We start from the raw sequence: 57,303 nt of genomic DNA, 5'->3' as shown, positions 1-57,303 counted from the left end.
TACCGGTCAGCCAGGTCCGCTGGCCGTGCTCTCGTCAGAGGAACCCACGATCCGCGAAGCCCTGCTGAACCTGGTCGACCACCAGCAGACCATCCACCGGCTCACCGAGGAACTCGAGCACGCGCGACTCGCTGCGCGTAGCACGGCGTGATACCCGGCGCCTCGAGCGCCAGTGGCGATCGCCGACCGTGATGCGACCGCCGCGTTCATCCATCGATGGGGCCCGAAGGCTGACGGGTCAAGGCGGGACTTCAGATGGCGAGAGTCTTTTGATAGCAACGAGCGAGCGTGTCATTCACGTACTTGCCGTACGGCTCGATCAACCGGTATCCGCGCCGTTCATACAAAGCGATAGCTTCAGGCTGCCGTACTCCTGTCGCCAGCCGGATCTTGAGGTAACCAATGTCCGCTCCGAGTTTCTCCAGCCCGGCCAGGACGGCTCCTCCAATGCCTCGACCACGGAACGCAGGTTCGACATACATCCGCTTGAGTTCGCCGATGGACGAGTCACCCGACGGCTGCAGTGCGCCACATCCGACGGCTCTGCCTTCCATCCCGGCGACCAGGAACCGAGCATCGCCGTGGACTGGCGAGCGCCCCTCGGCTCCGTAGCGATTGACCAGTTCGCCAAAGGCGGCATCCAGAAGCACCGCGAGTTGTCGATCGGTGGGATGCCGCTCTTCGATCAACATGCGGCAGATGCTACAAGGTTCATCGATCACACAGACAGACGCTCAGCAACAGGGCAAGAACGGCCGGGCTCGGCTTCACGAGGCCTGGGTCGGATGGGTCGCGCGCCTCGATGTGCTGGACGAGATCGGCTCAGCGCTCGGCTGCGGGAGGCTCTCCGAAGTCTGGGCAGGACGCGGTTAGGCCACCTGGAGGGTATGCAGCCCTCGGCGAGTCCAGCGGCGGCGGTGCTGCGCGACGATTCGTGAAAGTGGGTCGCGAAGATCGCCGGCGGACCAGCCTCGATTCACGACTCGCGAGTTGGCGGCAACCACGGGGTGGTCGGTTTGGGCGACGGAGGAGCCCAGACGCGCGATAAGCGCGGCACTTCGCGCGACAGTGCCAGGAGCGCGCGCAGCATGCGCACCGTCGCAGGGTGGGTGGGAGCCGGCGCGGAGCACGGCGACGGAGGAGCCGCGCGTAGCACCGCGCGGCGAAGAAACTTTGTGGAGACGAGGGGACTTGAACCCCTAACCCCTGCCTTGCAAAGGCGGTTGTGGCGCTCCCGCCTGGCCGAGCGCTAGATCGCTGAGCGTGGGCTCGGTCGGTAGCACCCCATGAGTGACCGGTCGAGCCCACTGGCATGCTCTTGTTAGGGCAAGTGGAGGGCACGCATTAGGTCTCCCTCGTTTGACGGCGCCGCGAGTTCCCAACGCCAGCCCACTGGGACCACCGCCCCGCATCACAACAAACGCATCTCTCCAGACGCCGCGAAAACCCTGCTGCTGTTCGTGCAGGAGACGCAATGCGCCTTGGCAGGTTCCACGTACCCTCCTGCGAGCGCCAGCCTGTCACCGACCTTGGCGAACGTCCGTCCGGCCGGATCGACCAAGGCAACCGTGCTGTCCCGGACGGCAACTTTCCAACCCTGCGGCCACGCAACGTCGACCTGCCATACCTGGATCGTCCCCTTCAGCACCACCAGGCACTTCGTGATCTCGTCGACCACGAGCGTCCCCTCCAACCGCGCCTGATAGCCCCCCGCCCTGCGCTGCTGAACCGTCACACCGGGCACGCCAGGCTGCACCATGTGTCCTCCCCTTGTCCGGTGCGGACTCCTCACGGCCCTTCCTCGACCGGGGTCCGCATCTCATCTCCACGGCCACCCGTGTACCCGAAACCGTACGCAAGACGCCTCACGCCACGACAAAAATGCCGCATGGTGCGGTGCAGGTGCCTAGCAGTATTCCTCGACGACGAGCATCGACCGGTGGTCGTTGGCCTTGAACTCGGCGGCCACGAAGTCGGTGTAATCGCCAGTTGCAGGTCCATCCCCCGAGGACTTCACGTACGGCCGGATCCTCGCCAAGAAGTTCTCCCGCTCTGCGGTCGGTATGTCATTGAGCTCGCCCAGGTAGACGTGCAGCGCAGGCACAGCCGGGTCCCGGATCAAGCGCTCTATGCGGCTCCACCGCAACTCGCCGCCTCGCATCCGCCAAAGTGTTCCGCTCTCGTCCATCAACTGGCGGTCCCGGATCGGCGACCGGATCTCCATCGGCTCGCCGTCGAGGTGTGTGGACTCGCGGATCTCCTCGACCACGTCAGCAAAGGCCTGTTGCTGGTCTGTCCTCCGCTTGTGCCCCATGCATCCATCATGGGGCGATCAGTGCGCTGACACCACACCTGCCCCGTCCCCCCGATAGCTGCCAACCCAGGCCAGCGCGGCGCATGTCAAGAGTCGGCTTGCCGGTCCCGTAGGGACGCGGAGCGCTCTTGACGTGTGTCGTGGTGGCCGTACGATCGAGCGGCCGGGGGGACGGGGCTAACCGGCGGTCAGACGCCAGGACGCGGCTCGTGGCAGTTGGGATCGCGTGGACGGGGGAGCGCCCTGCTCGTTTGGACCCGGCGAGGACGGCGCGCCAGCGCCGCCCGCAGTCCGGGTCTGCGCGCCGAAGGCGCGCGCTTGATCAACGAAGTACGGGAGGCCGACGTACGCCGCTGGTACGCGGGGATGCTCGACGCCGGCACCGGGAGGCCGAGCGCTGCGAAGGCGTATCGCGTCCTGCGCGCGATGCTGAACACGGCTCTCGACGACGGCATGATCAAGCGGAACCCGTGCCGCATCCCCGGAGCTGGGGATGACAAGAGCGCTGAACGTCCGGTGCTGACGATCGATGAGGTATTGCGGGTGGTCGACGCGATGCCGCCCCGGCTGCGGATGATGGTGCTGCTTGCGACGTTCACGAGCCTGCGGTTTGGTGAGCTGGCTGCGCTGGCTCGGGGCAACGTCGACGTGTCCACAGGGTTTGTCACAGTCGTGGAGAACCAAGCCCAACTGAGCAACGGTGAGCTGTTCCTGAAGGACCCGAAGTCGGCCGCTGGCCGCCGCGCCGTTCCGATTCCCGATGACCTGTTGGACGAGCTGAAGCAGCACCTAGCCCGAGTACGCCGAGCCGGGGGAGGACGGTCGGGCGTTCGTCGGGCCGAAGGGCGGCAAGCTCCGCCGCCAGAACTTCCGCAAGGTGTGGATCAAGGCACTCGCTACCTCCGGCGTACGCCTGGTGCACTTCCACGATCTGCGCCACAGCGGGAACCAGTTCGCCGCCGACGACGGTGCGAGCCTGCGGGAGCGGATGGGGCGCGCCAGCCCGCGTGCGGCGATGATCTACCTGCACGTCTCGAAAGCTCGTTCGCGGCACATCGCCGACAAGCTCAACGCCCGGCTGCGGGAGGCTCGTCCCCAGGTCGACGGCGACTCGTTAGGGCACGCGGAGGGCACGCGGAGGGCACGCGGGTTGAGAACGAAGCAACGGAGAACGGCGGCGAGAGCCGGAAATCAGGCTCTGACCTGCATGAACGTGATGGTGGAGACGAGGGGACTTGAACCCCTAACCCCTGCCTTGCAAAGGCAGTGCTCTGCCAGTTGAGCTACGCCCCCGTGGGGGTGGTCAGTGGCCGGGGGGTACCCGGTCGACTGCCTCGGCCCAGAGGTCCTTCTCGGCGCGGGACTGCTGGGTCTTCTTGTAGGCGAAGTATCCACCGATGCCGGCCAGCAGCACCAGCAGGATCTTTCTCAGCACTGGAGACTCCTCGGAATCGGGGTTCGTGGTGGTGGGCCTAACTGGACTTGAACCAGTGACCTCTGCCTTATCAGGGCAGCGCTCTAACCGTCTGAGCTATAGGCCCGCGGTGCGGGGTCGAACCCGGGAGAGATTACCGCACCAAGTGCCTGTCTCCCAAACCGGTTCCGGCCGGGCCCACCTGAGGCCCGGCCGACCGGTGTCAGTCCTCCGACGCCAGCGTGACTTCGAGGCCGCCGAGCAGCGTGGCGGCGATGTTGTAGAGGAAGGATCCGAGCGTCGCGAGCGCGGTGATGATCAGCACGTCCGCACACGCGAGCAGCGTGGTGAAGCCCATCACCTTGCCGGTGTTGACGTAGTTCTCGATCCGGAACGGCTCGGCCGTCGGCGTGCCGAGCACCTCCTGGACGGTGTTGTTGATGTTGTCGAACACCCCGGCCGCACCGATCGCGGACCAGATGATGAACACCGCGACCCAGGTCACGATGCCGAACGCGATCGACAGCAGGAACGCCGTCTTCATCACCGACCATGGGTCGATCCGGGACATCCGCAGGCGCGCCTTGCGGGTCTGCGGCCGGCTCGACGGCTTCGGTTCTCTCCCGGCCTTCGCCGCGTGCCTGTTCTCGGTCTTGTCCGTCTTGTCGTTCTTCACCGCGGCCGCCTTGTCCAGGACTGCCTGACGTGCCGCGCTCACCCGATCACCGAACGACTCGGTCTTCGGCTCGGTCGTGCCGGTCAGTCCGTACGACGAGGCTGACACCGGAGCACCGGGTGGCGGCGGGACCGGGGTGGGTGACCATGGCTCAGGGCGACCGGGCGTGCTCGGGCCCGGCGTCGTACCGGGACGGGCCGGCTGCTGCTGCGGGCGCACCGGTGTGGCACCGGCCGCGCCCGGCCGCGGCTGCTGGCGGAAGTCCGCCGGCCGCTGGCCGTTCGGCGTACCGCTCCTTGGCTGGCCGTTGCCGCTGGGCGCGGCACCGGAACGACCGTTGGAGGCCGGAGTGGCCGGTCCGGTGGGCGGCTTCCCGGCCTGCGATGCCCGCTGGCTGGAACTGTCCGCCGCACCATCGGGCCAGGTCGGCCTCGCGCGGTTGGTCATCAGTTACCCCTCCTGGCCGGCATCGTCGTCTTCGACGGTAGCCGCGCCGTCCACGTCCGTCGAACGTTCGTCATCATTCTGGACGCTCTCAGGGGTGGATTCGGTTGTCGATCCGTCCACATCCTGGGCATCTCCGAGGGATGTACCCCCTTCGACGCCTTCGGATTCCTCGCCGATGAGATCGCCGTTGACGGTCAGATCGGTGTTCCGGGCGATCGCGACGACCGCGTCGGACTCGCCGACCCCGGCGAACCGGACGCCCATCGTGTCCCGGCCCTTGACCGGCACGCTGTCGACCCGGCTGCGGACCACCTGACCGCTCGCCTTGATCGCCAGCACCTGGTCCTCGTCGACCACGATGAGTGCGCCGACCAGCGAGCCGCGCTCGTCGTTCAGCTTCACTGCCTTGATGCCGAGACCACCGCGGCCCTGCTGGCGGTACTCCGAGACCCGGCTGCGCTTGGCGTACCCGGCGTCGGTCACGGTGAAGACGAACTGGGAGTCCTCGTCCGCGCCGGCCCGGATCACCGACATCGACAGCAACTCGTCGCCGGAGCGGAACTTCATCCCGGTCACGCCGGAGGTGGCCCGGCCCATCGGGCGGAGCTGCTCGTCGTTCGCGGTGAAGCGGATCGACTGGCCTTTGCGGGACACCAGTAGCAGGTCGTCCTCGGCGGTGGCCAGGTCGGCACCGATCAACTCGTCGTCGTCCTCGCGGAAGTTGACCGCGATGATGCCGCTCTGCCGGGCCGAGTCGTAGTCGGTCAGCGCCGTCTTCTTGACCAGGCCCCGCTTGGTGGCGAGCACCAGGTAGTCAGCCTGCTCGTAGTCGCGCAGTGTCAGGACCTGCGCGATCTCCTCGTCCGGCTGGAACGACAGCAGGCCGGCGACGTGCGAGCCCTTCGCGTCCCGGGCGGACTCGGGCAGCTGCCACACCTTGGCCCGGTAGACCCGGCCCTTGGTGGTGAAGAACAGCATCCAGTGGTGGTTCGTGGTGGCGAAGAAGTGGCTGATCTCGTCCTCGGCCCGCAACTGCGCACCGCGAACACCCTTGCCGCCGCGGTTCTGCGTCCGGTACAGGTCGGTCTTGGTCCGCTTCGCGTACCCGCCGCGGGTGATGGTGACGACGACGTCCTCGTCCGGCACCAGGTCCTGGACGGACAGGTCGCCGTCGGCCGCGATGATCTCGGTCCGCCGCTCGTCGCCGTACCTGTCGACGATCTCGGCGAGCTCGTCTTTGACGATGGACCGCTGCCGCTCGGGGCTGGCCAGGATGTCCTCGAGGTCGGCGATGATCGCCTCGAGCTCCTGCAACCGCTCGATGATCTTCTGCCGTTCCAGTGCGGCCAGCCGGCGCAGCTGCATGTCCAAGATCGCCTGCGCCTGGATCTCGTCGATGTCGAGCAGCTGCATCAGGCCGGTCCGCGCCTCGTCGACGTCCGGGCTGCGCCGGATCAGCGCGATCACCTCGTCGAGGGCGTCGAGCGCCTTCACGTAGCCGCGGTAGATGTGCGCGTTCTTCTCCGCCTCGCGCAGACGGAAGCGGGTCCGACGCTGGATGACCTCGATCTGGTGGTCGATCCAGTGGCTGATGAAGAGATTCACGCTCAGAGTGCGCGGTACGCCGTCGACCAGAGCCAGCATGTTGCACCCGAAGGTGTCCTGCAGCTGGGTGTGTTTGTAGAGGTTGTTCAGTACGACGCGCGGCTGAGCGTCCCGCTTCAGCACGACGACCAGCCGCTGCCCGGTCCGCGACGAGCTGTCGTCGCGGATGTCGGCGATCCCACTCATCTTGCCGGTGTTCACCAGCTCGGCGATCTTCAAGGCCAGGTTGTCGGGGTTGACCATGTACGGCAGCTCGGTGACGACCAGGCTGGTCCGGCCCTTGGCGTCCTCCTCGATGTCGACGACCGCACGCATCGTGACCGAGCCACGGCCGGTGCGGTAGGCGTCGTCGATGCCCTTGTAGCCGACGATCAGTGCGCCGTTCGGGAAGTCGGGGCCCTTGATGTACTGCAGGCAGGCGTCGAGCAGCTCCTCCTGGGTCGCGTCCGGGTGCTCAAGCGCCCAGTTGACCGCGGCCGCGACCTCGCGCAGGTTGTGCGGCGGGATGTTCGTCGCCATGCCGACGGCGATGCCGGACGAGCCGTTCACCAGCAGGTTCGGGAAGCGGGCCGGCAGGATCACCGGCTCCTGCGACTTGCCGTCGTAGTTGGCCCGGAAGTCGACCGTGTCCTGGTCGATGTCGCGGACCATCTCCATCGCCAGCGGCGCCATCCGGCACTCGGTGTACCGCATCGCGGCCGCCGGGTCGTTGCCCGGCGAACCGAAGTTGCCCTGGCCTTGGATCAGCGGCGCCCGCATCACCCACGGCTGCGCCAGCCGGACCAGGGTGTCGTAGATCGCCGAGTCGCCGTGCGGGTGGTACTGACCCATCACGTCACCGACGATGCGGGAACACTTGTTGAAACCACGGTCCGGTCGGTAGCCGCCGTCGTACATCGCGTAGAGGATGCGGCGGTGCACCGGCTTGAGGCCGTCGCGGACCTCGGGCAGTGCGCGGCCGACGATCACGGCCATCGCATAGTCGAGGTACGACTGCTGCATCTCGGTCTGCAGGTCGAGGGGCTCGACCCGGTCGTGGCCCGGGGAGGTGGGGGTCTCCGTCATGAAAAGCTCGTCCCGTTCAAGTCATCAGTACGTCGGTGAGTGGCGCAGGGTGGACTGTGGCCCGGGGCAACGGACCACGAACCCGTCAGATGTCGAGGAAGCGGACGTCCTTGGCGTTGCGCTGGATGAAACTGCGCCGCGCCTCGATGTCGTCGCCCATCAGCGTCTGGAACGTCTCGTCGGCACGGATCGCGTCGTCCAGGGTGATCTGCAGCAGCACCCGGTTGGCCGGGTCCATCGTCGTGTCCCACAGCTCGTTCGCGTTCATCTCGCCCAGACCCTTGTAGCGCTGGATCGGGTTCTCCTTGGGCAGCTTCCGGCCCGCCTCGGCGCCGGCCTCGAGCAGGCCGTCGCGCTCGCGGTCGGTGTAGGCGAGCTCGTCCGCGTGGTTGCTCCAGCGGATCTTGTACAGCGGCGGCTGCGCGGCGTACACGTGCCCGCGCTCGATCAGCGGCCGCATGAACCGGAACAGCAGCGTCAGCAGCAGGGTCCGGATGTGCTGGCCGTCGACGTCGGCGTCGGCCATGATCACGATCTTGTGGTATCGGAGCTTGTCCTCGTCGAAGTCCTCGTGGATGCCGGTGCCGAGCGCGGAGATGATCGCCTGGACCTCGTTGTTCTGCAGGACCTTGTCGATCCGGGCCTTCTCGACGTTCAGGATCTTGCCCCGGATCGGCAGGATGGCCTGGAACTTCGGGTCCCGCCCACCCTTCGCGGAGCCACCGGCCGAGTCACCCTCGACGATGTAGACCTCGCACTCCTCGGGGTTGGTCGACTGGCAGTCGGCCAGCTTGCCCGGGAGACCACCGCCACCCAGCAGGCCCTTGCGGTTGCGGGCCAGGTCGCGCGCCTTGCGGGCCGCGATCCGGGCACTCGCCGCGGCGGTCGCCTTGCGGATGATCTCGCGGCCCTCGGCCGGGTTCTGCTCGAACCAGGCGCCGAGCTTGTCGTTCACGACCCGCTGGACGAAGCCCTTCACCTCGGTGTTGCCGAGCTTGGTCTTCGTCTGGCCCTCGAACTGCGGCTCGGCGAGCTTGACCGAGATGATCGCGGTCAGGCCCTCCCGGATGTCGTCACCGGTGAGCCGGTCCTCCTTTTTCTTGATCATCCCCTGGTCCTCGCCGAACGAGTTGACCAGTGAGGTGAGCGCGGCCCGGAAGCCTTCTTCGTGAGTGCCGCCCTCGTGGGTGTTGATCGCGTTCGCGAAGGTGTGCACGGACTCCTGGAACGAGCCGCTCCACTGCAGCGCGACCTCGAGGCTCATCGTGTTCTCGGCGGTGGCCGCCTCGAACGAGATGACGTCCCGGTGCACGGTCTCGCGGATGCCGGTCAGGTACTTCACGTAGTCGACCAGACCGTCGTCGTACCGGAACGACTGCTGGAGCGGCTTGCCGTCCTCGTCGATGTGGTCGGGCCGCTCGTCCCGGATCACCAGCTCGAGTCCCTTGTTCAGGAACGCGTACTCACGGAACCGGGTGGCCAGTGTCTCGTAGGAGTACGTCGTGGACTCGAAGACGTCCGGGCTGGGCCAGAACGTGATCGTCGTACCGTTCGCGTCCGAGGTACCGATCTCGGCGAGGTCGGCGTCCGGGACACCCATCGTGAAGGACTGGGTGTACAGCTTGCCGTTCTTCTTCACGTCGACGCGGAGGTGGCTGGACAGCGCGTTCACGACCGAGACGCCGACGCCGTGCAGACCGCCGGACACCTTGTACCCGCCGCCGCCGAACTTGCCGCCGGCGTGCAGCACGGTCAGCACGACGGTGACGGCCGGCTTGCCCTCGGACTCGACGATGTCGACCGGGATGCCGCGGCCGTTGTCGTCGACGCGGACGCCGCCGTCGGGCAGCAGGGTCACGACGATGCGGTCGCCGAACCCGGCCATCGCCTCGTCCACCGCGTTGTCGACCACCTCGGTGACGAGATGGTGCAGACCACGCTCACCGGTGGACCCGATGTACATCCCCGGTCGCTTCCGGACGGCGTCCAGACCCTCCAGGACCTGGATCGCGCTCGCGTCGTACTCCCGATCCACGACGTTCGACGGGATCGCGTCGAGCATCGCGGGGAGTTCACCGCTGTCGGGTACGACGGTGCCGATGGGGTCGGCGGGCTGGTTGGCGTCGATCTCGGTCGGCTCGTCGGTCACCGGCTGTTGTCCTCCTCGGACCCCGCGCTCGCGAGGCATCGTGCACAGTGGAAGCCGCCCTCCACAGTATTGATAGAGGCGCGGCTTGCTCTACACCGTCCATCTTACCTGTCGACCGAAGCAGAACCGGCCACCAGCCGCCTGAAACTGTGGACAGGGCGTCTTTTCTCCCTCCTCGCCATGTCCCCACTCACGCATGGGGGGCCTGAAAGCGCTCACGGCCGCTCAGTGGCCTCCGGGGTCTTCACCGCTGACGGTCTGGAGACCGAGACGACGCCGACCGGTCCAGACCGCTCACGACCAGGTGGACGAGAGGGCCCGCCGCGCACCCACGGGCCTTTAGGATCGCTGCCGTGGAAAGTCTCGACGACGTCATCGACGCCATGATCGCCGACCGGGTGATTCACCGGCACCGGCGCAAATGGCTGATCGCGATCGCGATCGTCGTCATCCTCGCGGTGGTCGTCCTCTTCACCGGCGGCTGGAAGGAGAAGCACGGACGTAAGGTCCCGACTCTGACCGCGCCGGCGACGCTGACCTCGGGCCGGTACGAATACAACTTCACCAAAGCGGAGATCGTCCGGACGCCGAAGACGAAGTACGACGAGGCGAAGGCGGAGCTGAAGGTCTACTTCGACGTGAAGAACGTCGACACCGAGGAGTTCACGAGCCATAACGTGGACGGCGACCTGCTCCGGCTGATCTCCGGCCCCGGCAAGGACCTGGTGCACTCCAACGGCGCCGACTGCCGCGGCATCCTCGGGTGGGAGCTGGTCTACGGGCTGCCGCCGGAGAGCTGTTTCACCAAGTTCGACATCCCCGCCGACTTCAGCGCGGACATGATCGAAGTCGGGGTCCTCGGCGAGCGCTATGAGTCGGACCCCTCCGTGCTCGGTGCGAATGACACGCCGTACTGGCACAACGAGACCGCGGACGCCGTTGTCCAGCTCAAGCCGACGGTCGTCATCGACGACGGGGAGGACAAGTGAAGCTCTATCGCCCGGCCACCGTGCTGGTGGGCGTCCTCTTCGTCCTGCTCGGCGGGCTCACCCGGCTGGCCGTGCCGGACCAGGTCTACAACGACGAGGACAACCTGATCATCGAGCACGGCACGGTCGGCTCGAAGCTCGAGTACGGCGACTCGACCATCGAGGTAACCCGGATGAAGTTCGCCAAGTCGTACCTGCCGAGCAGCGCCGGCGATGACGACAAGCCGATCGAGACCAACGGCATGTACGTCGCGCTCGAGTGGGACACGGTTCGCGGTACGCAGAATCCGACCACTCTGAACGTGACGATGGAGGCCGATGGTGGCACGGTCTACAAGCCGGTGGGCGAAACGACCGGAAACGGCATCGACTTCGCGGCCGCCGGGTTCGGGCAGACGGGCGCCGTCGTGTTCGAGGTCAACCCGGTCGATCTGAAGGGACTCACGCTGAAGCTCCGGCCGAGCCAGTTCTACAACGTGCTGGCGCACGCGATCGACGTCGACCTCGGCGTCCCGAGCGAAACCGTCGCCCAGCAGCTCGTCGACGGCGCCGCGGAGCAGTACGTGATCCCGAACTCGGTTGAGCGGGTGGCCCAATGAGAATCGCCACCCGTGCGGGCCGGGTGACCGCGCAGATCTCTCTGCTGCTGGCTCTGGTGTCCACCAGCGGCTACATGGTGACGCGGACCTATCTGGACGACCCGGAGCAGGTCTACAAGGACGGTGCGATCACCGATGTCGTCAAGGCCGGCGGACCGGTGACCATCGATCACGTCGAGTGGAAGCTGGACTCGCTGCAGGCGTACACGCGACTGGTCGACGACGAAGGCGAGGAGATCGACTCGATGGGACCGGCCGGTTCGGTGATCCTCGTCGCGACCGTGACGCTGACGCCGCTCGACGGTCTCTACATGAAGGACAAGGGCTTCCACTGCGAGGCGGACCTGCGCGACGATCGCGGCAACGTCTGGCAGGGGCAGCAACCCTACGGCTATCCGCTGCCGACGTACTGCGGTGATACCGACCACCCGTGGACGCGTAACAAGCCCGGCAAGATCGCCCAGGTGTACGTCGTTCCCGCGTCCGCCGTGCCGCACCTGACCGGTATCCAGGTCGAGTTCAACGACGAGAACCGTCGCTTCCTCATCACTCCCTGACCGGGCCTCGCGGCCGGCTCTACACCGTGGCGACCTCGGCCTCGGGCTTGGCCTCTGCCTCGGCATCGACCTTGGCCTTGGCCGCCGCGGCGGCCTCGGTCTTGCGCTCGATACCGACCGAGATGCAGAGGTCGAAGGCCGCCGCCAGCAACGCGATCCGCAGCGTCTGGAACACGACGTCCCCGATCAGCCGGGCGATCTCGGCGTTCATCAAGCCCCAGCGCTCACCGTGGTCCCCGATCAGCCGGCTCAGTCCGTAGAACAGCCAGTCGTCACCGAGCAGCCAGAACGTGTACACCATGCAGACCACGCCGAGGAACACCGGGCCGACCCGGACCAGCAGCCGGAAAGCGTTCAGCGTCGGGTAGAACTTCTCCCGGAAGCCGCCGAGCAGGAGGTTCGGGGCCTTGTTGGTGAGCGCGACGATCCGGTTCTGCTTCGGCGCCTCGGCCTCGAGCTGATCTCCGAACCGGCGCTCCACCCGGGTGCCCCGGAAGACGCCGCCGCTCGACAGCACGCGGTGGCCGAAGACGACGGTGGTGATGGCCAGCCAGGTCAGCGGTTCGGCGACACCGAGCTTGAACAACGGCCAGAGGTTCTCCCAGAAGAAGCCCCAGAGGAACTCGATACCGGCGGGGACCGGGATGTGGATGCTGGCGAAGAAGTCCTTCAGCCCGCCCCACCAGCCCAGCGACCAGTACCAGAAGTTGCGGACCTCGAACCAGTCCTTGCCGTCCTGGATCGCGAACGGCGTCACGACGACGGTGATCAGCAGGAAGAACGATTCCGCCCAGACCTGGGCGAACTTCACCGGCCGGCTCGGCCAGCGGTCATCGACCGCTTCGAAAACCCGTCGCAGCACCAGCAGGATCACGATCGCCGGCAGATACTTGTGCCACCGGCCGTCGGACAGCTGGAAGAACTCCGACCCGGGCTGCAGTCCGCGCTGGACCAGGTTGCTGACGTTGAGCTCGGAAACCTGAGTTTCCAGGAAGCCCCAGGCCGACCACACCGCGACCAGCGGAAGCAGCGTGACGGCGAGCAACTCCAGCAGACCCCGCTGGGTCGGGTCGGACGTCTCCTCGGCCTGGTTGCCGGCCGCGTCCCGCCAGCGGTAGAGCGACGTCGCACAGGTCCGGATCATGCCGACGTACGCCGCGATCTGCATCAGCACACCGGCTGAGAAGAGCCCGACGCCGATGCTGCCGTGGGAGTGCTCGGACAGCCAGATCGCACCCTCGGTGCACGCCTTGAAGCCGATGTAGCCGGCCAGGAACCAGGTCGCCAACGGCAGGAGGTTCCGCCACCAGAGCCGGAAAGTGTCTCCGATCAGGTGGACCATCTCGCGAAAACCATCGACGATCGTGCGCATCGCGCCCGATCCTAGGGGACCATCGGGGTCGCCTGACCGGTCGGTCTCACAGTTGGGGCCGGTTGCTCAGCCGTAGGTGTCGCGGGGGCCTCGGCCGCCGCGGACGGTGCGGGGGCCCTTGCGCCAGCTGGGGGTGTGGGGACCTTGGACGTTGACGCGGGTGACCGTGCCGTCGCCGAGTTCGGCATTCAGGCGGCGGACCAGGTCGGGGGCGAGCAGCTTGAGCTGGGTGGCCCAGGCGGTGGACGACGTACGCACGGTCAGTTCGGTGTCCTGGTAGGACTCGGGCGTGCAATGTTCGGCCATCTCGGGGCCGACGATCGACGGCCAGCGCGCCATCACGCCGTGGACGGCGACGTCGACTTCCCAGCCCTGGTCGCGCATCAGCCGGCCAAGCGTGTTGGTCAGTTTCTGCGGGTCCCGGTCGTCGGGGCGGGCGCTACTGATCTGGGCGCCGTCGACACGCGGTCGCCGGCGCGTCCGCTTGACCGGCTTGATCCCGCCGTTGGCCGCCTTCAGCCGCCCGGCGAGCGATTTCGCCAGGTCCAGTCCCTGTTTGTCGTGCTCGGTTTCGCCCGGCGGTTCCGGAGCGGGCTCGCTCTCGAAGCCGCTCTCAGAGGAATTCCGGGGTTCAGACACGGCGAACGGACCCGTCACCGACGTCGAACCGGGCTCCGCTGAGCTCAGCGGGCACATCCGCGCCGACCGCCGCGGTCACCAGCACCTGCTCGGCGGGCGCGACCAGCTCGGCCAGGCGGTCCCGGCGCTGCGAGTCGAGCTCGGCGAACACGTCGTCCAGGATCAGCACCGGCTCACCCCCGTCCGCTCTCAGCAGTTCGTACGACGCCAGCCGCAGCGCGAGCGCGAACGACCACGATTCACCGTGACTCGCATACCCCTTCGCAGGCAAGTCCCCAAGCCCGAGTACGACGTCGTCGCGATGCGGGCCGACCAGCGACACACCCCGGTCGAGCTCGTCCGGCCGCTTCTCGCGCACCGCCGCCAGCAGCACCTCGCTCAACTGCTCCCGCGACGTCACGCCGGGCTCGAGCACGACCGACGACTTGTACTCCAGCCGCGCATCACCCTTGCCTCGGGCAACAGCGTCGTACGCGCCGGAAACCAGCGGGCGCAGGGATTCCAGCAACTCGAGCCGGGTCGCGAGCAGATCCGAGCCGGCCCGGGCGAGGTGCGAGTCCCACACCTCCAGCGTGCGTAACTGTCCCTCGGCGGCGCTCGACCGGTTCTGCCGGCGCGCCATCGACGCGCTCCGCAACAGCGAGTTCCGCTGCTTCAGCACCCGGTCGTAGTCCTGCCGTACGCCGGCCATCCGCGGCGACCGCAGGGTCAGCAACTCGTCCAGGAACCGGCGCCGCTCGGACGGATCGCCCTTCACCAGCGCCAGATCCTCCGGCGCGAACAGCACCGTGCGGAGCAATCCGAGCACGTCCCGCGGCCGCGGCACCGGCGAACGGTTCACCCGGGCCCGATTTGCCCTCCCAGGATTGATTTCCAGCTCGACGACCACGTCGCGGTCGTACTGGCTGTGGATCTCGGTCCGCACGATCGCGCGGGTGGCGCCGGCCCGCACCAGCGGTGCGTCGTTCGCCACCCGGTGCGAGCCGAGTGTCGCGGTGTAGTGGATCGCCTCGACCAGGTTGGTCTTGCCGTGGCCGTTCGGTCCGACGAAGGACGTCACGCCCGGAGTGAGCTGGACCTCCGCCTGCTGATAGGACCGGAAGTCGAGCAGACCCAGGGCGGTGACATACACCTCAGTGCTTGATCGGGGGTGTCGCGTACGACGGGTCCTCGGCGCCCTTCACCGCGTGGCCGCCGAACTGGTTGCGCATCGCGGCGATCGCCTTCATCGCCGGCGAGTCCTCCTGCCGGGACGCGAAGCGCGCGAACAGCGCCGCCGCGATGGCCGGCACCGGTACGGCGTTGTCGATCGCGGCCTCGACGGTCCACCGGCCCTCGCCGGAGTCGTCGGCGTACCCGCGGATCTTGTCCAGGTGGGTGTCGTCCTTGAGGGCGATCACCATCAGGTCGAGCAGCCAGGACCGGATCACGGTGCCCTCGCGCCACGAGTCGAACGCGGCCGGCACGTTGTCCACGATCTCCGCGGCCTCGAGCAGCTCGAAGCCCTCGGCGTACGCCTGCATGATGCCGTACTCGATGCCGTTGTGGACCATCTTGGTGAAGTGCCCGGCGCCGACCTTGCCGGCGTGCACGAAACCGAACTCGCCCTCGGGCTTCAGAGCTTCGAAGATCGGCATCACGGTCGCGACGGTGTCCTTGTCGCCGCCGCACATCAGGGCGTACCCGTTCTCCAGGCCCCAGACGCCGCCGGACACACCGCAGTCGACGAAGCGGATGTCCTTCTCGGCGAGCTGCGCGGCCCGGCGGGTGTCGTCGGTCCAGCGGCTGTTGCCGCCGTCGATCACGATGTCGCCGGGGGAGAGCAGGTCCGCCAGTTCGGTGACGACCGGGTCGATGGCCTGCACCGGAACCATCACCCAGACCACCCTCGGCTGGTCGGGGGCGGTGAGTTTGCCGACCATGTCGGCGAGATTGCCGGCGTCGGAGATGTCCGGATTGTGATCGAAGCCGACCACAGTATGGCCGGCGTTGCGGATCCGCTGGCGCATGTTGCCGCCCATCTTGCCGAGACCGACAAGGCCGAGCTCCATCGTGAATCCCCTTGTTCTGTTGGCGTTCAGCTGTTCAGGCGGACCGGCATCAGCACGTACCGGAACTCGGTGATCGGTTCGCCGTCGAAGTCCCGCACACCGGTCAGTTCGGCCGGCTTCGTCGCCTGCGTGAAGGCCAGGTGCGCGACCGGCGTACCGATCGCGTTCAGCCCGTCGAGCAGGTACGTCGGGTTGAAGCCTACGGTCACCGGATCACCGGCGACCCGCGCCTCGATCGACTCCGAGGCCTGCGCCTCGTCACCACTGCCGGCGTCGAGCGTCACGCTGTCCTCGGCGAAGGTCAGCCGGACCGGCGCGTTGCGCTCCGCGACCAGGGCAACCCGCTTGACGGCCTCAACCAGGGTCGCGGTGTCGATCCGCACCCGGGTCGCGATCGCGGCGTCGGTCGGGATGATGCCGCGGACCTTCGGGAACTCGCCGTCCAGCAGCCGGGTGGTGGCGCGCCGGTTGCCGCCGGACACCTCGCCCTCGAAGCCGACGATGCCGTCACCGGTGCCGGGCGCGGCCAGCGAGACGATCACGTCCGATCCGGTCATCGCCTTCGCGGTCTCGGACAGCACCCGGGCCGGCACCAGCGCGGCCGCGGACGCGTCGGGGGACTGCGGGTTCCACTCGAGCTCGCGGATGGCGAGCCGGTAGCGGTCGGTGGCGAGCAGCGAGATCGTGGATCCCTCGATCTCGACCCGGACGCCGGTCAGCACCGGCAGCGTGTCTTCGCGACCAGCCGCGGTCACCACCTGGCCGACCGCCTGGGCGAAGACGTCCGCCTTGACCGTGCCGCTCGCCGCCGGGAGCTCCGGCAGCGCCGGATATTCCTCGGTGGGAAGCGTTTGGAGCGTGAACCGCGAACTGCCGCAGGTCACTTGGGCCTTGGCGCCGTCCAGGGCGATGTCCACGGGCTGGTTCGGCAGGCTCTTGGAGATGTCGGCCATCAGCCGGCCTGAGATCAGGCACTTGCCGGAGTCAGCCACCTGAGCGGGCACGGTGACCCGGACCGAGGTCTCGTAGTCGAAGCCGGACAGGGTGATCTGCCCGTCCTCGGCCTCGACCAGAAGGCCGGCAAGGATCGGGACGCTGGGACGACTGGGCAAGCTGCGCGCGGCCCAGGCCACCGACTCGGCCAGTACGTCGCGCTCGACGCGAAACTTCACCGCTGGGTGCCTCCTGATTCGGCTGTGTGCCAGGCAGATCCTGCCACGGACAAGTGTGCTCTGCGCCAATCGGGCGTGACGTGGCGCTTCGGGCGGGTCGCGTCGGCGTCGTTCGGGTGCTGTTGAGGACAGCCTGACAGGTCGTTCAACCCGGCGCGAGACCGGGGTTTTCCCCAGGAAGCGCGGCTCGATCGTTTTGTGGACTGGGAACTCTCTACAGATTCCATAGGGTTCTTAGCACCGGTGGATACTGTGGAAAAGCGCCGACTTCGCAGGTCAGGTACCGAATCGCCCTGTGCACGGCATGTGGACGAATCTCGGTCGTGCTGAGGACGGCTGGGTACGACGGATTCTGTCCCCACAGCGAATCCACAGCACACAGCGATGTGTCCACGGTGATACCCACAGTTATCCACAGGTGTATCCCCACCCTGTGTGGTTCCGGTGACCGCGTTGTAGCGCTCGGCGTCCGTGGCTTCGACGCGGTCACCGTTGCTCATTGCTGCTTGGCCTGGTGCTTGATCCGGTTGGTCAGTTCGGTGACCTGATTGAAGACGCTGCGCCGCTCGGACATCAGCTGCCGGATCTTCCGTTCGGCGTGCATCACGGTGGTGTGGTCGCGGCCGCCGAACTGCTGGCCGATCTTCGGCAACGACAGATCGGTGAGCTCGCGGCACAGGTACATCGCGATCTGCCGAGCCGTCACCAGCACCCGGCTCCGGCTGGATCCGCAGAGGTCGTCGATCGACAGACCGAAGTACGAAGCGGTCTGGCCCATGATCATGCTGGCGGTCACTTCGGGCTTGCTGCCTTCGGGAATCAGATCCTTCAGCACGATCTCGGCCAGACTCAGATCGACCGGCTGCCGGTTCAGGCTGGCGAACGCGGTGACGCGGATCAGTGCGCCCTCGAGCTCACGGATGTTCGTCTGCACCTTCGACGCGATGAACTCCAGCACCTCCGGCGGCGCCGTCAGCCGCTCGGTGGCCGCCTTCTTCCGCAGGATCGCGATCCGGGTCTCCAGGTCGGGCGGCTGGATGTCGGTGATCAGTCCCCACTCGAACCGGTTCCGCAGCCGATCCTCCAGCGCCTCCAGGCGTTTCGGCGCCCGGTCGGAGCTGATCACGATCTGCTTGTTCGCGTTGTGGAGGGTGTTGAAGGTGTGGAAGAACTCCTCCTGGGTCTGGATCTTGCCCTCGAGGAACTGGATGTCGTCGATCAGCAGGACGTCGACATCGCGGTACCGGCGCTGGAACTGGGACGCCTTGTCGTCGCGGATCGCGTTGATGAAGTCGTTGGTGAACTCTTCGCTGGACACGTACCGGACCCGCGCCCCGGTGTAGAGACTGCGGACGTAGTGGCCGATCGCGTGCAGCAGGTGGGTCTTGCCCAGACCGGAGTCGCCGTAGATCAGCTGCGGGTTGTACGCCTTACCCGGTGCCTCGGCGACGGCGACCGCGGCCGCGTGCGCGAACCGGTTCGAGCTGCCGATGACGAAGGTCTCGAAGGTGTACTTCGGATTCAGCCGGGCTTCACCCTGTGCCTCGGTGGCCGGCTGGATCGGAGCGGAGCCGTTCGGCAGCGGTGCGACCGAGCCGAACGGCTGCTGGGACTGCTGAGCCGGCTGGTCGTAGTGCTGGCGGGCGGGCTGTTCGTAGCGCTGCTCCTGCCGCGGCTGACCGAACTGCGCTCCGGGCGCCGGGTCGGTCAGCGCGGACTGGATCGTCGGCTGGAACGCGCCGTCGGTCCGCAGCGGTTCGCGTACGGCGGGCTGCGGCGGCGACTGTGGTTCGCGCAGCTCCGGGTCGAGCGTCGGGTCGACGGTCACCGCGATCCGGATGTCACGACCGAAGCTCTCGGTCAGGATCCGCTCGAGGTCAGGTCGCAGCCGGGTCTCGAGCTGGCCGCGGGTGAAGTCGTCCGGCACGGCCACGATCGCCGTACTCTCGTGCAGCGTCACCGGCCGCGAGTTCGTCAACCAGGCCCGCTGGTTCGGCGGGAGGCCCGCGAGCACCCGGGCCCAGGCTTCGCCGAGGTCCATCACGGGTGCCGCGGCTTCCGGCTGTGGCTCGACGGGTCGGGGCTCAACGGCCCGCGGTTCGACAGGTCGTTGCTCGACCGGCTGGGTCTCGATGGGTCGGGTCTCGATGGGTCGGGTCTCGATTCGGCGGGGCTCCGCCGGTGGTTGCTCGGCCGCCCGTGTCTCTGGCATCCGAGGCTCAGGTCCTCTGCCGTCACCGTCCGCACGTGCATCACCCTCGTTCCGCGCCGGCCCTGCTGTGTCGCCGCTGCCGGTACCCCCAGCGGCGTTCCGCTCACCACTCCAGGCATTGCTGTTCGAGTCGGGGTAGCCCAGGTTGCCGACCGCGGGTGCGCTACCGAAGTACGCCGTACCTGCGGAGGGCTCGGTCACCGGGCCGGTCGGAAGATCTGTCGCTGCGCGCTCCAGGTCGGAGCGGTAGCGGTAGCCGTCGTACTGCGGAGGAGCCGTCGGCCGGTAGCCGGACTGCGGTGGCTCGGGCATCGGGATCGGGAGAGAGGGGCTGAGGTGGTCGCCGGGATCCATCCGCGGCGCGGGCTCGGCGGCCGGAGCGACGTCGGGCCGGAACTCCGGCGGGACGATCTCACCCCGGAAGTCGGTCGGAAGGGGCTCGACGCGGAAATCTGCGGAGAGGGGCTCGGCGCGGAAGTTCCCGGGGTTGGGTTCGGCCCGGAAGTCCGGGGGGTTGGGTTCGGCCCGGAAGTCCGCGGGGGTGGGTTCAGCGCGGATGTCCGTGGGCTCGCTGCGGAAGTCGGCGGGATGCGGCTCGGACCGGAATTCGGTCGGGGTCACCTCGGTGCGGAAGTCCGCGGCCGGTTCGGGTCGGAGGTCCTGGCCGCCGTCGCCCTGGTACTGCGACCCGATGCGGTCGGGCCTGATGTAGTGCGCCGGTGTGTATTCCGCCGGTGTCTCGTCCGCACTGGCGGAATGGTCCTCGACCACGCGTTGCTCCCCGATTCATCGCTGCGGTGGCCGGCGCGTTCCGGGGGGACCCGGGCGGCGCGACCATTCGACCCGACACCGTGCGGCCGGTGAGTCGTGGTGCTGTTCGGCTCAGCGCGGTTGCTGGTTTCCGCAGTCCGATCGCCGCACTGTCCACACGGTTGTCCACAACTGTGAACGACGCGTGGAGCAGGTTGGTTACCGATCGCGGGGTGTGGGACATCTGGTGTGAGGGGCTGACGCTAACAAGTCCGCCCAGGCTGCTTCAAGCCGTCATCCACAGGCTATGAAGCACAAATTGGGGGCAACCTCCGGCGTGTCGGGTAGACGCCGGAGCGTAGTCGTGGTCAGTGATCGCTGACGGTGGCGAATCGGATCGGACAGTGACGATCCTGGGTCGTCCACTCGACCAACCACCCACCCACTATTCTGTCCACAGGTCTGTGGACAACTCTGGGGATGGCTGGTTTGACCTGTCCACAGGCGGCCACGTACCGTGGATCAGTCGGTGTTGAGCCGGCCGTTTCGTGCTGCGCTCCCTGCTGGACCACCCTGGTTCTTGAGTGGTGTGCAGGACTTGCACCAGCGGCAGATCTATCCATGGATTTGTCGACAATTTTGTGATCTCGAGTAACCGGAGTCATTCCAGTGAGCAAGCGGACGTTCCAGCCGAACAACCGGCGCCGGCACAAGAAGCACGGCTTCCGTCTTCGCATGCGGACCCGTGCGGGTCGCGCCATCATCGCCGCCCGCCGTGGCAAGGGCCGCCAGCGCCTCGCGGCCTGAGCGACCTCCTCGACGGTGACCACCTCGTGTTGCCTGCGTCGAATCGGCTCCGCCGGTCCGACGACTTCCGCCGCGCCGTTCGTTCTGGACGGCGCGCGGGCCGGCGCGCGGTGGTGCTCCATCTTCTGGTGCGGGATGGCCGGGCGGACGACGCCACGGCCGAGCCCGCTCGCGTTGGATTCGTGGTGAACAAGGCGGTGGGCAACGCGGTTCTGCGGAACCGGGTCCACCGCCGCCTGCGTGCTGTCCTGGCGACTCGGCTCCCCGAGCTGCCGGCCGGCAGCCTCACCGTCGTCCGCGCACTCCCGTCGTCCGGCGCCGCGTCGTACGACGAGCTGGCGGCGGATGTCGACGGTGCGCTGAAGCGGTTGCTGACACCATGATGCGGTTCAATCCCGTGAAGAGCGGGATCATCGGTTTCCTGAAGTTGTACCGGCTGATCATCAGCCCGATGTACGGGCAGGTGTGCAGGTTCTACCCGAGTTGTTCGGCGTACGCCTTGGAGGCGGTCGAGCGCCACGGTGCGGTGCGCGGTAGCTGGCTGGCGGCGAAGAGACTCGCCCGCTGCCACCCGTGGAACCCCGGCGGCTACGACCCCGTTCCACCCACAGATGTCGACCAGCGCGGAGACTCGATCTCCGCCAACCAGCCCGGACCGTCAGCCGACGGCGGGCCTGTGCAGCGAGGTGCATGAGTGACTCTTCTGGCCATCCCCGGGCTCGCGGTGTGGGACGGGATCATAGACCTGTTCAACACCATCATGACGCCGCTGTACTGGGCCGTGTCGGCCCTGCTCGTCGGCTGGCACTGGCTCTGGAGCCAGGTGCTCGATCCGAACGGCGGCTGGGCCTGGGCGCTGTCCATCGCCGGCCTGACCGTGGTGATCCGGACCCTGCTGATCCCGCTGTTCGTCCGGCAGATCCGCTCCAGCCGGAACATGCAGCTGCTGCAGCCGCAGATGAAGGAGCTGCAGAAGAAGTACGGCCATGACCGGGAGAAGCTCGGTCAGGAAATGATGAAGCTGTACAAGGAGACGGGCACCAACCCCTTCTCCTCGTGCTTGCCGCTGCTGCTGCAGTCGCCGATCTTCCTGGCCCTGTTCCGGGTGCTCGACTATGCGGCCAACGGCAAGGCGCACAGCGCGATCATGCAGCCGTTGGTCTTCTCGCTGCAGCACGCGAAGATCTTCGGCGCGGAGATCTCGCAGAGCTTCCTGAAGGCGAGCGGCCCGGGCGCGAACAACGTCAAGGCCGTCGCGATCGTGCTGATCATCTTGATGACGGCGACGATGTTCACCACGCAGCTTCAGCTGATGCGCAAGAACATGCCGAAGGAGGCCCTCACCGGCCAGGCCGCGCAGATGCAGAAGATCATGCTGTACGTCTTCCCGGTCTTCTTCCTGATCGGTGGCTTCAACTTCCCGATCGGTGTGCTCATCTACTGGTTCGTGTCGAACCTGTGGACGATGGGCCAGCAGTTCTACGTGATCCGCCGCAACCCGGCTCCGGGCACCCCGGCGTACGACGCGATGGAGGCCCGCAAGCGCGAGCACAACCTGCGCGCCGGCCGTCCGGCCGACGCGGGCCTCGCGAGCGCCGACGGTACGACGGACACCGCGGTCCAGGACCGTCGTCCGGCGCAGCGGCAGCAGCCGAAGCGGCAGTCCCGCAGCGACCGCAGGGGTGGCCCCGTGACCAGCGGTGGAGCCGCGGCGACGCCGTCGGACGCGGACACCGCCCCGAGCAATGGACAGACGTCCTCGAACGCTCAGCAGGGTGCGACCAAGAAGACTCAGGCCGGTGCCGCCAAGAAGCAGCCGGCTGCCAAGAAGGGTGCGGCTACGAAGCGCCAGCCCGCGGCCAAGTCGGCCGCGCAGAAGAAGGCGGCGCAGAAGAAGTCCGGCGGCTCGCGCTGATCGGCGCGCCGGTTCCCTCCCTGCTTGTGAACGACCTGGGTCCCCGTGGGGCGGATCTCGACATTGTGAAGGAGTGGCCGTGACCGACGGCATGCAGAACAGCGAGGCGGCGGAGCAGTCCGCCGGTACCACCAGCACCGCCGACGATCGGCTGAAGGCGCTGGAGGCGGAGAGCGACATCGCCGCCGACTACCTCGAGGAGTTGCTCGACATCGCCGACCTCGACGGCGACATCGACATGGACATCGACGGCGATCGGGCCGCGGTGTCGATCGTCGGCGCGGAACTGAACAACCTCGTCGGTGAGAACGGCAAGGTGCTGGAGGCGCTGCAGGAGCTGACCCGGCTGGCGGTGTACCGGGAGACCGGCGAGCGGTCCCGGCTGATGCTGGACGTGTCGAACTACCGGGCGAACCGGAAGGCCGAACTGGAAGAGGTCGGGCGCAAGGCGGTCGAGGAGGTCAAGGCGACCGGGACCCCGGTGCGACTGGACCCGATGACGCCGTTCGAGCGCAAGGTGGTCCACGACGTCGTCGCGGCCGCCGGCCTGACCAGTGAGTCGGAGGGCGAGGAGCCCCGCCGGCGCGTCGTCGTTCAGCCGTCGTGATCGTGGGCTCGTGACCGAGCACGTTTCACGTGAAACGCCGCCGCCGCTCGTGGAGGAACTGTATCCACGGGCGGCGGTTCGGCTTGCGGCCTATGCCGACCTCCTCGCGACCCAGGGGACGGTCCGCGGGCTGATCGGCCCGCGTGAGGTTCCCAAGCTGTGGGACCGGCACCTGCTGAACTGTGCCGTCCTCGAGCGCCTGATCCCGGAAGAGTCGTCGGTCGCCGATGTCGGCACTGGCGCGGGTCTGCCCGGGATCGTGCTCGCGCTGGTTCGTCCCGACATCGAGGTTGCGCTCGTCGAGCCCTTGCTCCGGCGCACCACCTTCCTCCAAGAGGCGGTCGACGTACTCGCGCTCGACAACGCGACCGTGGTCCGGGCCCGGGCCGAAGAACTTCCTCCGGCGTCGTACGACGTGGTGACTTCGCGGGCCGTGGCTCCCTTGGGCAAACTGGCCCGGTGGTGTCTGCCACTGTGTGTCGAAGGGGGGCTGATGCTCGCGATGAAGGGGTCGTCCGCGGAGGAGGAACTGGACTCCTCCGAACGGGAGCTCGCGGCCCTCGGGGCCGAGCTGTGGCACATTCACCAACTCGGCGTCGATGAACTGGCCCAGCCGACGACTGTCGTGAGTATTGTGGCCGGACGTGCTGCAGGGGGATCCCGGCACGGAAGACGCGGGAGGTGAGCGGGTTGGTGAGTCGTGCCCTCGGATGGCCCGAGAAGAGCACCGGTGAACCGAGAACATCCCAGGCCATCGGCTGGCCGTCCGATCCGGATTCGGCCGTCCGCCTGATCACTCCAGATCCGCCCGCCGCCACCCACCCCGCCCCGGCGCCGCCAGTCCCCACCTCCCCCACCCCGGCAGCCTCGTCCGCGACCTCGGCCGCCCTCGCTCCGACGTCGGCCGTCCCGGCTCCCGCGCCGGCCGCCACTCCGGCTGCCGCGGCTCCCACGTCGGCCAGCTCGGGTCCTACGTCGGCGACTGTCGATCCGATGCCGGCCGCCTCGGGTACCGCGTCGGCCACTCCGGCTGCCGCGTCGACGACACCAGCCGCCGCGTCGGCCACGCCGGCCGCTACGCCCACCGCCCCGCTTCCGACATCGACAGCCTTGGCTGCCACGCCGGCCTCGGCCCTCACCCCTGTTGCCTCGCCCCCCGCGCCGGTCGCCTCGGCTCCGATGGTTGGAGCCGTGCGGGCCACGATCGATCTGCCTGCGCCGGTCTCCGAGTCGGTCGCGGTGAGCGAGTCGGTCGAGGACCGTGGGCCGATCGACAGCTCGGCATTGCGGGCGATCGCCGCGGCCGGTCTCGACCTCGCGCCGGCAGCCGGCCCCGTTTCACGTGAAACGGGGGAGTTGGGAGATGATGGTCCGGGTCGGGAAACGGCGTCACTGGTGGACGCCGACCAGGACTTCGCGGAGTCTCCACTGCCTGTGGATGACGACCCCACGAAACTGCCCTCGCACACGGGAATTCGTCCACAGAGGCCTGTGGATGAAGCTGGGGGCAGACCTGCCCCGACCCCTACTGACATCCTCTTCGGGCCAAGTCCCGCACCTATCGGAATGGGCGCTATGACTGCCGCACAGATCGCCGCGCGGGCCACGTCGGACGAGCTTCAGCGACGACTTCTCGAGACTCCGATCGCCGCCGCCACCGAACGGACCCTGCTGGTGAATGAAGGACGCACGATGGGCCGCGAGTTTCCGCTGCCCGCCGAAACCCGAGTCTTCGTCGTCGCCAACCAGAAGGGCGGCGTCGGCAAGACCACGACCACTGTGAACGTCGCCGCCGGCCTCGCGCTGTACGGCGCCCGCATCCTGGTGATCGACCTCGACCCCCAGGGCAACGCCTCGACCGCGCTCGGCATCGACCACTCGGAGGGCACCCCGGGTGTCTACGAGGCGATCATCGAGAACGAGCCGCTGAGCAAGCTGCTCCAGCCGTGCGCCGAGCACCCGGGCATCATGGTGGTCCCGGCGACGATCGACCTGGCCGGTGCCGAGATCGAGCTCGTCAGCATCGTGGCCCGGGAGAGCCGGCTGAAGCGGGTGCTCGATACGCACCTGGCCGAGACCGAGGCCGCGGGGGAGAAGTACGACTACGTCTTCATCGACTGCCCGCCGTCGCTCGGCCTCCTGACCGTGAACGCGCTGACCGCCGCCCGCGAGGTCCTGGTCCCGATCCAGAGCGAGTACTACGCACTCGAAGGTCTGTCCCAGCTCCTCCGGCACATCGACATGGTGAAGTCGCACCTGAACCCCGGGCTCGACGTCTCCACCATCCTGCTCACCATGTACGACGCCCGCACCAAGCTGGCCGGTGAGGTCGCCGCCGAGGTCCGTGGCCATTTCCGGGACGCCGTACTGCGGACCGCCGTACCGCGGTCGGTGCGGATCTCGGAGGCACCGAGCCACGGCCAGACCGTGCTCGCCTACGACCCGGCGTCCGCCGGAGCCCTCTCGTACCTCGAGGCGTCCCGCGAGATCGCGATGCGGAACAACTCCTGATTCGCTTGATCGCTGTGGCACCGTTTCACGTGAAACGAGGCGCCCGCGGCGGACGGTGGCAGGTGCGGCAGGTCAGCAGTAGCTCAGCAGGATGTCGAACTCGAGGGAGCGCGATGAACACCCGACTCGGACGTGGACTAGGTGCGCTGATTCCCAGCAACCCGGCTCCCGGCACCAGTACGACGCTCGGCAGCAAGTCCCACTCGATTCCGGGAGCGCCGCCGATCGCGACACCGTCGGCGCCCGAGTTGGCCGCCGTACCGGGCGCTGAGTTCGCGGAGATCGACGTCGACAAGATCACTCCGAACCCGAAGCAGCCGCGCAGCGTCTTCGACGAGGACGCGATGGAGGAGCTGGTCCACTCGGTCAAGGAGATCGGGCTGCTGCAGCCGATCGTCGTCCGGCGGCTCGAGAAGGACAAGTACGAACTGGTGATGGGCGAGCGTCGCTGGCGGGCGACGCAGCAGGCCGGCCTCACCACGATCCCCGCGATCGTCCGGGACACCCAGGACGACGTGATGCTCAGGGACGCGTTGCTGGAGAACCTGCACCGCAGTCAGCTGAACCCGCTCGAAGAGGCCGCGGCGTACCAGCAGATGCTCGACGACTTCGGCTGCACCCAGGAGGTGCTCGCCACCCGCATCGGTCGATCGCGTCCGCAGATTTCCAACACGCTGCGGCTGCTGAAGCTCCCGGCGTCAGTCCAGCGTCGGGTCGCGGCCGGCGTCCTGTCCGCCGGTCATGCCCGCGCTCTGCTCGGCCTGCCGAGCGGCGACGCGATCGAGCGACTGGCCCAGCGGATCGTTGCCGAGGGCCTCTCGGTGCGCACGGTCGAAGAGATCGTTGCCCTGGGCGACATGAACGGCGATGACCCGACGCCGGCGCAGCGCCGCCGCAACAAGCCGGTCGCCCCACGCCTCGTCGACCTGGCCGACCGCCTCTCCGACCGCTTCGAAACCCGCGTCAAGGTAGACCTCGGTAAGACCAAGGGGAAGATCACCGTCGAGTTCGCCTCCCTCGACGACCTCGAACGCATCGTCACCCTGATGGACCCCAACAAGCAGAACAGCTAGCGCCTCACCCCTGCGCGAGCAGGTCGCGCGGCCAATGGGTGGCTGAGATAGGAACAGGTCGCCGGGGACGTGACATTTCAGGTCCCTGCCCACCGACGGCTGTCTCAGGTCACGGCGAGTGCACCCGATCCGGCCGACGCCACCAGGCAGCCGAGGGTGCCGGGCGCCGCCACGCTCGCAGCGAGCCATTGACCGGATGGCCGCCGAGTCGTGGATGGGCTGACGAAACCGCCCGCCGCGAGCCACGGCCCACGACTCGGCCCAGCCACTGGCTGCGTATCGGCGTTGCTGAGCTGTTGGGTGGGGAGTGCCGGTGCTGCCCGGGTCTGGTGAGTTTGCTGAGGATCGCGTTCACAGAGGAATTCTGGGGTGACGGACCTATCGGGGTCTCGCGGGATTTGTCGACAAAGCTACTTGGTGACTCGCGGCGATGTTTCATGTGAAACATTGCGTGTGGCTTTGATGAGGTAGGTGGCGGGGAGTTGGGCCGCGGCGAGGCCGAGGCCGGGGGTACATGTCGGCGGCGGGGGACTCGCGGAAAACGGCGCGGTGGAGCCCGGCCGACATCAGGCTCGTGATGATGTCGCTCGGCGGCCAGATGAACGCGGTGAAGTCAGGGGCAGTCGGGTTGTCGCGAGCGCCGGTGGGGAGTTTGGCGTTGTCGATGGTGGCGCGGGGTGTGGAGCGGCCGAAGTAGTCGGCGGTGACTTCCAGCTGGTTGGGGCCGCGGACGGCGAGGACTTCCCAGATCGGGTGATGATCCGCGAGCAGGACGGACCCGCCTGGAGCCAGCCGGTCGGCGACGAGTTGCGCGAAGACGGCCAGGTCAGGGACCCAGCAGATGGCGCCCCAGCTCAGGTAGATGAGATCGAAGCCGGTCAGTTCGGCTGGGAGGTCGAGCATGTCGGCTTGGCGGAAGTCGACCGCGAGACCGGTGGCGGCGGCCTTGTCGCGGGCCATCGAGACCGCGACCTCGGAGATGTCGACGCCGGTGACCTTGGCGCCCAGCAAGGCCCAGGACAGGGCGTGATCGCCGCAGGAGCAGGCGAGCTGGAGCACGCGCCGGCCGGATACGTCTCCGGCCGCGGCGATCTCGTCCGCGTCGAGGGCCGAGCCGCCGGAGCTGAAGAACGCCGCGGGCTCGCCGGGGCGGGCGTGGTGGATCTGGTTCCAGCTGGCGCGGTTCGACTGCGTGATGTCGTGGAGGCTGGGCACGGACCTGAAGCTAGGTCAGAACGACCGGGCCTCCAAGGCAATTACCGGCCGAGCAGTTCGTGCGTGGTCTTCCGCTCCGCGTAGAACGAGAGGAACGGGATGGTGCCGGCCAGGGCCGTCATCACGAGGCGGGGGAACGACCAGCGGACCCGGCGATACAGGTCGAACGTGCCGATCAGGTAGACCATGAACAGGAACCCATGGAGCGGACCGATCACGTCCATCGCGCCCTGGCTGTCGGCGAAGTACTTCAGCGGCATCGCGACGAACACAAGCAGCAGGAGCATCACGCCGACGACGTACGCGATCACGCGGTACCGGATGAGGGCACCCCGGACGGCCGGGGTCAGCGGCTGCGGGCTGGCGGAAGTGGCGGGATCGGCTGAGGAAGTCACGCTGAAACGGTACCGCTTGGCTCCACAGGCTCCCCGGCCTGGTCGTCCCCGGACTCCGCCTCGGTGGAATCGGGATCCGGCTCGGCAGGGGTCCGATGTGCGTCCAGCACCATCCGCCACCACATCCACAGCGTGAAGGCCGCGAAAACCCACCACTGGAAGGCATACGCAATGTTCCGCAGTCCGGCGTGGTCCGTCGGCGGAGCCGGCGGTTGTACGACGGCCGGCGCCGGTGAAGGTACGACGCCTGAGTCGACCGACGACTGGATCACGAAGGCGTCGTACACCCGATAGTCGACGAGGTGCACGATCGTGGGGATCCGGAGCGATGACAGCACGCGGCCCTTGGCAGCGTCGTCCGAAGAGTCCTCCGCCTCGGAGGCCGTCACAGTGCCCGTGAGCGAAACAGGACCGGACGGCGCGGCGGCGGCCGGATCGGACACCGCCGGCACCCAGCCCCGGACCACCATCACCGCACCGGCAGCCGAGCCGGAGCCGGCGGACGCGACCTTCAGTGGAGTCACCACCCAGAAGCCGTCTGCCGTGCCCTGGCGGCGATCGGCGATGAAGAGCTGGTCGGCGGCCGGCCCCCATGTCCCGTTCACCGTCACGCGGCGGCCGACAGCCTTCGACGGCAAACCCTCGTCGATGGAGAACAGCGACTGCAACGCGACCGGCGCGGCATCAGCCTGCTTGGCCGTCGCGGCGTCGGTCTTCGACCGGTACACGTCCAGCTGCCAGACGCCCATTGCCGACATCACCGCGGCGATCGCCAACGCGAGCAGGAGCAGCCCGGACCACCGCGGCGTCAGGATCGTCCGCCACAGCGGTCGCTCAGCCATCAAGACCTCAACGTGCCGCGGCGGCAGCCAGCAGGTCGCGGCACAGCACACCCAGCTCGATCCCCGCGGCCTCGGCGGCGAGCGGCACCAGCGAGGTCTCCGTCATCCCCGGCGCCACGTTCACCTCGAGGAACCACGGCACACCGGCCGCATCGACCACCAGGTCGGACCGGGACAGATCCCGCAGCCCCAGCGCCTGATGCGCCGCGACAGCCGCGGACGCACACGCGCCCGCCACCGAGGCATCCAACCGAGCCGGTACGACGAACTGCGTCGCGCCGGCCGTGTACCGCGCCTCGTAGTCGTAGAACCCGGAGTCCGGCCGGATCTCCACCGCCGGCAGGGCTCTCGGTCCATCCCCGGTGTCGACCACGGTCACGGCCACCTCGGTCCCGTCGATGTACTGCTCGATCAACGCCACCGGTCCGTACGCGTAGCAGTTCACCATCGCCGACGGCAGTTCCTCGGCCGACCGCACGATCGACGCACCCAGCGCCGAACCGCCGCGGGCCGGCTTCACCACCAGCGGCAGGCCGACCTGGTCGATCACCGCCGCCATCAGCGCCGCCGCACCGAGCTCGCGGAACGTTTCGTGCCCGAGCACCACGGAGGCCGGCGTGTGCAGTCCGGCCGTCCCGACCATCGTGGAGGCGACGGGCTTGTCGAAGGCCGTCCGGCACGCCGCCGCGTCGGCTCCGACGTACGGAACGCCGTACAGGTCGAGGACCTGGCGGAGCGCGCCGTCCTCGCCGGTGACGCCGTGGAGGACCGGGAAGACCGCGTCCGGCGGATCTTCGCGGAGCCGTTCGACCAGATTGGCGTCGACGTCACGCTGCTCGACCTCGACACCCACACTGCGCAGGGCGTCGGCAACCCGCCGGCCGGACCGGAGCGAGACATCCCGCTCGTGTGACAGTCCGCCTGCCAGTACCAGCACTCGACCCAGATCACTCATCACAAATATCCCGATCACTCGTGGGCGACTCCGGCACGGTCGCCGGTCCCGAGGCCCACTGGAACGGTACCGCGACCGTCTCAGCTACCCCCCGGGCGCCCGGAGATCCATTGCGCAACCTTTGCGCAGGACCCCTAGCTCAGCTCCGGCCCAGGGGCGTCGTAGTCCCGCCCCGGACCCGGTGTCAGCGGGCCGAATGTCTCCCGCAGTTCGAGTTCCTCGTGGATCACCGCGGCCAGCCGGCCGACCCCTTCGGTGATCCGCGCGGGCGTCGGATGACAGTACGACAACCGCATGCACTGGGAGCCGAAACCGTCGGCGAAGAAGGCGGTCCCGGGCACGTACGCGACCCGGGCGGTGACCGCCCGCGGCAGCATCGCCTTCGCGTCCAGGCCGTCCGGCAGGGTGAGCCAGACATAGAACCCGCCGCCCGGCCTGGTCCAGGTCGTTGCCGCAGGCATCTTTTCGGTCAGGGCCGCCAGCATTGCGTCCCGGCGCTCCCGGTACATCTCGCGGAACTGCTTCACCTGCCCGAGCCAGTCGTGCCGGGTCAGGTACGACGAGATCGCCAGCTGGCTGAAGACCGGCGGGCACAGGGTCGCCGATTCCTGTGCCAGCACAAGCTTTTCGCGGACGGCGTGCGGCGCGACCGCCCAGCCGACCCGGAAGCCCGGCGCGAACGTCTTCGAGAACGAGCCGAGGTAGATGACACCCTCGCGGTCGTCGGCCCGCAACGCACGCTGCGGCTCACCGTCGAAGCCGAGCAGGCCGTACGGGTTGTCCTCCAGCACCAGCAGATCCGCGCGCTGACAGATCTCCAGCACCCGCCGCCGGCGCTCGTCGGACAGCGAGACTCCGGCCGGGTTGTGGAAGTTCGGGATCGTGTAGAAGAACTTGATCCGCTTGCCGGCCGCGCGCACCGCGGTGATCGCCTGCTCCAGCGCCTCCGGCACGACACCGTCGTCGTCCATCGCCACGTGGACGACCTCGCACTGGTACGCACGGAACACCCCGAGGGCACCGACGTACGACGGAGCCTCGCAGATCACCACATCGCCCGGATCGCAGAACACCCGGGTCACCAGATCGACCGCCTGCTGGCTGCCGACCGTGATCACCACGTCGTCCGGGTGGGCGTCGATCCCCTCGAGCCGCATCACGTCGCAGATCTGGTCGCGGAGGGCCGGATCACCCTGACCGGAGCCGTACTGCATCGCGGTGGCGCCGTTGTCGATCGCCAGGTCCCGGACCGCGCCGCCGACCACGTCCAGCGGCAGGCCGCCGATGTTCGGCATACCGCCCGCGAGAGAGACCACCTCGGGCCGGCTGGCGACCGAGAAGAGCGCCCTGATCTCCGATGCGGTCATGCCCTTGGTCCGTGCCGCGTACCGGTCGACGTAGTTGTCGAGGCGGGTCTGCCGGACATCGGGCACGTCAGCACTCACGGGGGCCACTCCAACGGTGAATCGAGGGGGAAGTCACCAGGTTACGTCGAGCGACCCGAGTTGTGTCCGGGCTGTGGATCGGCGCGACCTCTCACTACCATGCCTTATAGGGGCAGGTTCGACCATGCCGCCATCTGGCTGCTGAGACAGTCGCAGCCGGTGACGCGGGGCGGTGCGGCCTGAGAGGTGGAACCGGAAGGCGGATCGGATGAGCGTGGGCAAGACAGCCGGCGTGGCACTCGGTGGACTGCTGCTGGGCGTGCTGGCCGGGTTCGCGGGCGAACTGTTCAGGCGGCAACCCGCCGCGAAAGTGCAACAGCGGTACGTCGCTCCGGAGGCGGCGGTGACACCTGGCGCACGGACTCCGGCACCGGAGCCGGCTACTCGATGAGTCATCAAGTGATACCGATCGTGACGAACCTAACAACCAGCACACCGGCCGACCGGACGCGCTGCACCGCGGATCGGACGCGCTGATGGCTCGACGGCTCGAACCGCTCACGCTCGCCAATCTCGACGAGCTACCGATGGCGTGCCGTGACTGTGTGTTCTGGGAGCTCGACCCGGTCGCCGCCAGGCAGGCCGACCGCAACGGCGACACCGGCCTGGAGAAGGAGGCCTGGCTCTCCCAGCTCCTGCTCGACTGGGGTACCGCGGGTGTCGTGCTGTACGTCGACGACGGGCCGGCCGGGTTCGCGGTGTATGCGCCGGCGGCGTACCTGCCGAGGATCCAGGCGTTCCCGACCGCGCCGGTCAGTCCGGATGCCGTCGTCCTCGCGACCGGCCGGATCCAGCCGCGCTACCTGGGGCTCGGGCTGGGGAAGATCCTCGTCCAGGCGGTCGCGAAGGACGTGCTGAAGCGCGGGTTCCGGGCCGTCGAGGCGTTCGGCGACTCCCGCTGGGACGGGCCGGGCTGCGTCTGGCCGACCGAGTTCCTCCGAGCGGTCGGCTTCGGCGTCGTCCGCGAGCATCCACGCAATCCCCGGCTCCGGCTCGACCTGCGCTCGGCGATCACCTGGCGCAGTGAGATGGAGGCCGCGGTGGAGCGGCTGATGGGCGCGATCCGGCCCGAGCACTCACCGCCCGCGCCGGTCACGGTCCGGGACGGCCTCACCCGCGACTCGGCCACCTGACGGCAGGGCCATCATGATCTGGCGCTTCCTCGCCGACGTCGTGATGGTGGTGCACGGCGCCCTGCTGGTGTTCTTCCTGATCGGCGGCTTCCTCGCCTGGCGCTGGCCCAAGCTGATCTGGGCGCACCTGGCCATCGTTGTGTGGAACATCGTCATCGTGCTGGTCGACTTCGGCTGCCCGGTCACCGCGACCGAGAAGTACTTCCGCCGCCGCGGGGGAGAGACGCCGTACCCGGCCGGCTATATCGAGCACTACCTGGACGGCAAGCTGTGGCCGGAGGGCGCGACGCCGACCGTCGAGAAGATCGGATTCGCGATCGTCGTGATCTCCTACATCGGATTCTTCATCCTGCAGCATCGCCGGAAGGCGGCCGGACAGGCCAAGGTCAGGGGAGATTCAGTGGGACCCCGGACGTGATCGGATCCGGGGGGACCCATACTGGGAGGCGTGTCCAGCCGCGTAAGCACCCGCACGCCGGTCGACGAGTACCTGGCCGCGCTGAGCAAGTCGCTCGCCGGTCCGCGTCGCCGGAAGGCAGACCTGCTGGCCGAGGCGCGTGACCACCTGACCGATGCGACCGAGGCCTTCGAGGCCGACGGTCTGGATCGCGAGCAGGCCGAGCGGGAGGCCGTGGCCGACTTCGGTGAGCTGTCCGAGGTCGCGCCGGGGTACCGGGCCGAGCTCGCGGTCAGCCAGAGCCGGCGGACCGCGATGCTGCTGTTCCTGGTGCTGATCGCGCAGCCGATCGTCTGGCAGGACGGGGTCTGGAGCTGGAACCAGGAGCCGAGTCAGCCGAACGTGCTGAACGACTTCCTCCAGACGCTGGTCCGGGGCATCGGCATGGTGGCGATCGCCGGTGCGGTCCTGGCAGTCATCGCGGCCGGCGTCGGCATGCGTTACCCGCTCGTCCGGGATCATGTCAGCCGGGTCACGGCGTTGTTCGCCCTGGCGAGCGCGGCCGTCATCAGTGCGATCGGAGTCGGCATGGCGGCGACCAGCCCGCACCCGCCCGACGTACCCGCCTTCGGCATCGTCGGGAGTTTCGTCGTACTGCCGCTGCTCCTCGTCGGCCTCCAGGCCGGCCGTGTCCTACGCCTGGCCCGGGCGTAGCACCCCTTCCACCACAGCCCGGAAGGTCACCCACTCCTGCTTGCCTGAGGCAAGCATCTTCGTGCCGGCGCTGGTGAGCTGATACGTACGGCGCTTCCGGCCACCGACCGTGCTCCATTCGCTGGCCAGGTAACCGGCCCGCTCCAGCCGCCGCAGCGCGGGGTAGAGCGTCCCGGTCGGCAGGTCGAGCTCGCCGCCGCTCCGCTCCAGCAGCGCCTCCATGATCGCGTAGCCGTGCAAGGGCTCGTCCTCGACGACCGCCAGGATCATCGGGTCGAGGTGTCCACGCAGCGCATCCGCCTTCATGTAGCCAGTCTACTCATATGCCTGCTACTGTCGAGAGGCAACATGTAGTCAATCTACTTATATCGACAGCTGAGGAGGCCCGGCGATGACCGTGGACACCCCCGTACGACGACCGCCCGGGAAGGAGGGTGGACGCTCCGGCCTGCTGCACCGGGTGTCCGGCTGGTCGATGCGGCACGCCGGTCTCGCGCTGGCGCTCTGGGTGGTCGCCCTCGTCGCCGTCACCGCGGCGTCGACCGTGGTCGGCGACCGGTACAAGAACGACACCTCGCTGCCCGGCACCGACTCCCAGCGGGTCACCGACATCTTCCGTGCGCATCAGCCGCAAGGGGAGACGGCCTCGGTGCAGATCGTCGTGCGTGCCGACGGCGGACTGCCGGCCGAGAAGCCCCGGGTCGCCTCGATGCTGGCCGTGGTCCGGGACCTCCCGCACGTCGCCTCGGTCGCCGACCCCTTCACCGCTCCGGGATCACTCTCGCAGGACGGCCGGACGGCGTACTCCACGGTCAGCCTGGACGTCGCCGTCGCGGATATGCCGGTGGAGGACGTGCGGACGATCATCCACCGGGCTCAGGACTTCGCCCGCCCTGGATTCCAGGTCGAGGTCGGTGGTGATCTGGCCCGGTCCGCCGCGGACAGTTCGGGTGGCGCCTCCGAGGGCGCCGGCATTCTGGCCGCGCTGGTGATCCTGGTGTTCCTGTTCGGGTCGTTGCTCGCGGCAACTCTTCCGCTGCTGACCGCCGTGTTCGCGGTGGGGAGCACGCTCGGCCTGCTGGTCCTCGCGTCGCACCTGTTCACCGTGCCCAGCTATACGGCGCCGGTGATGATGCTGGTCGGTCTCGGTGTGGGCATCGACTACGCGTTGCTGATCTTCTCGCGCTCTCGCCATGAGTTGCTCAAGGACGGCACCGATCGGGAGACCGCGTCGATGATCGCCCTCGACACCGCCGGCCGATCGGTGATGTTCGCCGGCTGCACGGTGGTGATCGCGCTGCTGGGTCTGCTGGCGCTGGGACTCGGTTCACTGCAAGGCGTCGCGCTCGGAGTCACGCTGACCGTGCTGACGACGATGCTGGCCGCGGTGAGCTTGTTGCCGGCGCTGCTGACGCTGTTCGGGAAGCGGATCGAGCGGAGTGTCCGCAAGCACGCCGCGAAGAAGCGCCGTACGCCCGGTGACGGCTGGCGGCGGCTGGCGGCCGCGGTGCAGCGTGGACCGTGGGTGCCGTTGGTGCTCGGGACGGTCGCGCTCATCGCCTTGTCGCTGCCGGCGTTGAACATGCGGCTCGGGTTCGCGGACGCGGGTACGGACGACCCGGCCAAGACGAGCCGGAAGGCGTACGACCTGCTGGCGGACGGCTTCGGGCCCGGCTTCAACGGTCCGCTCGTGGTGGTCTCCGAGGGAGACCAGGCCGCGGCTCAGCGACTCGGGCAGACGCTGGCGGCCGATCCGGGCATTGCCGCCGTCACGCCGCCGCAACTGACGCCGGACGGCAAGATCGCGACCGTCCTCGCGTTCCCGAAGTCGGCACCGCAGGACGCCGCGACCAGCGATCTCGTGAACCGGCTGCGGGACCAGACCCTGCCGGCCCTCGAGTCGCAGACCAGCGCGACGTACCTGGTCGGTGGTGCGACCGCGGCGGCCGACGACTTCGCGTCGGCGGTGAGCAAGCGGCTGCCGATCTTCGTGCTCGTGGTGGTCGGATTGTCGGCGCTGCTGCTGATGGTGGTGTTCCGGTCGATCCTGATCCCGTTGAAGGCGGCGCTGCTCAACCTGCTCAGCATCGGTGCTTCGCTGGGAGTGATCACGCTGGTGTTCCAGCAGGGCTGGTTCGGGGCGCAGTCCGGTCCGATCGAGGCGTTCGTACCGGTGATGATCTTCGCGATCGTCTTCGGGTTGTCGATGGACTACGAGGTCTTCCTCGTCTCGCGGATCCATGAGGAGTGGCGTCGTACCAGGGATGCTCGGGAGGCTGTGCGGGAAGGGCTGGCGACCACGGGCAGTGTGATCACGGCGGCGGCCGCGATCATGATCGTGGTGTTCGGCGCGTTCCTGCTCAGCCCGGACCGGATGCTGAAACAGTTCGGACTCGGCCTCGCGACGGCGGTGCTGCTGGACGCGCTACTGATCCGCTGCGTCATCGTCCCCGCCGTACTGCGCCTGTTCGGCGACCGCGCCTGGTGGCTGCCGCGCCGGCTCGACCGGGTGCTCCCGAAGATCGCGCTGGAGAAGGAGAACTAGACCGTGAGCTGGCCGAACCGGAGCATGCCGGTGGCGGCGTCCTGGTCCGGCGGAAGGTACACGCGCTGGATGGCGACGACGATCGCCTCCGCGATGACGTCCCGGAAGGCCGGGTCGGCCAGGCGGGCGGAGTCGTGCGGATTGGTGACGTAGCCGATCTCCAGCCGGACCGCGGGCATCTTGGTGCGCCGGAGCAGGTCCCAGGTCTTGGCGTGGGTGCGGCAGTTCAGCAGGTCGGTGCGGGCGACGATCTCGCGTTGCACGAGACCGGCGAACTGCTCACCCACGCTCGACGAGGCGCCGTGCAGGTCGTTGCCGTAGTAGTACGTCGCGACGCCCTGGGCCTCCGGGTTCATCGACCCGTCGGTGTGCAGCGAGACACACAGGTTCGCGTCCGTCTCGTTCGCGAACGCGGCCCGCGCCAGCTCGTCCGGTCCCTGATCACGCCCACGCGACAAGTACGCGCGTACGCCGGTCGCACCCAGGCGACCCTCGATCCGGGCGGCGAGGTCGTACGCGACGTCGGACTCGCGCAGGCCGAAGCCCTCCCAGCCGTGGTCGAAACCACCGTGGCCAGGATCGATCACCACGGTCTTCCCGGACAGCCGTGGTCCGGCGGCGCGAACGGCCTCGGAGGCGCGCAGGGCGTCCGGCCGGCCACCGGTCGCCATCGGCCGGATCCGCTGCAGTGCCTTGAACGTCGACGGGCCGCACGTGCCGTCGCCCGGCAGGCCCATGTTCCGCTGGAAGTCGGTCACCGCGCGCTGGGTGTCCGCCGCGAAGATCCCGTCGATCCGGGCGACCGCGAACCCGAGCTCCTGCAGCTTCGCCTGCAGCGCGAGCACGTCGTCACCGGTCAACGGGTGCGCCGGCACGTAGGTCAGCAGCCGGTCGCCCAGCCGCCAGCGCGCGTCGTCGATCGCCCGGTACGTCTGCGGGCCGACGATCCCGTCGATCATCAGCCCGCGTTCCTGCTGGAACCCCCGGACAGCGTGCGCGGTCGCTTCGTCGTAGACGTCGTGACCGCCGGCCAGCAGCCCGAGCCGCTGCAGCTTGCCGACGATCTCGGCGACAGCCTCACCGCTGTCGCCGATCCTGTACACGCCGTGGGGGGCTTCCATGAAAAGGCTCCTTGCCGTGGCGGTCGGAGGTGTCGTACGGATCAGGCCGTGAAGTCTGCCAGTTCCTTCAGCAGCGCGGCCTTCGGCTTGGCGCCGACGATGGACTTGGCGAGCTCACCGTTCACGTAGACGTTGATGGTAGGGATACCGGTGACGCGGTAGTTGCTCGGGGTGACCGGGTTCTCGTCCACGTTCATCTTCAGGAACGTGAGCTTGTCGCTGTGGTCCTGCGCCAGCTCCTCCAGGATCGGGGAGACCTGGCGGCACGGCCCGCACCACTCGGCCCAGAAGTCGACCAGCACCGGCTTGTCGCTCTTCAGTACGGTCTGGTCGAACTCGGCGTCGGTGACGGCGTTCATCTTCTCGCCCACGGGCGTAACTCCTTCAGTGGTTGTGAGGTTCAGACGGAGACAGGCTGAGTGGTCGCGGCGCTGGTGTCACGGGCGGCCGTGGCCGTCTCGGCGTCCTCGAGGGTGGCCAGGAAGCGCTCGGCGTCCAAGGCGGCCGCACAGCCGGTGCCGGCCGCGGTGATCGCCTGCCGGTAGGTGTGGTCCACCAGGTCGCCGGCGGCGAAGACACCCGGCACGTTGGTCTCGGTGCTGCCTTCCTTGACGAGGACGTAGCCCTCCTCGTCCAGGCGCACCTGACCCTTCACCAGCTCGGAGCGCGGGTCGTGCCCGATCGCGATGAACAGGCCGGTCACCGGCAGCTCCCGGGTGTCACCGGTCACGGTGTCCCGCAGGGTGACGCCGGTCAGCTTGTCCTCACCGTGGATCGCGGCGACCTCGGAGTTCCAGGCGAACTCGATCTTGTCGTTCGCGAACGCGCGGTCGGCCATGATCTTCGAGGCGCGCAGCTCGTCGCGGCGGTGCACCAGCGTGACCTTCTTGCCGAACCGGGTCAGGAAGGTGGCCTCCTCGACGGCCGAGTCGCCACCGCCGACGACGGCGATCTCCTGCTCGCGGAAGAAGAACCCGTCACACGTCGCACACCAGGACACGCCATGGCCGGACATCCGGTCCTCGTCGGACAGGCCGAGCTTACGGTAGCCGGAGCCCATCGCCAGGATCACTGTCTTCGCCCGGTGCTGGGTGCCCGCCGAGTCGGTGACGACCTTGATGTCGCCGGTCAGGTCCACGGACACGATGTCGTCCGGCACCAGCTCGGCGCCGAAACGCTCGGTCTGGGTGCGCATCTCGTCCATCAGCGCCGGGCCCATGATGCCCTCGGCGAAACCGGGGAAGTTCTCGACCTCGGTGGTGGTCATCAACGCGCCACCCGCGGTCACCGAGCCCTCGAACACCAACGGTTCGAGCCGGGCGCGCGCGGCGTACACGGCGGCCGTGTAACCGGCCGGGCCGGAGCCGACGATGATGACGTTGCGGACTGTGGAGTCGCTCATGCAGGCGTTCCTCGTGTCGTCGAGACTTCTGGTACGTCGTACTCAACGGATCCTAGAGGCCGACCATTCCCACGGTACCCATCACGAGGCCGTGGCACCGCATTGCGATCTCAGCGATTGCGCAGTGTCACCGAGGTGTCGTAGAACGGGCTGGCGACGCCACCTGGGTCGCTACATCCGGTGACCGCGAAGACCTGGATGTCGCGGGCCGATCCACCCTGCACGCCGATCAGGACCGCGCGCTTGCCGTCGATCTTGGCGGGCTGGACCAGCCGGAGCTGCGGGTTCGGCCGGCCGGCCGCGAACACGCGGGCGCAGGCCAGCTCGGTCGCCGAGCCGTGCAGCACGGGGTCCTTGCTGCTCTCCAGCCAGTGCTGGGCCTGCGGGCCGATGTCGTTCGTACTCATCGTCGGAACGCCGCTCGGCAGCGCGGTCGGGTTGGTGTTGGCGGCGTTGTCGCCGGCCTGGTCCTTGGTGGTGATCACCACACCGACGCCGATCGCCGCCACCAGCACGACGGCCGCGGCAGCACCCAGCAGCTTGGGCAGGTGCCGGCGGGGCTCCTCGCGGATCTGCGCCAGCGAGTGCACACCGACGGTCGACGCGCGCAGCACGGACTCCGAGACGATGACCGCGTCCAGGTGCTCGGCGACGTCGGTCGGCATCGGGATGTCCTCCCGGCCCTCGTCGGCGAGATCCTCGGACAGCTGGACCAGGGCGTCGTACGTCTGCTGGCAGTCCGGACAAGCCTTCACGTGTTCACGAGCGCGATGCGCCTCGGGTGCGGGCAGCAGATTCTCGATCAGGTCGGCGATGGTGTCCGTGTCCAGGTGCTCGAGGTGCTCACTGGTCGGAAGACCGGAATCGGTCATCGGGAACTCGCCCCCTCATGGGAGGAACGCGGTGTGATCATCAGAGTGCTCCGGGTAGAGGCATGGAGGCTGAGTCGCAGGTAGGCGACTTCGCTTCGACGGAGTACCCACTCATTCGGTTCCCACCGTTTCGGCCGCGGCTTTCTCCGGTACGCCGGCATCGGCGGAACCGGCCCGGGTCGTCTGCCAGTGCTTGAGCAGCGGCAGCAGCCGGGCGCGGCCGCGGGCACAGCGGGACTTCACCGTGCCGGGGGCGCAGCCGAGGATCGCCGCCGCCTCCTCGATCGAGTAGCCCTCCATGTCGACCAGGACGAGGGCACTGCGCTGGTCGGAGTTGATCTGCTTGAGCGCGTTCAGCACGTCCAGCCGGCGTTCGCGGACCTCGGCCGGGTCGTCCTCGGCCGGTCCGGCCAGCTCGGCGGCGCGGTCCTCGTCCTCCGGCAGCGGGTCGGCGGCCCGCACCTGGCGCCGGCGGATCCGGTCCAGGCACGCGTTCACCACGATCCGGTGCAGCCAGGTGGTCACCTTCGCGTCACCGCGGAACGAGTCGGCCCGGCGGAACGCCGAGATGAACGCCTCCTGCAGCGCGTCCGCGGCCTCCTCGGGCTCGCCGAGGGTGCGGATCGCGACGGCCCACATCCGGTCCCGGTGCCGCTTGACCAGGAACCCGAACGAGTCCGGATTGCCGGCCACGTGCAGCCGCAGCAGTTCGTGGTCGTCGAGCTGGTCGTAGCTCGTCGGCGGCCCACCGTGCGTGGCAGGCTCGGCCGCGCCGATCCGAGGTAGGTCCGACCGGGGCGGCGGCGTGGGGCCCGAGTCCAGGTGAGCCGTCATTTCTGGATTGTGACCTCCGAGATCGTGCCCCGGTACTTGCCGCCGTCTTCCTTCGGCAGCTTGGTCAGCCAGACCAGAACGTACTGCGTCTCGGTCGGCGCCGAGGGGGTAAGAGTCACCGTACCCTCGGGCTGGTCCTCTTCGGTGGCGACCGGCTTCCACCCGCTGACCGCGCCCGGCGACGTGCTGGTGTCGTCCTTCGGGATCATCAGCTGCACGCTGGAGCCGTCGCCCTTGAGCGTGACCTGCACCTTGGACACCGTGGTCGGAGCACCCAGGTTGTAGATGATGCCGACGCCCGGCTTCTGGCCCCCGAGGTTCGGCCGGCTGTACGACTGGGTGGTCCAGGTCGTACTTGTCTTGCCGTCATAGGTATTGCCCACGTCGTCCGGATGTTCGCTGCCATTGCCGTCGGGCAGCGGGTCGAAGTCCTTGGCGCTGACGATCTTGGCCACCCCGCCCGTCGCCGACGGCGTCGTGCTGGTCTGCGGCGCGTTGGTCGTCTTGTTGCTGTCGCCGCTGCCCTGGTCGTTGTTCATCGCGCCCTTGAGCAGGAACTGCGCCATCGCGACCACCGAGAGCAGCGCCAGGACGGCGAGCAGGATCAGGATCCGGCCACCCCAGGAGCCCTTCGGCTTCGGCTCGTCGGCGCGGCGCCGGCCGTTCCCGTTCGACGGGGGCGGTGGCTGGCGCCGGAGCGGCCGGGTCTCGGGCGCGGTCGTGTACGCCGAGTGCTGCTGGTGCCCGTTGTCCGACTGGTACGCCGACTCGTAGACCGGTGGGGTCGGGTCGAGCGCCGGCGGCGGCGTCTCGGGGACGACCTGGGTGGCGTCGTCGATGCTGCCGTTCTGCCGGGCGACCTGGACGGTCTCGTCCATCTGGTTCGGCGGCTCGTGCGAGCTGCCGACGACGCCGGACAGTGCCGCGGACAGGCCGGCGGCGCTGGTGATCAGCGGGGCGTGGTGGCGTGGCGGATTGCTCAGCAGCCGGTCGCAGATGTCGTCGAGCGAGCGCGGGACGCCCGCTCGCACCTGGCGGGGACTGAGCAGCCGGCCGTGCTCGACCGGCGCGGGCTGCAGGCCCCAGGCCGGCGCCGGGCCGGGCCAGCGACCGGTGAGCGAAGCGAACAGCAGCTCTCCGAGCGCGTGCACGTCCTGCTCGGGCGAGCCGGGGCCGGACGACCGCAGCGCCGCTTCGGTGGCGAGGCCGACGACCTTGATCGCGCCCGCGTCCGTGACCACGACGGTCGAGGGACTGATGGAGCCGTGCGCGAGGCCGGTGCGGTGCAGGTTCTCGAGCGCTTCGGAGACCTCGCGGGCCAGCCAGCCCGCTTGCTGCCCGGTCAAGGGGCCGGTGCCGAGCATCCGCTCGAGGGGCCGGCCGCCGGCCCACTCGCGGACGCAGTACGTGACGCCGTCGTGCATGTCACAGTCGAGCACGCGAAGGAAGCGCGGGTCGGCCGCCGCGGCGGCCCGCCGGGCGGCGTCGAAGAGCAGGTTGGTCCTGGGATCGCCGACCGGCAGGACGTCCACGACGACGGCCCGGCTGAGTACCTCGTCCACTGCCCGCCATACCCGCGCACCGTCGATCTCCGCCAGTAACTCGGCGATCCGGTAGCGGCCGGCGAGCAGGGCACCAGGACTGACGGTCTGGTTCGACACGGTGTCTCTCGCCCTCCTCGATGCACTGGTCGGCCTGCGTCTGCCACTCCGGACCCTGTCGGCGGGAGTCCGTTAGCAGCCCCCATGCTAGTGCCCCCCTGACCCGACAAGTGGTGCACGAGTGCACAAGCACCCCGGTTCAGCGGCGGCCGGGCAGTTTCCGTGTGACCACGGCCACCACGTCGTTCACTTCGTGGATGCGGAGTACCCTCGCCACCCCGGCGTACACCGGCAGCATCACGGCGGCCGCGACCGCCAGTTGGAGGATCGCGCCGATCGGTCCGGACCAGTCGACGGCCAGGCCGAGCAACTCGAGCGCGATGCGGCCGGCGGCGGCGCCGAGCACAGCGGCGATCACCATCGCGAGCAGCGGCAGCCCGATCCCGGCGCCGGGCACGCGCGGCACCTTCCGCCGCAGCACCGGCCGGGACATCAGCACGGCGACCAGGTAGGCGAGCGCGTACGCCGCACCCAGGACCACGCCGCTGAACCGGAGGTGCTGCGGGTCCAGCAGCACCCGAACCCCGATCAGGGCCGCCGCGATGTTCGTCGCCGCGATCACGCATTGCAGGAAGAACGGCGTCCGGGTGTCCTCAAAGGCGTAGAAGGTGCGCAGCTGGAAGTACTGGATCGTGAACGGGACGATGCCCAGCGCGAGGGTCACCAGGGTGTACGACATCAGCGTCAGGTTGTCCTTGCCGGAGCCGTAGCCGGCGATCACCGTGACGATCGGGTACGCGAACGCGATCATCGCGGCCGCCGCGGGGACGACGATGGCCAGCGTCTGCCGGATCGATCGGGCCGACAGCCGCTCGACCTCGGTCACATCGCCGTCGGCCGCGAGCGCGGACATCTGCGGCAGCGCGGCCGTCGCGAGCGAGACCGTGACGATGCCGTGCGGCACCAGGATGATCAGCATCGCGGTGCTGTAGGCGAACAGACCGGCCTTGGCACCCGGGTCGTGCGACGCGCTACCGGCGATCGCGAGCCGGGTGACAACCACCAGCGTCACCTGGTTCACCACGACGAAAAGAACTGTCCAGATGCCCAATCGGGCAGTGTGACCGAGCCCGGTGCCGCGCAGACCGAACTTCGTCCGGTAGGTGTGCCCGCTGGCCCGCAGGTACGGCAGCAGCACCAGCAGCTGTACGGCGATGCCGAACGTGTGCCCGAGTCCGAGCAGCAGCTCCTCGCCGTGGCTGAAGGTGGCCGGCGGATCGCCGGTCCGGTAGATCATCAGGAAGATGACGATCGAGGCGCAGGCGACGACGTTGTTCGCGATCGGCGCCCACATCATCGGGCCGAACCGGCGCCGCGCGTTCAGCACCTGGCCGACCAGCACGAACGCGCCGTAGAAGAAGATCTGCGGCAGGCAGAGCCGGACGAACATCACCATCGCTTCCCGCTCGGGCGCGCGGGACGGGTCCTTCAGCTCTTCCGGCATGTACAGCCCGGCGATCGCAGGTGCCAGCAGCACACACCCGACCGTCACCACCGCCAGGACGACGAAGCCGAAGGTCAGCAGCCGGTTGGTGAAGTCCTGGCCGCCGTCGTCGTGGTTCTTGATCGCGCGGACCAGTTGCGGGACCAGCACGGTGTTGAAGACACCGCCGGCCAGCAGGATGTAGAGGCTGTTCGGGATGGTGTTCGCGGCGGTGAAGATGTCGCCGCGCAACGCGGTGCCGATCGCGGCCGCAAGCAGGGCGATCCGGACGAATCCGAGCAGGCGTGACAGCACCGTTCCGGCTGCCATCACCCCCGCGGAGCGCAGGGTGCGGTCAGCCATCCTTCGAACCGACTCCTTCTCTCAGCGATCCACCGGCTGGGGCGTCGGCGGACGGTGGGTCCAGCGGCTCGGGGTGCAAGGCGTCCGGGGTGGCCTGCTCGTCCACCGCCGGCTCCGACGACGGAGCCGGTGACGGATGCCGGCGTTCGGTGCGGATCCGCCGGTAGATGCGGACGAACGACGTACCGAAGAGCAGTGCGCAGGCGGCGCCGACCAGGATCCACCCGACGCTGCCGTACTGGCTGGCCTGGATCAGCAGCTCCTGGGACTTGCCGACCGGGCGGCCGGAGCCGGTGATCACCTGGGCGCTCGCCCGGATCAGGCCGTTCTGCTCGGCGCTCGCGTTGATCCGGGGGGTGAACTTCTGCTTCGGCGCCAGGATCCTGGTCTGCTGCGGTTCGATCCGCAGGTCGGTCCGGTTCGTCGGGGAGACCACGATGCCGACCCGGACGGACCAGTCGGTGTCGTTGGTGATGGTCAGCGGGAAGGTGCCCTTGCTGCCGGCCAGGTTGACCTTGATCTCCCTGTGCTCGCCGTTCACCGCGTTGTTGACCAGGTGCACCTTGGACAGCTGCAGGTTCACCGAGCCGAGCTCGACCGCGGCGAAGCGCTTGGCCTCGTCCGGGAATCCGCGCCAGCTGATCGACGCCGAGCGGAGCAACGCCTGCGGCATGGCCTCCGGCAGGTCCTCGGCGGGGTTGGTCAGCAGGTCCTTGAACGTGGTGGTGGCCTGATCGAGCTGCTTGACGCCGTCCAGCTGGTCGGAGCTCATGATCGCGTTGGACCGCGGCGCGGCCGGGGCCTTGATGACCGGCGGTCTCGGCGTGCCGGCCACGACCTGCTTGACGCTGGTGGCGTTGATCCACCGCAGCGACAGGTCTCCGGCCAGGGCGGCGGTGGCGCGACCGGTGGAGTCCCAGCCACGGGGCGGTACGGCGACCACCGAAGCGCTGCCCTTGCCACTTGCGGCGATCAGCGCGGTCTCGGCCGCGAACCGCTGCCGGACCTGGATCGGGTTCTCGCCGGTGTCCGGATCCGGGCCGCCCGCCGTCAGCGCGGAGTCGGCCACCACGGTGCGCACCGTGTCCCACGGAGCCTCCGGCGTTCGAATGTCGTACACCGGTGAGGTGGTCGTCAGACCAGCGCGCTCGACGGCCGGCCAGGAGCCGCTGCCGACCAGGTTCAGGTCGTCGTCGGACGCCCCTGGGAAGCCTCGGGAGGCGGGTCCGAGGTAGCGGCTGGCGGCGGCGCCGCCCTCCAGCCAGAGACCGTTGGTGAAGCCGGGCGGGAGGCTGAATCTCTCGGTGGTTCTCCGCGCGTCGTAGACCAGCTCCTTGAGCTGGTCGCCGGCGTCCAGCAGGCCGGCGATGTCCGGATCGCCGTACGGGAGCAGGACGACCTGGTTGCCGCTGGCCCGGCTGGCGTCGAACGCTTTCAGCCAGGCGTCCACGACGACCCGGCCGGCACCGGGGGTGGGCGTGCCGCCTGCACCGACGTCGTACCCGTCCTTGACGATCCTGCGAGCCTCGTCGAGCGTCGCGGGGTCGACCAGCCAGGTGACCTTGCGCCCGTTGCCGAGGGCCAGCAGCCGGCCGAGCCGGCCGTTCGGCGCCATCGACTCGGCCAGCGACTCATTGGTGAACCGCTTGCCGCCGAGCTGCGTCGGCCGGTGCTGCAACGGAATGATCAGTGCGGTGTTCACCATGCGGGTCAGGGGCTGGTCACCGATCACCGGCATCAGGGTGCGGGCGCGACCGACAGTGAGCCGCTCCTCACCTTGCGGCGTCCCGCGGACCACGACGCCGACTACATAGACCCCGGTCTGGTGGCTGATGCGCCACTCGTTCCACGGGACCTTGAGGCTGAACTGCAGCGATGCGTTCGGTGCCAGCGGGGCGTCGTACTGCTGGAACACGCCGGTGTCCGGAGTCGTCATCCGGCTGCAGCTGTTCCGGTCGTTCATCGCGACGTCCTGCTCGGCGGAGACGGCGGCGATCTCGGCGGCCGTGGACAGGCGGTGGGTCCGGTCGATACAGGCCAGCGCCTGCGGTGCGTCGAGCGTCTCGGTGCTGGTGTTGCGGACGGTGCCCTTGATCAGCACGTCCTCGCCGGGCGTCGGGGCGACCGGTCCGAAGGAGTCGATGGTGACCTGGACGACCGGGTCGTCGACAGGCGCCGCGACGGTCGGCGGGGTGCCGAGAGTCGCTGCCGTCGCAGCGATCAGCAGGCCCGCACCCGCCGCCGCGGAGAGCCTCAGTCGCCGTCTGAACACGCCGTCACCGTAACCTAGTTCCCCGTGTCACCCTTTGCCGACCAGTCAGCCTCCGCCGGATCGTTGTCCGCCGTCCAGCGGCGAGGCGTCCAGGCGCTCCTGGAGATCGCGCCGGTGGTGGACGAACTCGGGTCGCGATTCGACCGGGCCGGCCACGAGATCGCGCTCGTAGGCGGTCCCGTCCGGGACATTCTGCTGGGCCGGGGGAGCAAGGATCTGGACTTCGCCACGTCAGCCCACCCGGACGTCGTGGAGCGGTTGCTGGCCGGCTGGGCGGACCACGTCTGGGACATCGGCAAGGCGTTCGGCACCATCGGCTGTCGTAAGGGTGAGTGGGTTCTGGAGATCACGACCTACAGGTCGGAGTCCTACGATCCCACGTCGCGCAAGCCGGAGGTCTCGTACGGCGACAGCCTCGAGGGCGACCTGGCCCGGCGCGACTTCGCGATGAACGCGATGGCGGTCCGGCTGCCGTCGCACGAATTCGTCGATCCGTACGGCGGGATCGCGGACGTCGCGAACCAGCGGATCCGGACCCCTGGTACTCCGGAGGACTCGTTCTCCGACGATCCGCTGCGGATGATGCGGGCGGCCCGGTTCGCGGCACAGCTCGGCTTCACGCCCGACCCGGCGGTGGTGGCCGCGATGACCGCGATGGCCGACCGGATCACGATCGTGTCGGCCGAACGGGTCCGCGACGAGCTGATCAAGCTGATCTGCGCCGACCACCCGCGGATCGGCCTCGACCTGCTGGTGACCACCGGCCTGGCCGACCACGTGCTGCCCGAGCTGCCCGCGCTCAAGCTGGAGCGAGACGAGCACCACCGGCACAAAGACGTGTACCAGCACTCGCTCACCGTCCTCGATCAGGCCATCGATCTGGAATCCCGTCTATCTGTTCCGACGCCGGATTTCGTCGTTCGGTTCGCTGCGTTGATCCACGACATCGGCAAACCGAAGACCCGGCGGTTCGAGGACGCGGGCAAGGTGACCTTCCATCACCACGACGTGGTCGGCGCCAAACTCGCCCGGAAGCGGATGAAGGCGCTGCGGTTCAGCAACGAGCAGATCGACCAGGTCAGCAAGCTGATCGAGCTCCACCTGCGCTTCCACGGATACAGCGGTGGCGAGTGGAACGACTCGGCCGTACGGCGTTATGTCCGCGACGCCGGCGACCAGCTCGAGCGACTGCACGTCCTCACCCGTGCCGACTGCACGACGCGCAACCGGCGCAAGGCCGAGATGCTGCGGGCGGCGTACGACGATCTCGAGGAGCGGATCGACCGGCTCCGCGAGCAGGAGGAACTCGACGCGCTCCGCCCCGACCTGGACGGCAACCAGATCATGGAGATCCTCGGCATCCCACCGGGCCGCGAGGTCGGTGAGGCCTACAAGTTCCTGATGAACCTCCGCCTCGACCAGGGCCCTCTCGGCGACGAGCAAGCCCGCGAAGCGCTCCAACGCTGGTGGTCCGAGCGCGGCTAGATCTCCTGAGCCGGCTCTGCCGCGTAGGCGATCGCGATCAGCTCCGCCGACTCCGGATGCGGTGCGTACGACGTCGTGTCCGGGCCCGCCGTGATCGAGGCGACCGGGAGGGCCGGGTCGATCGAGTTGGTCAGGTAGGCAGCGTCGTACGACGGGAGGTCGGTCAGGCCGACCGAGGTCGTGTCGAAGGTGGTGAGGCCGCGTTGGAGGGTTTGCTGGCGGATGCCGGGGAGGACCGGGGCGGACGGGAACACGATCGTGGTGCCGCGGGCGAAGCAGATATTCCAGATCGAGGCTTCGGAGATCTCGCCGGAGGTGGTGTGGAAGACGGCGTCGTCGTACCCGGCGAGCCCCGCCTGGCGGCCGTAGTACGTGAGGTCGAAGGAGCCGGTGTGCTTGAGATGCGGAAGGGCACGCTGGTGCTCGAACGCCAGCAGTCGCGGCGGTTGCACGCCGGGCCCGATCGGCGGGCTCACGCGGATGAGTAGCTGTAACTCCGTGGTGCTGAAGACGTTGACGCGGAGGGACAGGTCGCTGGAGCCGGCGTGCTCGAGGGCTGCGCGGAGATCGGCTTCGACGCGGTCGGCGGGGAGCGGCTGACCGAACACCTCCCGGGCGCTGCGGTCGAGACGCTCGAAGTGCAGGTCGAGACCGTGCACCGCGCCGGCGCGGACCTGCATCGAGGTGAAGTGCCCGTAGCTGATTGCTCTCAGCAACCCCGGGTCGACGGTCCGCAGAGGTTCACCGTTGAGCAGCAGCGACTCGGTCACAACCTCAGTCTGACCTCACCAGTCCACCGGATCGGCATAGTGTCCCGCGACACTGGTCTACCCTCGCGCTGTGGACGTCTTGAGCATCATCGGGTGGGGCGGATCCGCGCTGGTCGTGGTGTCGCTGCTGCAGACGCGGATCCTGCGACTCCGGGTACTGAACCTGGTCGGCTGCGTGATCCTGGTCGGCTTCAACCTGGCGATCGGCGTCTGGCCGATGGTCGGTATGAACGCGGTGCTGGCCGTGATCAACGTCGTATACCTGTGGCGGCTGTTGCGGCACCGGCACGACCAAGCCGAGTACACGGTGCTCCAGCTCAACGACACCGACGCGTACCTGGACCACGTGCTCGCCCGGCACGAGAAGGACATCAGCCGGTTCAACCCGGGCTTCACGGCGGGCACCAGTCCGTACGCGTTCCTGGTCCAGCACGGCGACCGCACCGTCGGCGTCGTCCTCGCCCACGACGCGGGCTCCGGCCGGGCCCAGATCGATCTCGACTACGTCCTGCCGAAGTACCGCGACTTCACCCCCGGTGAGTTCGTCTACCGCCGCAGCGACGTCTTCACCGACCACGGGTTCCACCAGGTCCTCGCCCCACCCCGCATGCGCGACTCCAGGCCCTACCTCACCAACCTCGGCTTCCACCGCGACGGCGACGACCTGGTCCTGGATCTGCGTTAGAGGTCCTTCGCGAAGCAGACCGAGGCCGGCTCGTTCTCGAACGGCGGGTACGTCGCGATCGGCTGGTAGCCGTGGTTCGTGTAGAGAGCGATGGCCTCGTGCTGCCGGGTGCCGGTCTCCAGGCGTAGGCGGGTCAGGCCGATGCGGCGGGCCTCTGACTCGACCGCCTCGAGCAGGGCTCGGGACAGACCCCAGCCGCGGGCGGACGGATCGACGTACATGCGCTTGATCTCGCCGAGGCCGGGGGAGACGGGTTGCAGGCCGACGCAGCCGACCGGGATGCCCTCGAGCAGGAGCAGCGTGAACGAGATGTCCGAGTGCAGTGCGACGAGTGGCTGGTCCTCGCCGTACGTCGCGGCCAGTTCGGCCTGCTGGGCGGTGGTCAGCGCCAGCAGGGCGGGGTCGGTGCCTGCGACCGCCCGGAGTTCCGTTCCCTCGATCAGTTCCGCCGTCATGCGTCCGGACGGTAGCAACACAGCATGACGCTCCTGTTTCTGTTTCCTCTCCGGCGCCACCTCACCGCGAGAGGCGGTTCCGCGCTCGGCGTGCTGTGATGACCCGATGGAGTCCCTGAAAGAGATCGCCACAGGTGTTCGGGCCGGCCGGGTCGATCCGGTCGCACTGGTCGAGAAGGCGCTACGGCGGGCCGACGAGAACGCCGAACTGAATGCCGTCGTCCATCTTGACGTCGAGGGTGCGCGGAAGGCGGCGGCGGACCACGACCGGACCGGGGCGCTCGCCGGTGTGCCAGTACTGGTCAAGGAGATCGTGGAGGTGGCAGGCCTGCCTTATCGCTGCGGGTCGGCCGCGATGGACGAGATCGGCCGGCAGGACGCCGACGTGGTGCGCCGGCTGCGGGCCGCCGGTGCGATCGTCATCGGGCTCAGCTACACGCACGAGTTCGCCTACGGATGCACGGGTACGTCGAACCGGGTCGGGCCGTGCCGCAATCCGCACGACCCGGCGCGGATGACCGGTGGTTCCAGTGCGGGCGCGGGTGCCGCGGTCGCGGCCGGGGTGGTTCCGTTGGCGATCGGCACCGACACCGCCGGATCCGTACGCATCCCGGCGGCGTTGTGCGGAGTCGTCGGCTTCAAGCCGTCGTACGGCACGTTGTTGACCGATCGCGTCTTCCCGCTGTCCCAGAGTCTCGACCACGTTGGTGTCCTGACGCGGACTGTTGCCGACGCCGCTTACGCGCTCGGGGCCCTGACCGACGTTCCGCTGGCGGCGGCGCGACCGACGCGGCTCGGAGTGGTGACGAACCCGGAGTACCTCGACTTCACCGCCGAGGTCGGCGCGGCGTGGTCGGCCGCGCTTGCTCGTCTCGCCGCGGCCGGGGCCCAGCTCGTCGACGTCGAGCTGCCCGACTGGCGGCACAGCTTCACGACCGCCGCCGCGATCCAGGGACCGGAGGCCGTCGCGAACCACACCGGCCGATCCACCGCGCAGTACCAGCCCGACGTCCAGGAGCGGCTCCGCGAGGCGGCCCAGATCACCCGCGCGGAGTACGACGCCGCCAGGACCGAAGCCACCGCGATCACCGCTGAGGTGAACGGCGTGCTCGGGCAGGTCGACGCCGTACTCATGCCGACCGTCCTCTGCACCGCACCGCTGATCACCGACGTCGACACACCCGAAGGCAGCAAGGCGGTCCGCTCCCAACTCCTCAAGAACACCCGCCTCGCCAACCTGACCCGGCACCCGGCCGTCAGCCTCCCGATCCCGACCGACGGCCTCCCAGTAGGCCTCCAAGTCGTTGCCGCCACCAACAACCAAGCAGCCACCACCGCCCACTGGATCGAGGACCGATTGTCCTGATCAGCGGTAGAGGCGGATGTCGGCGAGGGTCCACCAGTTGGGGGCGGTGCCGGTCGCGGTGATGCGCAGGTAGCGTGCGTACGTCGGGCGGAGGGCGACCGTGGTCAGCTGAGCGGTCGAGGTGCCGGTCGCGACCGTCCGCCATTGGACGCCATCGTTGCTGACGGCAACTTCGAAGCCGCGGGCGAAGTCGCCGGTGTTCCCGCCGCTGTCCAGTGCGACCTGGCGGAACGTCTTCGCCTTGCCGAGATCCACCTGCACCCACTGACCCGGCGATTGGGCCTGCTTGCTCTGCCACACCGTGGACCCGTCGGCGTCGATCGCCAGCCCTGCCTCGGTGCCGTTCACCGATGCGGTCGCCGTTGCGCCGTCCAGTGAGATCGGCTGCGGCACGTCCGCCGATAGGTGGTCCCAGGTGAAGGTTGCGATCGAACCACCGGGCAGCTCGTACTCGAACGACTTGTCGCCGACCGCCACCGCGAAGCTGCGCGGGTCGTCGTTCTCGTTGTGGACGAGGAGCGCAGTCGAGCCATCCGGGTTCCGGAAGGCGGCGGACATCAGTTGCCCGTTCCACCCGGTCGTCCCGTACGACGTACTCCCGATCCGGACCGCGCCCGCTTTCACGAACTTCGACAGGTGCCCGATCGTGTAGTACTCGGCGTCGGTCGTGACCGTGCCGTCCGGTTGCAGCGTGACCAGGCCGGTGCAGGTGTCGCAGCCACCGAGGTGTGGGCCGCCGCTGGAGTCGAGGGCGATGTTCCAGTTGACCACCGACTTCGCCCAGTTGCGCGTGGTGCCGAGCATCAGGGTGCGGGCGTGCCACGTCAGCGTGCCGCGGAAGATCTGCGGCGGCGTGTCGGTCGGCCCGTGCGACCCCGAGCACTCGGTGAACCAGATCCCCTTCGACGGGAACGCGTTGTGCAAATCGGTCTGCTTGGACGGATCGCCGGAGTAGCAGTGGTACGCCGTACCCGCGATCCACTTGGCCGCCGGCGTCTGCAGCAGCTTGTAGGGATAGTCGGTCTCGGGGTCCTCGCCGGGCGGGGTGGACGCGATGTCACCGGGGTGCGTGGTCCAGTTGTGGTCGTAACCGAGGATCTTCGTCCGCGGGCTCGCCTTCTGCAGCAGCGGGCCCAGCGCCTCGATCACCGCTGCCTCTTGGCGCACAGGCATGTCCGTGCCCGGGTACGCACTCGGCTTGCGGTTCTGCGGCTCGTTCTGCACGGAGAGGAAGTCGACAGGTACGCCGGCCTTCGCGTACGCCTGGACGAACTTCACCAGGTAGCGCGCGTAGGCGTCGTACACCTTGGGGTCGTCCTTGAGCCGGCCGCCGACCAGCGAGTCGGCGGTCTTCATCCAGGCCGGCGGACTCCACGGCGTGGCCATCACCTTGACCGCCGGGTTGAGCTGCTTGGCGCGCCGGAGCAACGGCAGCACCTGCTGCTGGTCGTGCGCGATGCTGAACTGTGTCAGCCCGAAGTCGGTCTGCCCGGCCGGTACGTCGTCGTACGTGTAGTGCTCGGCCTCAGCGGTGAAGTCGGACGAGCCGACCGGCTGCCGCAGGAAGCTCACGCCGATGCCTTGGTTCGGATCGAAGAGTTTGCGCAGCGTCTGCTCGCGGTCCGCCGGGCTGAGCCGGTAGAGCACATTCGCGGACGAGTCGGTGATCGAGGCTCCGAAGCCGTCCATCGTCTGGTACGACGTCGTCGGGTCGACCGTGATCGTCGTACGGTCGCTAGCCGCGCGCTGGAACGTGACCGGCGCGCGCTCGTGCAACAACTCCGCCCGGTCGGGCGTCGTCACCCAGACCTGGGCCTGGGTCGACGGGGGATGGGCCTGGGCGGCGGGACCGGTGAGCGAAGCTGTGGCCAGGGCCAGGGCGACGCCGAATGCCTGTGTTCTCATCGCAGCTCCTCGAATGAAACAAACGGCCTCAGGACACGCCCCCCTCCTGCCCCTGTCAAGATGTGGCAGCGGGGTCGTAGAGTGCTGAGCGTGAAACACGGCGATGTAACAAATGCCTAGAGATCGGGCCACCGTTCGCGAGGTCGCCGCGGCGACCGGAGTCTCGATCGCGACCGTGTCCCGGGTGCTCAATCAGCAGGGCAGTGTGGCGCCGGAGACCCGGCGGCTGGTCGAGCGCGCGGTCGAGGAGCTCGGCCTGCGCGCCCCGAGCCCGCGCGGTGGTACGGCGAAACCCGTCACCGGCGCCGTGTACGTGCGCTGCCCGTATGTACTCACGGACTACTTCGGCCTGATCGTGTCGTCGATCGCGGAGACGCTCGACCGGCACGGACGGCAGGTCGTCCTCAGCGCGGGTGAGGCGGCGCAGCACGAGCAGGTGCTGTCCCGGCTGCCGGCGCAGCGCGAGATCGGCGGCGCGATCCTGATCCTGCCGCCGGAGCCGGGGGCGGAGCTGGTCCGGCTCGGTGCGCGCCGGTTCCCGTTCGTCGTCGTCGATCCACGGACGACGCTGCCGCGCGACATCCCCTCGGTCTCCGCCGCTCACCACTCCGGCGCTCGGCAAGTCACCGCCCACCTGACCTCGCTCGGCCATACGCGGATCGGCGCCATCGCAGGCCCGCGCGAGTGGCTCGCCGCGGACGCCCGGTTGAGCGGTCACTCCGCCGCTCTCGCCGCCGCAGGCATCCTGCCGGACCCCACGCTGGTGAAACACGTCGAGCCGACCATCGCCCACGGCTACCGAGCCGCCGCCGAACTCCTCGAGCTCGATCCCCGGCCCACCGCCCTGGCCGCGTTCAACGACAAGACCGCGATCGGTGCGCTGCAGGCCGCTGCCGAGCGCGGACTGTCCGTCCCTGGAGATTTGTCGATAGCCGGCTTCGACGACATCGATCTGAGCCGCGCGACCACACCTCAACTCACGACGGTCCGGCAGCCATTGGAGGAGATGGGCCGGATGGCGGTCAGTCTGCTGATCCGCCTGCTGGACCGCCACGAGGTCGAGGCGCTGCACGTCGAGCTCGCGACCGAGCTGATCGTCCGCGGGACCACCGGCCCGAGAGTGTCCACCATCAGGGCGTAGGAGTGCGCGAAACGGCTCGGTTGTGGCAGGTTTTAGTCATGAACCTTCGGATCGGCATTGCCGGGATCGCCATCGAGTCCAGCACGTTCTCGCCGCATCGCGCCGGCCTGGCGGATTTCGACGTACGCCGTGGGGAGGACTTGCTGCGGCGGTACGACTTCCTCGGCAAGGAATGGGCGCAGGGCGTCGACTGGGTGCCGCTGCTGCACGCGCGCTCACTGCCCGGTGGCGCCGTCCTGCCGGAGGTGTACGACGACCTGTCCGCCGAGATTATCGACAAGATCGGATCGGCCGGTGAGCTGGACGGGTTCTTCTTCGACATCCACGGGGCGATGAGCGTGGTCGGGCGGCAGGACGCGGAGGGTGATCTGAGCACCCGGGTCCGGGCCGCGCTCGGGCCCGACGTCCTCGTCTCGACCTCGATGGATCTGCACGGGAACGTCTCCCGCGAGCTCGGCACAGCCGTCGACCTGATCACCTGCTACCGGATGGCGCCGCACGAGGACGCGATGGAGAGCCGGGAACGCGCGGCCCGCAATCTGGTCGAGCGGCTCCGGTCCGGGCTCGGTAAGCCCGGCAAGGCGTGGATCCAGGTGCCGGTGCTGCTGCCCGGTGAGAAGACCTCCACCCGGCTCGAGCCGGCCAAGTCGATCTACCGGCGGGTCGCCGAGATCGCCGACGAGCCCGGCGTACTCGACGCCGCCGTCTGGGTCGGCTACGCCTGGGCCGACGAGCCGCGGTGCCGCGCGGCCGTGGTGGTCACCGGCGACGACCAGCAACTGATCACCGAACGCGCCGCCGAGCTGGCCCAGGCGTACTGGGGTGCACGGGACGACTTCGCGTTCGTCGCGCCGACGGGCACGTTGGAGGAGTGCGTGGCCGCCGGTCTCGCGAGTACGTCGCGGCCCTTCCTGATCAGCGATTCCGGCGACAACCCGACCGCCGGTGGGGCCGGCGATGTGTCCTGGACTCTCGGCCAACTGCTCACCGTCGATGAGCTGACCAGCGGCAACGCGACCGCGATCCACGCGAGCATCACCGACCCCGATGCGGTCGCCGCCTGTGTCGCGGCCGGCGTCGGCAACCCGGTCCAGGTCTCCGCGGGCGGCAAGGTCGACTCCGGTCCGGCAGGCCCGGTCGAGCTGGCCGGCACGGTGTTCTCGCTGTCGGAGGACCCAGTCGGCGGGACGGTCGCGGTGGTCAAGGCCGGCGGCCTGCACTCGATCCTCACGTCCCGCCGCAAGCCGTACCACCACATCGCCGACTTCACCCTTCTCGCGCTCGATCCGGCCGCCACCGACCTGGTGATCGTCAAGATCGGCTACCTCGAACCGGAGCTCTACAACCTCGCCAAGGACTGGCTCCTGGCCCTCACCCCCGGCGGCGTAGACCAAGACCTCCTCCGCCTCGGCCACCACGGCGTCCTGCGACCCCTCTTCCCCTTCGACCCCGACATGCCCACCCCCAACCTCACCCCAGAACTACTCCCGCCCTCCCAGTAGACGCGCGCCACTTCTGCATCGCGGTCCGATCGGTCCTGAGAGATAGTCGCCTCGCCGCAGTGTCTGAGTTGTCCGGCGTGCCAGAAGGAAGCGGTCCACTTCGACAGGAAGTATCCGGAGGTCGAGTCGGCTCCCCCGGCGTGGGCAGGCGTGCGGTCGCCGGGTAGTGGGCGACGTCCTGTCGACCTGCCCCAGAACCCACCGCGAACCCGTGCGGAGGTGTTCTGCAGGGGCGGTTTTGGAAGGTGGAGGCGGCGTACTCTGGCGGGCGGGGGGTGCCCATGGATGCTGGTGGCGGTGGGGAGCTGGAGCCGGTTCGGGGGGAGTCTCGGTGGCCGAGTCTGGCCGCCGTGGTGGTGGCCATCTTGTTGACGCTCGCGCGGCCGAAGGAGATGCGGGTGGCGCCGGCCTGGACGCTGCCCGCGGTCGAGGTCGTGCTGCTTGCGGTGCTGATCGTGCGTGACCCTGGGCGGATCGACAAGCGGTCGTCGTTCCTGCGCGGTGTGTCGATCACGGTCGTGGCATTGCTGGTGCTGGACGCGCTGCTGGCGACGGTGCGGCTCGTCGCGGCGCTGATCCACGGCGGGTCGATGACGAACTCACCCGAGGCGCTGCTCGCTGCCGGCGGTATCGTGTGGTTGTCGAACCTGCTCGCGTTCGCCTTGCTGTACTGGGAACTGGACGCCGGCGGTGCCGCCAACCGAGCCCACCGGATGCCGAAGTACCTCGACCTCGCCTTCACGCAGCAGCTCAGCCCGGAGGTCGCGCGACCAGGCTGGCGACCCCGGTTCGCCGACTATTTGTATCTGGCGCTGACCACATCCACCGCCTTCAGCCCGACCGACGTGATGCCGCTGGCGCTCTGGGCCAAGCTGGCCATGGGCCTCCAGTCCATGATCTCCCTGGCCGTCGTCGGCCTCGTTGTAGCCCGCGCGGTCAACGTCTTCACCTGACGCCACCAGGTGTCGGGAGCGGAGTCCTACAGCTTGCGGAGCGTGTGGAGGGCTTCGATGGCGTGGTCGACGAGGAACTTGTCGGAGTACGGGCGTTCGTCCTCCGGGAGGCCGGACCACTCGATCGCGAGATCTTCCGCGTACGCGAGCCAGGCGTGGATGCGCATGTACTCGGGGGATGCGGGCTCGTCGGCGACTTCCGGCGTACCGATGTAGGTGAGGATGCGCTTGGTCAGCCCGGCGCGGGTCTCGTCGTAGACCTCGACGGCGTAGTCGTCGCCGCCGGCGGCTCCGCGGACGAAGGAGATGTACGCCGTCCGCCGCCGGCTGATGAACGCGACGAACTGCATCAGCATCTCCCGGAGCTTCTCCTCCGGCGGCAGGGACTCGTCCGGCTTCGTCACCCGGAGCAGGCGACGGCCGGCCGCCGAGATCACCGCGACGTAGTAGTCCCGCTTGCTCGGGAAGTAGTGGAACAGCAGGCCGCGGGAGATCCCGGCCTGGCCCGCGATCGCGTCGATCGACAGC

General features: G+C 68.6%; 53 protein-coding genes, 2 tRNA genes and 1 pseudogene (1 of these 56 only partly in view). 23 read left to right on the top strand and 33 right to left on the bottom strand.

Going from position 1 to position 57,303, the window contains the following annotated elements:
- Positions 1 to 25: 25 nt before the first annotated feature.
- A complete protein-coding gene (locus tag OG558_RS11285) occupies positions 26 to 151 on the top strand; it encodes a hypothetical protein (protein ID WP_405070160.1) in 126 nt (41 codons plus the stop codon).
- A gap of 100 nt (positions 152 to 251) precedes the next feature.
- Here OG558_RS11285 and OG558_RS11280 read toward each other — a convergent pair whose 3' ends face one another.
- From OG558_RS11280 to gyrB, 9 genes are all read right to left on the bottom strand, one after another.
- Positions 252 to 692, bottom strand: coding sequence for a GNAT family N-acetyltransferase (locus OG558_RS11280; RefSeq protein ID WP_405070159.1), 441 nt, complete (start codon positions 690 to 692; stop codon positions 252 to 254).
- Between the two features lie 719 nt (positions 693 to 1,411).
- On the bottom strand, positions 1,412 to 1,678 hold the full coding sequence (locus tag OG558_RS11275; protein WP_405070158.1) for a hypothetical protein: 267 nt from the start codon (positions 1,676 to 1,678) through the stop codon (positions 1,412 to 1,414).
- A 228-nt stretch (positions 1,679 to 1,906) separates the two neighbouring features.
- The gene (locus OG558_RS11270; RefSeq protein ID WP_405070157.1) at positions 1,907 to 2,314 is read right to left on the bottom strand and encodes a hypothetical protein; all 408 of its coding nucleotides are present in this window, start codon (positions 2,312 to 2,314) and stop codon (positions 1,907 to 1,909) included.
- A 1,217-nt stretch (positions 2,315 to 3,531) separates the two neighbouring features.
- Positions 3,532 to 3,607 (bottom strand) — tRNA-Ala (locus tag OG558_RS11265).
- 10 nt (positions 3,608 to 3,617) lie between these two features.
- The gene (locus OG558_RS11260) at positions 3,618 to 3,749 is read right to left on the bottom strand and encodes a DLW-39 family protein (protein WP_405070156.1); all 132 of its coding nucleotides are present in this window, start codon (positions 3,747 to 3,749) and stop codon (positions 3,618 to 3,620) included.
- A gap of 29 nt (positions 3,750 to 3,778) precedes the next feature.
- Positions 3,779 to 3,855, bottom strand: a tRNA-Ile gene (locus OG558_RS11255).
- A gap of 96 nt (positions 3,856 to 3,951) precedes the next feature.
- Positions 3,952 to 4,851: a DUF3566 domain-containing protein gene (locus OG558_RS11250; RefSeq protein ID WP_405070155.1), complete on the bottom strand. Its 900-nt coding sequence runs from the start codon at positions 4,849 to 4,851 to the stop codon at positions 3,952 to 3,954.
- Positions 4,852 to 4,854: 3 nt separating this feature from the next.
- Positions 4,855 to 7,458, bottom strand: a complete 2,604-nt coding sequence (gene gyrA, locus OG558_RS11245) for a DNA gyrase subunit A (RefSeq protein ID WP_405072149.1) — start codon at positions 7,456 to 7,458, stop codon at positions 4,855 to 4,857.
- A gap of 148 nt (positions 7,459 to 7,606) precedes the next feature.
- Positions 7,607 to 9,670, bottom strand: coding sequence for a DNA topoisomerase (ATP-hydrolyzing) subunit B (gene gyrB, locus OG558_RS11240; RefSeq protein ID WP_405070154.1), 2,064 nt, complete (start codon positions 9,668 to 9,670; stop codon positions 7,607 to 7,609).
- A gap of 353 nt (positions 9,671 to 10,023) precedes the next feature.
- On the opposite strand from gyrB, the gene OG558_RS11235 reads away from it, so the two are divergent.
- The 3 genes from OG558_RS11235 to OG558_RS11225 are packed head-to-tail and all read left to right on the top strand — an operon-like array spanning position 10,024 to position 11,815.
- Entirely contained in the window at positions 10,024 to 10,659 is a 636-nt protein-coding gene (locus tag OG558_RS11235) for a hypothetical protein (RefSeq protein ID WP_405070152.1), read from the top strand.
- Positions 10,656 to 11,258 carry a hypothetical protein gene (locus OG558_RS11230; RefSeq protein ID WP_405070150.1) on the top strand — a complete coding sequence of 201 codons (603 nt, stop codon included), beginning with the start codon at positions 10,656 to 10,658 and terminating at the stop codon, positions 11,256 to 11,258. The genes OG558_RS11235 and OG558_RS11230 overlap by 4 nt, the downstream gene beginning before the upstream one ends.
- Positions 11,255 to 11,815, top strand: a complete 561-nt coding sequence (locus tag OG558_RS11225) for a hypothetical protein (protein ID WP_329483143.1) — start codon at positions 11,255 to 11,257, stop codon at positions 11,813 to 11,815. The genes OG558_RS11230 and OG558_RS11225 overlap by 4 nt, the downstream gene beginning before the upstream one ends.
- 19 nt (positions 11,816 to 11,834) lie before the next feature.
- Here OG558_RS11225 and OG558_RS11220 read toward each other — a convergent pair whose 3' ends face one another.
- The 6 genes from OG558_RS11220 to dnaA form a co-directional block, all read right to left on the bottom strand.
- The gene (locus OG558_RS11220; RefSeq protein ID WP_405070149.1) at positions 11,835 to 13,187 is read right to left on the bottom strand and encodes a hypothetical protein; all 1,353 of its coding nucleotides are present in this window, start codon (positions 13,185 to 13,187) and stop codon (positions 11,835 to 11,837) included.
- Positions 13,188 to 13,253: 66 nt separating this feature from the next.
- Positions 13,254 to 13,826, bottom strand: coding sequence for a DUF721 domain-containing protein (locus OG558_RS11215; protein WP_405070147.1), 573 nt, complete (start codon positions 13,824 to 13,826; stop codon positions 13,254 to 13,256).
- Entirely contained in the window at positions 13,819 to 14,958 is a 1,140-nt protein-coding gene (recF, locus tag OG558_RS11210) for a DNA replication/repair protein RecF (protein WP_405070146.1), read from the bottom strand. The genes OG558_RS11215 and recF overlap by 8 nt, the downstream gene beginning before the upstream one ends.
- 1 nt (position 14,959) lies before the next feature.
- Positions 14,960 to 15,877, bottom strand: coding sequence for a phosphogluconate dehydrogenase (NAD(+)-dependent, decarboxylating) (gene gnd / locus OG558_RS11205; protein WP_329483139.1), 918 nt, complete (start codon positions 15,875 to 15,877; stop codon positions 14,960 to 14,962).
- 26 nt (positions 15,878 to 15,903) lie between these two features.
- Entirely contained in the window at positions 15,904 to 17,049 is a 1,146-nt protein-coding gene (gene dnaN, locus OG558_RS11200; RefSeq protein WP_329483138.1) for a DNA polymerase III subunit beta, read from the bottom strand.
- Positions 17,050 to 17,545: 496 nt separating this feature from the next.
- Positions 17,546 to 19,090, bottom strand: coding sequence for a chromosomal replication initiator protein DnaA (gene dnaA / locus OG558_RS11195; RefSeq protein ID WP_329484813.1), 1,545 nt, complete (start codon positions 19,088 to 19,090; stop codon positions 17,546 to 17,548).
- A 1,590-nt stretch (positions 19,091 to 20,680) separates the two neighbouring features.
- Here dnaA and rpmH point away from each other — a divergent pair.
- From rpmH to OG558_RS11155, 8 genes and pseudogenes are all read left to right on the top strand, one after another.
- Positions 20,681 to 20,818 carry a 50S ribosomal protein L34 gene (rpmH, locus tag OG558_RS11190; protein ID WP_130386492.1) on the top strand — a complete coding sequence of 46 codons (138 nt, stop codon included), beginning with the start codon at positions 20,681 to 20,683 and terminating at the stop codon, positions 20,816 to 20,818.
- Positions 20,819 to 20,844: 26 nt separating this feature from the next.
- Complete coding sequence (gene rnpA, locus OG558_RS11185) at positions 20,845 to 21,201, top strand: ribonuclease P protein component (RefSeq protein WP_329483137.1); 357 nt, start codon at positions 20,845 to 20,847, stop codon at positions 21,199 to 21,201.
- Entirely contained in the window at positions 21,201 to 21,512 is a 312-nt protein-coding gene (yidD, locus tag OG558_RS11180) for a membrane protein insertion efficiency factor YidD (RefSeq protein WP_405072148.1), read from the top strand. Before rnpA ends, yidD begins: the two co-directional genes overlap by 1 nt.
- Positions 21,513 to 21,578: 66 nt before the next feature.
- A pseudogene (yidC, locus tag OG558_RS11175) lies at positions 21,579 to 22,502 on the top strand (membrane protein insertase YidC); the annotation flags it as partial.
- A 322-nt stretch (positions 22,503 to 22,824) separates the two neighbouring features.
- The gene (locus OG558_RS11170) at positions 22,825 to 23,340 is read left to right on the top strand and encodes a R3H domain-containing nucleic acid-binding protein (RefSeq protein ID WP_329484812.1); all 516 of its coding nucleotides are present in this window, start codon (positions 22,825 to 22,827) and stop codon (positions 23,338 to 23,340) included.
- A gap of 10 nt (positions 23,341 to 23,350) precedes the next feature.
- Entirely contained in the window at positions 23,351 to 24,025 is a 675-nt protein-coding gene (gene rsmG, locus OG558_RS11165; protein WP_405070145.1) for a 16S rRNA (guanine(527)-N(7))-methyltransferase RsmG, read from the top strand.
- Between the two features lie 890 nt (positions 24,026 to 24,915).
- Complete coding sequence (locus tag OG558_RS11160) at positions 24,916 to 25,851, top strand: AAA family ATPase (RefSeq protein ID WP_329483136.1); 936 nt, start codon at positions 24,916 to 24,918, stop codon at positions 25,849 to 25,851.
- Between the two features lie 113 nt (positions 25,852 to 25,964).
- Entirely contained in the window at positions 25,965 to 26,924 is a 960-nt protein-coding gene (locus OG558_RS11155) for a ParB/RepB/Spo0J family partition protein (RefSeq protein WP_329483135.1), read from the top strand.
- A 435-nt stretch (positions 26,925 to 27,359) separates the two neighbouring features.
- Here OG558_RS11155 and OG558_RS11150 read toward each other — a convergent pair whose 3' ends face one another.
- From OG558_RS11150 to OG558_RS11130, 5 genes are all read right to left on the bottom strand, one after another.
- Complete coding sequence (locus OG558_RS11150; protein ID WP_405070144.1) at positions 27,360 to 28,139, bottom strand: class I SAM-dependent methyltransferase; 780 nt, start codon at positions 28,137 to 28,139, stop codon at positions 27,360 to 27,362.
- 41 nt (positions 28,140 to 28,180) lie between these two features.
- The gene (locus OG558_RS11145) at positions 28,181 to 28,534 is read right to left on the bottom strand and encodes a DUF3817 domain-containing protein (RefSeq protein WP_405070143.1); all 354 of its coding nucleotides are present in this window, start codon (positions 28,532 to 28,534) and stop codon (positions 28,181 to 28,183) included.
- Positions 28,531 to 29,376 (bottom strand): SURF1 family protein, encoded by an 846-nt coding sequence (locus OG558_RS11140; RefSeq protein WP_405070141.1) that lies wholly within the window; start codon positions 29,374 to 29,376, stop codon positions 28,531 to 28,533. The genes OG558_RS11145 and OG558_RS11140 overlap by 4 nt, the downstream gene beginning before the upstream one ends.
- A 7-nt stretch (positions 29,377 to 29,383) precedes the next feature.
- On the bottom strand, positions 29,384 to 30,331 hold the full coding sequence (locus tag OG558_RS11135) for a D-alanine--D-alanine ligase (protein ID WP_329483131.1): 948 nt from the start codon (positions 30,329 to 30,331) through the stop codon (positions 29,384 to 29,386).
- Positions 30,332 to 30,465: 134 nt separating this feature from the next.
- Entirely contained in the window at positions 30,466 to 31,776 is a 1,311-nt protein-coding gene (locus tag OG558_RS11130) for a PLP-dependent aminotransferase family protein (RefSeq protein WP_329483130.1), read from the bottom strand.
- A gap of 208 nt (positions 31,777 to 31,984) precedes the next feature.
- Between OG558_RS11130 and OG558_RS11125 the strand changes: the two genes are divergently transcribed.
- The 4 genes from OG558_RS11125 (at position 31,985) to OG558_RS11110 (ending at position 34,020) form a co-directional block, all read left to right on the top strand.
- A complete protein-coding gene (locus tag OG558_RS11125; RefSeq protein WP_328524847.1) occupies positions 31,985 to 32,167 on the top strand; it encodes a hypothetical protein in 183 nt (60 codons plus the stop codon).
- 85 nt (positions 32,168 to 32,252) lie between these two features.
- A complete protein-coding gene (locus tag OG558_RS11120) occupies positions 32,253 to 32,909 on the top strand; it encodes a GNAT family N-acetyltransferase (RefSeq protein ID WP_329483129.1) in 657 nt (218 codons plus the stop codon).
- 13 nt (positions 32,910 to 32,922) lie between these two features.
- Positions 32,923 to 33,327: a DUF2784 domain-containing protein gene (locus OG558_RS11115; protein WP_405070140.1), complete on the top strand. Its 405-nt coding sequence runs from the start codon at positions 32,923 to 32,925 to the stop codon at positions 33,325 to 33,327.
- A 30-nt stretch (positions 33,328 to 33,357) separates the two neighbouring features.
- Positions 33,358 to 34,020 carry a permease prefix domain 1-containing protein gene (locus OG558_RS11110; RefSeq protein ID WP_405070139.1) on the top strand — a complete coding sequence of 221 codons (663 nt, stop codon included), beginning with the start codon at positions 33,358 to 33,360 and terminating at the stop codon, positions 34,018 to 34,020.
- Here the strand turns inward: OG558_RS11110 and OG558_RS11105 are convergent.
- Positions 34,000 to 34,326 carry a helix-turn-helix transcriptional regulator gene (locus OG558_RS11105; RefSeq protein ID WP_329483126.1) on the bottom strand — a complete coding sequence of 109 codons (327 nt, stop codon included), beginning with the start codon at positions 34,324 to 34,326 and terminating at the stop codon, positions 34,000 to 34,002. The two genes, OG558_RS11110 and OG558_RS11105, sit on opposite strands and share 21 nt — an antisense overlap.
- Positions 34,327 to 34,411: 85 nt before the next feature.
- Here OG558_RS11105 and OG558_RS11100 point away from each other — a divergent pair, with 85 nt between their 5' ends.
- Entirely contained in the window at positions 34,412 to 36,565 is a 2,154-nt protein-coding gene (locus OG558_RS11100) for an MMPL family transporter (RefSeq protein WP_405070138.1), read from the top strand.
- On the opposite strand, the gene OG558_RS11095 is transcribed toward OG558_RS11100, so the two are convergent.
- The 8 genes from OG558_RS11095 to OG558_RS11060 form a co-directional block, all read right to left on the bottom strand.
- Positions 36,562 to 37,686, bottom strand: coding sequence for an N-acetylmuramoyl-L-alanine amidase (locus tag OG558_RS11095; protein ID WP_329483124.1), 1,125 nt, complete (start codon positions 37,684 to 37,686; stop codon positions 36,562 to 36,564). The genes OG558_RS11100 and OG558_RS11095 overlap by 4 nt on opposite strands.
- A 41-nt stretch (positions 37,687 to 37,727) precedes the next feature.
- Positions 37,728 to 38,057: a thioredoxin gene (gene trxA / locus OG558_RS11090; RefSeq protein WP_328524840.1), complete on the bottom strand. Its 330-nt coding sequence runs from the start codon at positions 38,055 to 38,057 to the stop codon at positions 37,728 to 37,730.
- Between the two features lie 29 nt (positions 38,058 to 38,086).
- A complete protein-coding gene (gene trxB, locus OG558_RS11085) occupies positions 38,087 to 39,088 on the bottom strand; it encodes a thioredoxin-disulfide reductase (RefSeq protein ID WP_405070137.1) in 1,002 nt (333 codons plus the stop codon).
- 110 nt (positions 39,089 to 39,198) lie between these two features.
- Entirely contained in the window at positions 39,199 to 39,960 is a 762-nt protein-coding gene (locus OG558_RS11080; protein ID WP_405070136.1) for an anti-sigma factor family protein, read from the bottom strand.
- Between the two features lie 111 nt (positions 39,961 to 40,071).
- On the bottom strand, positions 40,072 to 40,794 hold the full coding sequence (sigM, locus tag OG558_RS11075) for an RNA polymerase sigma factor SigM (protein WP_405070135.1): 723 nt from the start codon (positions 40,792 to 40,794) through the stop codon (positions 40,072 to 40,074).
- Positions 40,791 to 42,455: a protein kinase family protein gene (locus OG558_RS11070; protein ID WP_405070134.1), complete on the bottom strand. Its 1,665-nt coding sequence runs from the start codon at positions 42,453 to 42,455 to the stop codon at positions 40,791 to 40,793. Before OG558_RS11070 ends, sigM begins: the two co-directional genes overlap by 4 nt.
- A 139-nt stretch (positions 42,456 to 42,594) precedes the next feature.
- Entirely contained in the window at positions 42,595 to 44,241 is a 1,647-nt protein-coding gene (murJ, locus tag OG558_RS11065; protein WP_405070133.1) for a murein biosynthesis integral membrane protein MurJ, read from the bottom strand.
- On the bottom strand, positions 44,234 to 46,513 hold the full coding sequence (locus OG558_RS11060) for a DUF6049 family protein (protein WP_405070132.1): 2,280 nt from the start codon (positions 46,511 to 46,513) through the stop codon (positions 44,234 to 44,236). Before OG558_RS11060 ends, murJ begins: the two co-directional genes overlap by 8 nt.
- A 63-nt stretch (positions 46,514 to 46,576) precedes the next feature.
- On the opposite strand from OG558_RS11060, the gene OG558_RS11055 reads away from it, so the two are divergent.
- Positions 46,577 to 47,998 carry a CCA tRNA nucleotidyltransferase gene (locus tag OG558_RS11055; protein ID WP_405072146.1) on the top strand — a complete coding sequence of 474 codons (1,422 nt, stop codon included), beginning with the start codon at positions 46,577 to 46,579 and terminating at the stop codon, positions 47,996 to 47,998.
- Here the strand turns inward: OG558_RS11055 and OG558_RS11050 are convergent.
- Positions 47,995 to 48,768 carry an aminotransferase class IV gene (locus tag OG558_RS11050; protein ID WP_405070131.1) on the bottom strand — a complete coding sequence of 258 codons (774 nt, stop codon included), beginning with the start codon at positions 48,766 to 48,768 and terminating at the stop codon, positions 47,995 to 47,997. The genes OG558_RS11055 and OG558_RS11050 overlap by 4 nt on opposite strands.
- A gap of 70 nt (positions 48,769 to 48,838) precedes the next feature.
- On the opposite strand from OG558_RS11050, the gene OG558_RS11045 reads away from it, so the two are divergent.
- A complete protein-coding gene (locus tag OG558_RS11045) occupies positions 48,839 to 49,453 on the top strand; it encodes a hypothetical protein (protein WP_329483116.1) in 615 nt (204 codons plus the stop codon).
- Here OG558_RS11045 and OG558_RS11040 read toward each other — a convergent pair.
- The gene (locus OG558_RS11040) at positions 49,450 to 49,908 is read right to left on the bottom strand and encodes a GNAT family N-acetyltransferase (RefSeq protein WP_405070130.1); all 459 of its coding nucleotides are present in this window, start codon (positions 49,906 to 49,908) and stop codon (positions 49,450 to 49,452) included. The genes OG558_RS11045 and OG558_RS11040 overlap by 4 nt on opposite strands.
- A gap of 106 nt (positions 49,909 to 50,014) precedes the next feature.
- Here OG558_RS11040 and OG558_RS11035 point away from each other — a divergent pair, with 106 nt between their 5' ends.
- The gene (locus tag OG558_RS11035; protein WP_405070129.1) at positions 50,015 to 51,274 is read left to right on the top strand and encodes an amidase; all 1,260 of its coding nucleotides are present in this window, start codon (positions 50,015 to 50,017) and stop codon (positions 51,272 to 51,274) included.
- On the opposite strand, the gene OG558_RS11030 is transcribed toward OG558_RS11035, so the two are convergent.
- Positions 51,275 to 53,179, bottom strand: coding sequence for a discoidin domain-containing protein (locus OG558_RS11030; protein ID WP_405070128.1), 1,905 nt, complete (start codon positions 53,177 to 53,179; stop codon positions 51,275 to 51,277).
- 112 nt (positions 53,180 to 53,291) lie between these two features.
- On the opposite strand from OG558_RS11030, the gene OG558_RS11025 reads away from it, so the two are divergent.
- From OG558_RS11025 to OG558_RS11015, 3 genes are all read left to right on the top strand, one after another.
- On the top strand, positions 53,292 to 54,320 hold the full coding sequence (locus tag OG558_RS11025; protein WP_405070127.1) for a LacI family DNA-binding transcriptional regulator: 1,029 nt from the start codon (positions 53,292 to 53,294) through the stop codon (positions 54,318 to 54,320).
- Positions 54,321 to 54,358: 38 nt separating this feature from the next.
- Complete coding sequence (locus tag OG558_RS11020) at positions 54,359 to 55,822, top strand: M81 family metallopeptidase (protein ID WP_405070126.1); 1,464 nt, start codon at positions 54,359 to 54,361, stop codon at positions 55,820 to 55,822.
- A gap of 350 nt (positions 55,823 to 56,172) precedes the next feature.
- The gene (locus tag OG558_RS11015; protein WP_405070124.1) at positions 56,173 to 56,775 is read left to right on the top strand and encodes a hypothetical protein; all 603 of its coding nucleotides are present in this window, start codon (positions 56,173 to 56,175) and stop codon (positions 56,773 to 56,775) included.
- Positions 56,776 to 56,801: 26 nt separating this feature from the next.
- Here OG558_RS11015 and OG558_RS11010 read toward each other — a convergent pair whose 3' ends face one another.
- Positions 56,802 to 57,303, bottom strand: partial view of a TetR/AcrR family transcriptional regulator gene (locus tag OG558_RS11010; protein ID WP_329483106.1) — the 3' portion only. It continues 86 nt past the right edge of the window; 502 of the gene's 588 nt are visible here — the last part of the coding sequence; its start codon lies off the right edge, out of view — the gene reads right to left on this strand; the stop codon is at positions 56,802 to 56,804.

Origin of the sequence: Kribbella sp. NBC_01510 (genome assembly GCF_045040325.1) — a bacterium.
GTDB lineage: Bacteria > Actinomycetota > Actinomycetes > Propionibacteriales > Kribbellaceae > Kribbella.
Note: the sequence above shows the minus strand (reverse complement) of the source record. Positions and strands in the feature narration are given on the sequence as shown.

What these genes read in the sequence shown, in the direction of transcription:
- OG558_RS11280 (WP_405070159.1), bottom strand. Translation starts at nt 692, where the DNA reads ATGTTGATCGAAGAGCGGCATCCCACCGATCGACAACTCGCGGTGCTT.
- OG558_RS11270 (WP_405070157.1), bottom strand. Translation starts at nt 2,314, where the DNA reads ATGGGGCACAAGCGGAGGACAGACCAGCAACAGGCCTTTGCTGACGTG.
- OG558_RS11250 (WP_405070155.1), bottom strand. Translation starts at nt 4,851, where the DNA reads ATGACCAACCGCGCGAGGCCGACCTGGCCCGATGGTGCGGCGGACAGT.
- gyrA (WP_405072149.1), bottom strand. Translation starts at nt 7,458, where the DNA reads ATGCAGCAGTCGTACCTCGACTATGCGATGGCCGTGATCGTCGGCCGC.
- OG558_RS11225 (WP_329483143.1), top strand. Translation starts at nt 11,255, where the DNA reads ATGAGAATCGCCACCCGTGCGGGCCGGGTGACCGCGCAGATCTCTCTG.
- OG558_RS11220 (WP_405070149.1), bottom strand. Translation starts at nt 13,187, where the DNA reads ATGCGCACGATCGTCGATGGTTTTCGCGAGATGGTCCACCTGATCGGA.
- gnd (WP_329483139.1), bottom strand. Translation starts at nt 15,877, where the DNA reads ATGGAGCTCGGCCTTGTCGGTCTCGGCAAGATGGGCGGCAACATGCGC.
- dnaA (WP_329484813.1), bottom strand. Translation starts at nt 19,090, where the DNA reads ATGGACCTCGGCGAAGCCTGGGCCCGGGTGCTCGCGGGCCTCCCGCCG.
- yidD (WP_405072148.1), top strand. Translation starts at nt 21,201, where the DNA reads ATGCGGTTCAATCCCGTGAAGAGCGGGATCATCGGTTTCCTGAAGTTG.
- OG558_RS11170 (WP_329484812.1), top strand. Translation starts at nt 22,825, where the DNA reads ATGCAGAACAGCGAGGCGGCGGAGCAGTCCGCCGGTACCACCAGCACC.
- OG558_RS11160 (WP_329483136.1), top strand. Translation starts at nt 24,916, where the DNA reads ATGACTGCCGCACAGATCGCCGCGCGGGCCACGTCGGACGAGCTTCAG.
- OG558_RS11155 (WP_329483135.1), top strand. Translation starts at nt 25,965, where the DNA reads ATGAACACCCGACTCGGACGTGGACTAGGTGCGCTGATTCCCAGCAAC.
- OG558_RS11140 (WP_405070141.1), bottom strand. Translation starts at nt 29,376, where the DNA reads ATGGCTGAGCGACCGCTGTGGCGGACGATCCTGACGCCGCGGTGGTCC.
- OG558_RS11135 (WP_329483131.1), bottom strand. Translation starts at nt 30,331, where the DNA reads ATGAGTGATCTGGGTCGAGTGCTGGTACTGGCAGGCGGACTGTCACAC.
- OG558_RS11125 (WP_328524847.1), top strand. Translation starts at nt 31,985, where the DNA reads ATGAGCGTGGGCAAGACAGCCGGCGTGGCACTCGGTGGACTGCTGCTG.
- OG558_RS11120 (WP_329483129.1), top strand. Translation starts at nt 32,253, where the DNA reads ATGGCTCGACGGCTCGAACCGCTCACGCTCGCCAATCTCGACGAGCTA.
- OG558_RS11115 (WP_405070140.1), top strand. Translation starts at nt 32,923, where the DNA reads ATGATCTGGCGCTTCCTCGCCGACGTCGTGATGGTGGTGCACGGCGCC.
- OG558_RS11105 (WP_329483126.1), bottom strand. Translation starts at nt 34,326, where the DNA reads ATGAAGGCGGATGCGCTGCGTGGACACCTCGACCCGATGATCCTGGCG.
- OG558_RS11100 (WP_405070138.1), top strand. Translation starts at nt 34,412, where the DNA reads ATGACCGTGGACACCCCCGTACGACGACCGCCCGGGAAGGAGGGTGGA.
- OG558_RS11095 (WP_329483124.1), bottom strand. Translation starts at nt 37,686, where the DNA reads ATGGAAGCCCCCCACGGCGTGTACAGGATCGGCGACAGCGGTGAGGCT.
- trxB (WP_405070137.1), bottom strand. Translation starts at nt 39,088, where the DNA reads ATGAGCGACTCCACAGTCCGCAACGTCATCATCGTCGGCTCCGGCCCG.
- OG558_RS11080 (WP_405070136.1), bottom strand. Translation starts at nt 39,960, where the DNA reads ATGACCGATTCCGGTCTTCCGACCAGTGAGCACCTCGAGCACCTGGAC.
- sigM (WP_405070135.1), bottom strand. Translation starts at nt 40,794, where the DNA reads ATGACGGCTCACCTGGACTCGGGCCCCACGCCGCCGCCCCGGTCGGAC.
- murJ (WP_405070133.1), bottom strand. Translation starts at nt 44,241, where the DNA reads ATGGCTGACCGCACCCTGCGCTCCGCGGGGGTGATGGCAGCCGGAACG.
- OG558_RS11040 (WP_405070130.1), bottom strand. Translation starts at nt 49,908, where the DNA reads ATGACGGCGGAACTGATCGAGGGAACGGAACTCCGGGCGGTCGCAGGC.
- OG558_RS11035 (WP_405070129.1), top strand. Translation starts at nt 50,015, where the DNA reads ATGGAGTCCCTGAAAGAGATCGCCACAGGTGTTCGGGCCGGCCGGGTC.
- OG558_RS11030 (WP_405070128.1), bottom strand. Translation starts at nt 53,179, where the DNA reads ATGAGAACACAGGCATTCGGCGTCGCCCTGGCCCTGGCCACAGCTTCG.
- OG558_RS11025 (WP_405070127.1), top strand. Translation starts at nt 53,292, where the DNA reads ATGCCTAGAGATCGGGCCACCGTTCGCGAGGTCGCCGCGGCGACCGGA.
- OG558_RS11020 (WP_405070126.1), top strand. Translation starts at nt 54,359, where the DNA reads ATGAACCTTCGGATCGGCATTGCCGGGATCGCCATCGAGTCCAGCACG.